Here is a 48,143-nt window from a genome sequence, read left to right on the forward strand (position 1 = left end):
AGATCACCGCATCCAGATAACCACCCCTTATTTCGTGCCGGATGAAGCCTTATTGGCCGCTTTAACCACAGCTGCAAAAAGGGGAGTAGAGGTTACGTTAATTTTACCCAAAAAAGTAGACTCCTTTTTTGTACAGCATGCTTCACAGGCCTCTTATTCAATACTGATGGAAGCGGGAGTCAAGATAGCTTTATTTAAAGGCGGCTTGCTACATGCCAAGACAGTGGTTATTGATGATGATTATTGCTTGTTTGGCACAGTAAATATGGACATGCGTAGCTTTTATTTAAATATGGAAATTAGCTTGGCGCTGTATACCCCAAGTATCGTAAAGCAGGTTTATGCTTGCCAACAGGCTTACTTAACTCAGTGTGAGCTGTTACAGTGGGATGAGTGGGAAAGTCGACCCACCTACAAGCAGCTTTTTGACTCAGGGATACGCTTATTTAGCCCGTTACTATAATGCTTAAATTACTGATAGGAATGGCTATTTTATAAATTTTAAATGCGGTAGAATATCGGCTATTTTTTATTCGGACCGTTCTATTAAAGTGCCTGATTATTTGGTTTTAGTGTTTTTAACAATGCTTATAAAGTAGTCTAAGGCTGCAATTTTTTAAGGTGATCATAGGTTGATTATGCCAGACAATAAAGACGCCAATGCTTCTAACTCAGCCTATTCTTCAGTATCAAATATCAAAAAATCTACTGAGGCCATCTCGCCTCCTTGGTACTACAAATTAGCCATTAAATTGTTAAAGCCAATTTATAGGCTGGTCTTGTGGCGCCGCTATCGCCAGGCCAAAAAAAGCGATATGCCAGTAGCCGATTATAAACAAGAAATCGACTCTCGTTATGGTCGTGATTATCCGCAGCCTCCGGCTTACTCCATACCATCCTCTTCAACACCTAGTGCTTTAAATGGAGCCAATATCTGGTGTCATGCCGTGTCATTGGGAGAGACCAATACCATTGCTCCTATGCTAAAAGTGATGCTACAGCAAGGGGCTAGAATTTGGATTACCAATACCACCCAAACCGGCTTTGCACGTACTGAACAGCTCTTTGCAGAAGCCATTGCCAACCAGCAAATGGTACATACTTTTGTGCCCGTTGATGATAAAGCCATCATTGAGAAGTTTGTTAATAAGGCTCGGCCTGATTTGGCGATGTTTGTAGAGACGGAGCTATGGGCCAATATCTTAGCGGTATTAAAACAGTCAGCAATCCCTTCGGTACTGGTGAATGCCAGGCTGTCGCAAAAATCCTTCGAAAGTTATGCCAAATATGCCTCAGTTAGTAAAAGCATGATGCACAATATCAGCATGATTATTGCTCAAGATGCGGACTCAGCAAAACGTTTTCGCCGCTTGGGGGCTGACGTTGTGAAGATTCGCCGGGCGAATTCTTTAAAGTGGTCAACAGGAACAGCCCCAGCTACTGCACAATCTGAATTGACAGTAACTGCTAAGGTACAAGCTTTACAGGCTGAATTTGGCGCTAATTCTGAAGTTTTCAATCGCCCTATTTGGGTTGCTGGCAGTACCCATGAAGGGGAAGAAAAAGCGGTCATTGAGACTCACAAACAGATTATTGCTCAGGCAAACTTGGCCAATGCTTTGCTTATTATAGTCCCTCGTCACCCTGAGCGCTTTGATGCGGTCGCTGAGCTACTTGATCAGTCTGGCTTGGTTTATCAGCGTCGTAGTCAGCAGCAGCTTATAGAGGCGAATACTCAGGTCTATCTTGCAGACACTATGGGGGAGTTAACGGCCTGTTATCAATTGGCAGATGTGGCCTTAGTAGGCGGGTCTTTGGTAAATATCGGGGGCCATAATCCGATTGAGGCGGCTAGTTTGGCCAAGCCTGTCATTATGGGTCCTTATACTCAGTCTTGTCATGAGGTCGTCGCTGCCTTAAATGAAGTGGGTGCTTTAAAAGTTGTGAATGCAGTCAACAGTACTCAAAAAGATAAGGTTTCTAAAATATCAGGTAATGCTAGTGCCATGCCTAATGCTTCACTGCTAGATAGTGTGATTCAATGGTTAACTTATCCTGAACAGGCTAAGCAGGCAGGTCAACAAGGGCAAAAGCTAGTGGCTACCAAGAGTAATGCCATGCAGCAACAGCTGCAGATGATAGAAGGTCTATTAACAGCCACTAAAATGGCGAACCAAGCTCCTGACCCAAAAGACGATGAAGTGGATTTGGATCACTTTAAGGTGCGTAAACGCGGTGAGGATGAAGCACTGTGAATATCCTACTATTACCTGAGTTAGATAACGAGCAGGCCAGCTTTAGTATCACTGACCTTAGCCAAATTAAGCATGTACAGCAGGTGCTTGAGCTCAAGGCAGGAGACAGCGTAAAAGTAGGCAGCGTAAATGGAAAATTAGGAACAGCAGTTATTGAAGCCGTGTCGGATACCCAGCTTAAGCTAGGTAGCCTGAATTTAGATACCATGCCTCCGAGTAAGCTGGATTTAACGGTAGTTTTAGCCTTGCCGAGGCCGAAGGTGTTGCGAAGACTAATAATGGATATGACTGCCATAGGGGTGGCCGAAATCATTTTAGTCAACAGCTACCGCACGGATAAAAGCTATTGGCAAAGCCCTATGCTCAGTAGAATTGATGAGTTTGTGACAGAGGGGCTGCAGCAAGGGGTAGATACCATAGCGCCTAACATCCAATTAAAAAAACGCTTTAAGCCCTTTGTGGAAGATGAGCTTAGTCTTTGGGCCAAAGATCGTAGTTTAGTGGTGGCTCACCCTTATAGCCCGCTATCTTTTAATGAATATTTTGAACAGGCAGGCTTGCCACAAGTATTGTGTATTGGTGCGGAAGGCGGCTGGATTGATTATGAGGTGGGCCTGTTACAAGACAATGGCTGTCAGGCCGTCAATATAGGCAGTCGGATTCTGCGTACGGAAGCTGCAGTCAATGCCTTATGCGGCCGTTATCTATAGGGCTGTTTTCAGTTATACTTAGCCTTTTAGGCTGCTTTAACTCTTATCCTTTCTTCTGTTCGCGTATTTACTGCCATAGGTTTCCTCTCATGTCCAAGGTTGTTAGGTCAAATAGCAAGTTTCTAACAAGAGCTTTACCTGTCTTTATTTTAGCCTCGCTAAGTTTGACGGGCTGTTCAGGTGACCAAAATCAGGAGGAGCAGCCAACCAACAACCCGGTGCAAATCAGTCAAGAAAGATTTCAAATAGGCACTGACCTGGACATAAAAAATATGACTAGGCTTAGTGATGCCTATCGTCAAGAGACTGGCATATTGATTGAGTGGGTGCCTGTAGATAAAAGTGTCTTTACTGTGAGCTTTGATGAAGAGCCTCCTTTGCACTTCGATGTAAATCTTCCAAAAGGGGTAGACATGTTAATGATGCATAGTGTCTACTCACTGGCCAATGCCAGTGCCAGTCATGTGCTACAGTCGGTAGGGTCACAGGTCTTGGTGGAGGCTGTGCCCACCCATTATCAAGACCCGGATGGAGAATGGTTTGGGGTGGGTAAGTATGCTCGAAGCATTGTTTATAACAAAAATAAAGTGAATGAGCGTGAATTGGTAAACTATGCCGGTCTTGGTGCCAACAAATGGCTGGGCAGGCTTTGTATGACCGATATTTATAGTCCAGAAAACCAAGCCATTGCTAAAATGATGATGTCCTATAATGGTACCAAGCTGACTCCAGAAATTCTGAGCAACTGGCAAACCAACATGGGCAGTCCACTGGCCAGCAATGAGGATGTCCTTAATCAGATGGAGCAAGGGGGCTGTGATGTGGGGATTGTAGACAGCGATGCCTTTTGGGGCTATGTCAAGACCCAGCCCAACACTCAGCTGCGGTTAATGTGGCCCAATCAAATTAACCGAGGGGCCATTACCAATGCTATTGCCATAGGTATGGTGGACAGTGGAGAAGAAGTGGGTCATGCTTTAAGGTTTATGGAGTGGTTGGTTAGCGATCGCGGGCAGGCATTGCTGGCTTTTTATACCAGTACTTTCCCCGTGATCGATATTAAAGACGAGACGGTAAATATGGAGGCCATTCGGCCTGAGTGGACTCAGTTTGAGCCTGATACCACCCCATTAATCGATATTATCAACGATCATCGTAAAATTGAGCCGTTAAAAAAAGAGCCCGAAGTGCCAGAAGAAGGGACAGAGGATACGGATATTATAGAGTAGGGTTTTTTATTGGTAATCAATTGCTAATCGTTATTGATAATTATTACCATTTGGATTAAAATGCTTTCAGCAGATAGTACTTATATCTCCAAAAATATTACTATAAAACCAACGCTTAATACTTTATAAAAGAGGCAAAAATGGGAACATCACGAGAAGCAACATCCGTAGCCAAAGCTAGCACCAAATACACTATGTTAAGTGCGGCGGTCCTTGGAGCATTAGCATTAGTAGGCTGTAATCAGTCTACTGAAGAAGCCACAACGACTGCAGATACTGAACAGAAAACCGAAGTGCAAGCTACCGATAAAGCTTCAGGTGATACCGTCACTATTTACTCATCACGTAACGAACAACTGATTCAGCCATTATTGGATGAATTTACCAAAGAGACAGGGATTCCTGTTGAGTTGGTTACGGATGATAGTGGTCCTCTAATAGCCCGTTTACAAGCAGAAAGCACCAATACTCCTGCCGATGTGCTACTTACCGTAGATGCTGGTAACTTATGGCAAGCCGGCCAAGAAGGTCTATTACAGCCTATTAATTCTGAAGTGGTTAATAGCAACGTTCCTGAGAAATACCGTTCAGTGGATGATTTATGGACTGGTCTGTCTTTGCGTGCTCGTACTATCTTCTATGACCCTGCCAAAGTACAGCCTACTGATTTATCAACTTATGCTGACCTGGCTGATCCTAAATGGAAAGGTAAACTTTGTTTACGTACGTCCAAGAAAGTATATAATCAGTCGTTAGTTGCTAGTATGATTGAGCATTATGGCCCTGAAAAAACAGAAGAAATCGTTAAAGGTTGGGTGGCCAACTTAGCAGCCCCCGTATTTAGTAACGACACTAAGCTACTAGAAGCGATCGCTTCAGGTCAGTGTGAAGTAGGTATTGCTAACAGCTACTACTATGGCCGTATCTTGGATGAAAATGCAGACTTCCCAGTGAAAATATTCTGGGCAAACCAAGGAGAAGGCGCTGAAGCTACAGGTACTCACGTAAACGTATCTGGTGCAGGCATTATCAAAAACTCTGATAACGTGGAAGGCGCTCGTAAGCTAATTGAATGGTTATCTTCAGACACTGCTCAAGGTAAATATGCCAGCAGCGATAAAGAATTCCCAGTAAAAGAAGGGGTCGATGAGTCTGAGATGCTTCGCTCATGGGGCAGCTTTAACCAAGATAATATTAATGTTAGTATCTTCGGTCAGCGCCAAGCTGAAGCGGTTCAATTGATGGACCGTGCAGGTTACGAATAAGTTATTACTTACTGATTAATAATAATAAACAGTAATAAAAGGTTATAGGTATCAAGGTAATTTAATGCTATATAACAAAACCATAAATAACTGCTGAAAGTAAGGGCTCCTGTCACAGGTAGCCCTTATACTTTGCAATAGGGTTTTATGAAAGCGAATATTTCAAAAGGGTCGTTATTAGCGAAATCAGTCTTAGCATTGGTTTCGCTATTTATGTTAATACCAGTGATCATTGTCATGCGCTCGTGGTTCGAGCCTATGGCAGATATTTGGTCACACTTGGCTGAATTTGTCCTACCTCAAGTCATCAAAAACACCATACTAATCTTGGCATTAGTAACAGTATTGGCGGGGAGTCTGGGGACTTACTTGGCTTGGCTGACCAGTATGTATCGCTTCACAGGACAGAAGTTCTTCGTCTGGGCTCTGATGCTACCTTTTGCCATTCCAGCCTATGTATTGGCATTTGTCAGCGTAGGCATACTGGATTATAGTGGCTTTATTCAGACCTCTCTTAGAGACATGGGGCTTAGCTGGTCGATACCGAACATTCGCAGTGTTTGGGGTGCCGGTATTATTCTCTCCTTAGTCTTCTATCCTTATGTTTATCTTTTAGCCCGACAAGCCTTTTTATCCCAAGGTCAACGCGCTCTAGAAGCCGGTCAAATGCTGGGGTTAACCCGTAATAAATCTTTTTTTAAAGTGGCTTTGCCTCAAGCCATGCCTTGGATTGTGGGTGGCCTATTATTAACCTGGATGGAAACTTTAGCCGACTTTGGCGCAGTCTCTGTCTTTAATTTAGACACTTTTACTACCGCCATTTATAAGTCTTGGTTTGGCTTTTTTAGTTTAACCACGGCAGCACAATTGGCAGCGCTGCTTATTATCACGGTCTTTATCATTCTACTGTTAGAGCGTTATTGGCAAAAGAGGCGCAGTTATCTTCCCAGTGCAGGTAATCGGCAACGTGAAAGACTCACCGGTCTTCGTAACGTATGGGCAGTGATATTCTGTAGTTTTATTTTTATTATGGCCTTTGGGCTACCCATGACTCAGTTATTAATTTGGGTTGTGCAAAATTATCAAATTGATTTAGATGCTCGTTATTGGGACTTTGTTAAGAACACGGTATTGATTGCTGGAACCACTGCCACAGTCATTGCAGCCGTGGCTTTAATGGTAGCTTGGTTATTGCGTCAGCATCCGAGTCGAAGCAATCAGCTACTGGTTTCTATGTCCAACTTAGGATATGCAGTGCCTGGTACCGTACTGGCAGTTGGGGTATTTATTCCCATTGCTTGGCTAGACAACCTATTAATTGCTCAAAACATTACCAGTGCTCAGATACTTAGTGGTAGTGTGATTGTGATGTTACTGGCATTAACCACGCGTTTTATGACCGTGGGCTTTCAGCCTATTGATAGACAATTAAATAGATTAACCCCAAGCCAAGAGCAAGCGGCGCAATTGTTGACCACAAATCGCTGGCAACGTTGGCGTAAGGTTTATCTACCTGTGATTAGTCCTGGGGTTTTTACCGCTCTCATTATGGTGTTCGTTGAAGTGACCAAGGAGATGCCTATTACCTTAATGACACGTCGTCAAGGCTGGGATACCTTAGCAGTACGGGTATTTGAAATGACCTCTGAGGGGATGTATGAACGGGCTGCATTGCCCAGTTTGACCATTGTTTTAGTAGGTCTAATCCCTGTCATTTTATTAATCACTCAATCAGATAAAAGCTAAGCCGGCCTTAATACTTCTTATTTTATAATAGCCTAAGCAAAAAAATGGTGAATTCAATGCAGTCAACCTCAACTCAACAGTCTCAGTTAAATTCACATTATTTGACGTTAGAGAACCTAATTGTCAGCTTCGGTGAAACTGAGGTGGTGAAGTCACTGTCTATGCAGCTAGAGCAAGGAGAGATTGGCTGCTTGCTAGGGTTCAGTGGCTGCGGTAAAACGACTGCGCTTCGTGCTATTGCTGGTCTTGAAACGCCTCAAAATGGCAAAGTTATCCTTAACGGTAAGATTCTGACTGACATCAATCAAGGCCATATCAAGGTTCAAGTGGTGCCCGCTAAGCGTGATATGGGCATGGTGTTCCAAGATTATGCTTTATTTAGTCACTTAACGGTCAGCGAAAATATTGGCTTTGGCTTACACCGCTGGAGTAAAGTTGATAAGGCAGCTCGTATTAAAGAGATGTTGGAGTTGGTCGAGCTTAGCGAACATGCCAATAAGCGTATTAACCAGCTATCTGGAGGGCAACAGCAGCGTATTGCTTTGGCCCGGGCTTTAGCGCCCAAACCGGATCTGTTATTGCTTGATGAGCCATTTTCAAACTTAGATATGATGCTTCGTGAGTCATTGGCTGCCAAAGTGCGTGATATTCTAAAGCGGACCAATACCACGGCCATCTTAGTTACCCATGATCAGCATGAGGCCTTTGCCATAGCCGATAAAATAGGGGTTATGCATAAAGGTAAGCTGGCACAGTGGGCGACCCCAGATGAGTTATATCATGAGCCCAATAGTCCCTTTATTGCTGAGTTTATTGGAGAGGGGGCAATGATTGATGGCATCATTGAGCAGGGAGTTATCAAGACTGCTTTGGGCGATATCAAGCGTTATCCTGAGCCTATTCATTCTCACTATCATGAAATGGATTATGAGACTTACTTTGCTCAAGGGGAGGTGTGTGAATATGATTTCCCTAATGGCACTAAGATTAAGGTCTTGATTCGTCCCGATGACATCGTCCATGATGACCACAGTCCGCAGATGGCGATGGTGGTTGAGCGGGTGTTTCGCGGAGCAAACTTTCTATACCGCTTACGCCTAGAAAACGGAGAGGAAGTATTGTCGCTTATTTCAAGCCATCATGACCATCCTGTCGGCTCTATGATAGGTTTTCGCCCCTTAATGGCTCATGTGGTGTTGTTCCAAGGCAGTGAGTTAGATGTGACCACCTGGCAGCGTATTTAACGCCAGCACATGAATATAACGACCGAGCCATTTGTAGGGGGCTTGATCTGAATAACGCAGCTCCATTTCAATAACTGCTTCTGGATTGGTGTGTCCTCCTCGCTTTAGAGGGGCATAGTCATGAAATACACGTAAGCCACTGACTTTATCGATAGCAAAGCTTTGCTCTGTAAGCCAGCCTTCTACTTCCTCGTAGCTGACTGGATTATTGGGAGTAAGGCTTTTTTTATTGTCTGATTTAAAGTCGGGGTTATTTAATAAATTAAAGTTGCCCATGATTAAATTGCGATACACGAAGCTCGCCGGGTTATAAAAGCAAAGGGATAATACCCCAGTAGGCGCTAACCATTTCTTAAAAAAGGGCATAATCTGTTTTGGGTCACCTAGCCATTCGAGCAAAGCATGACACAATATCAAATCAAAACCGGCGACAGACTCAGAGGGTAGCTTAATTTGCAGATCCTGGTAAGGACACACCAGCCATTTGATATCATCAATGACCCCCAACTGCTTTGCATCAGCCTTGGCTTCAGTAAGCATGTTGTCTGAGATATCATTAATAGTCACATTGTGACCTTGTGTGGCCAACTCGATGGATAACTGTGCTAGCCCTGCGCCCACATCCAATATTTCTAACGGGCGATTGAGCTGGCGTGATAAGTCACTGACAACAGCGCTAAGATCACGCTTTAATACCGCCAATCTAATGTCACCTTTCAAGCCTCCATATACCTTTTTGACAAAATGCTCAGTAATGGGGTCAAAGTTACGATCTTCTGCTGTGCTCATGTAAGGTTACCTAAAGGAGTCAATTAAGATGATTTGGGGCTAAAAAGCTTTGATTGTAACCAACCTATTTGATTTTACCAAGTAATATTCTACTAACTGAAAATATGGAAACTTGGTTGGGATTTTAATCAATAACAATACGCTAATTTCATTGAGGAATTGCGAGTTAATGTCAGTAAAACCGCCCGTTTAAGCGTAATTTATGCTAAAATACGGCTGGTTATTATTGGTATAAAAAATTAAAAAATAGTTTGCAGTTTCTTTTCTTTGAAGGACTATTAAAACCTTCATCAAGAAAGTCAGCTGTCAACATGGAGAAGTATGTATGAATGATTCGGTCAGTCCTATTGCTATCGTAGATGAGATGAAGCAATCTTATCTCGATTATGCAATGAGCGTTATTGTTTCTAGAGCTTTACCTGATGTACGGGATGGTCTAAAACCTGTGCATCGCCGTATCATGTATGCCATGCATCAGCTCTCCAACGACTACAATAAACCTTATAAAAAATCTGCCCGTGTGGTCGGTGACGTAATCGGTAAATATCACCCTCATGGTGATACTGCTGTGTATGATGCCATTGTACGTATGGCGCAGGACTTTAGTTTGCGTTATCCCATGGTCGATGGTCAAGGTAACTTCGGTTCAATCGATGATGACCCAGCTGCTGCGATGCGTTATACCGAAGTACGTATGACCAAGCTGACTCACCAGATGCTGGCTGACCTCGAAAAAGACACTGTAGACTGGGAAGATAACTACGATGGTTCTGAGCGTATGCCCAGTGTCCTGCCTGCTCGTATCCCTAACTTATTGGTTAACGGCGCGACAGGTATTGCGGTAGGTATGGCGACCAATATGGCACCGCACAACCTAACCGAAGTGTTAAATGCGTGTTTGGCATATGCTGATAATCCAAACATTTCAAGCGAAGAGTTAACCACTTACATCTCAGGTCCTGATTTCCCTACGGGCGGTATCATCTATGGCCGTGCAGGAATTGTGGATGCGTATCGTACTGGTAAAGGCCGTGTGCATATTCGTGGCCGCTATCATATCGAGCCTATGAGTGACACTGGTGTTAACCGTGATCGTGAACGCATTGTATTTACCGAGATTCCTTATCAGGCGAACAAAGCTAAGCTGATTGAGCGTATCGCGGAATTAGTACGCGATAAAAAGATTGAAGGTATTTCAGAGATTCGTGATGAGTCTGATAAAGACGGCATGCGTATCGCCATTGACCTACGCCGCGGTGAAGTGGCTGAAGTTATTGTTAATAACCTGTTTTTGCAGACCCCGCTAGAATCAAGCTTTAGTATTAATATGGTTGCGCTTGATAACGGCCAACCTAAGCTAATGACCCTACGCCAGTTAATTGCTGCGTTCGTGCGTCACCGTCAAGAAGTGGTCACCCGCCGCACAATTTATGAGCTAAATAAAGCCAAAGCTCGTGGTCACTTATTAGAAGGCTTGACCGTAGCTCTAGCCAACATTGATGAGATCATTGCCACCATTAAAGAGTCGGCCAACCGTGGGGAAGCCCGTGAGAAGCTGTTAGCTCAGATTTGGGACTCAGGCACTGTGGTAGCGATGTTACAAGCAGCGGGCCGTGGTACGTTAGTAGCGGGTGATTTACGCTCAGTTCGTCCTGAGTTTATCGAAGGCGAAGATTTAAAAAATCCATTTGGCTTAATTGATAACGGCAATAATTACCGCTTATCAGTAGAGCAAGTCAACGCTATCTTAGAGATGCAGCTACACCGTTTAACGGGTCTTGAGCATGAAAAGTTAACTGAAGAATATCAAGATTTGTTGCGTCAAATCGCTGAATTTGAATCTATTTTGGCTGACTTTGATAAGCTGATGATGGTTATCAAAAATGAGATGCATGAGATTTTAGAGAACTTTGGCGATGAGCGTCGCACAGATATCGTTGATTCTCGTACTGACTTTAGCCGTGAAGACCTAATTCCTGAGCAGACCGTTGTGCTAACTGTATCGCGTACTGGTTATGCAAAAACTCAGCCAATCAGTGATTATGTGGCTCAAAAACGAGGTGGTAAGGGTAAGTCTGCCACAGCGATGAAAGAAGATGATGTGATTGATCACCTAGTAGTGACTTCAACTCATGCGACGGTATTGTGCTTTACGGATAATGGGCGAGTATTTAGCCTAAGAGGCTTTGAAGTCCCTATTGCCAGCCGTGGTTCGCGAGGCCGCCCACTGGTTAACATCATCGGACTTGATCCGGATGAAGTGGTAACTACCATCTTGCCTATTCCTAATTTATCAGAAGAAATTGACAGCCGTTTTGTGTTCTTTGCTACTGCTAACGGTACGGTAAAACGTGTTGAGCTATCTCAATTTGCCAATATCCGTTCTAATGGTCTAATCGCTATTGGGCTGGAAGAAGGCGATAAACTAGTATCGGCCCGTATTACCAATGGTGAGCAGGAAGTTATGCTGTTTGCTTCAAGTGGTAAAGCGATTCGTTTTGATGAAAATGATGCGCGTGTGATGGGACGTACCGCCAAAGGTGTCCGTGGTATGCGCATTGCCAAAGATGAGTTTATTAAGTCATTAGTTGTCATTGAAGAAGATGTTAAAGAAATCTTGATTGCCTGTGAAAACGGCTATGGTAAACGTACACCGGTAGAAGAGTTCAATGCTCAGAATCGTGGTGGTGGCGGTGTTATTGCCATTAAGACCAGTGAGCGTAATGGCGCGTTAGTACGTGCCACAAAAGTTCATCCTGAAGACGATATTATCTTAATTTCAAATAAAGGCACTCTGGTTCGTACGCCAGTTGCTCAAGTAGCTACATCAGGCCGAAATACTCAAGGGGTAACTTTGATTCGCTTGGCCAATGATGAAGCTTTAGTGGCAATGGCCCGAGTCGAAGATAGTGGTGAGGAAGATGAAATCGTTGAAGCCATGAAAGATGAAGGTTTGTTGGCTGACGACGCTATTGAAGGCTTGGAGGAACAACTAGATCTAGATGAAGCTGAAGATAGCTTAGAGGATGATCAGTAGTTAATGAGTATTGATTTGATAGCGGTAACTGGATAAGTTCTAAATTGATAAGCGCTAAGCATCTTATCTAGGCTGTCATTCAGTATGGTTTAACAAATAACCTCTATGAGCGGTCGTTGATAACCTATAAAATGCCAACATAATGTTGGCATTTTTTTTGCTCTAAACAATAAGGAAAGTATATGTCTGAATTGCATTTGCATCATTTAGAAAACTCACGATCATTTCGTATTCTGTGGCTATTAGAAGAGCTGGGTGTGGAGTATCAATTAACCAGATATGAGCGTACCAACTCTTATTTGGCCCCAAAGAGCTTGGAGCGAGTCCACCCTTCAGGCAAGTCTCCTGTGTTAGAGGTAGCAGGTCTTAATCCAAAAGATCCAGCAGAAAAGACCAGCCTAATAGAGTCAGGACACATCATTGATTATTTAATGGCGAAGTATGACACAGAGTATAAGCTACATCCGAAGGTGGATGCTGAGAGTCAGGCCTGGCGTGATTATGACTTTTGGATGCATTATGCAGAAGCTTCAGCTATGCCCGCTTTGGTGATGCGTCTGGTGTTTAGTAAGGTAGTTGAGCGCTCTCCAACTTTGATTAAGCCCATAGCCAAAGGCATTCGTAAGCAAGTAGAAGCGTTGATGATCAATAAGAATATTAGAACAGCTCTGGATTTAATCGAAGAGAAGTTGTCAAAAGATAAGTGGTTTGCGGGCAGCGAGTTTAGTGCAGCAGATGTGCAAATGGGCTTTTTTATTGAAGCTGCCAATGCCGGTCCTGGGCTTGATGAAGTCCGCTATAATAGTACTTTAAATTGGCTAAAGCGCTGTCAGGGCAGACAGGCCTATAAAGCTGCGGTGGAAAAAGGAGGTAAGCTTGAGTTCTAGTTCTTTTACTCAGGAAAGTCAAAAAATAGAAGCTAATAAACCAGAGATTTTAAAAAACTGGAAAACAAAGTTATTTATATTATTGCTTTGCGTGGTAAGTTTTTATGCAGGTTGGCAAGCCAGCCGCTCGCATTTAGTGAAAGAATGTCAGTTGGCAGGCGCTCAAGTTACGGTAGAGGATGGTTTGGTTATTTGTCAGATGCCTCAATAAATCCATTCGAGTAAGATTTTTATGCTCTTTTTTACCTAACCTGTTACAGCTCGATTGCTCCTACAGCTCCATTGTTTAAGCTGATTTTTAAAGACAGCTATCTATAAAGCCCGTATTGACGAATTCACGTTGGTACGGGCTTTTTTTGGCTATAGCTTTTATATACAGGGTTACTTATTAGTCATGTACAGCTATTGACAGTTAAAAATATTATAAATTATTACTTGAAATCAAATCGATTAGGTAGCATATAAATAGCAGATACAAGCAAAGCAAAAGTGCCAGGCTAGAATGGTTTTTACGCTAAAGTACTTGAAAGTTGCTTCAGAGAAACAGATATAAAAAGTATAAATTATTATAAGGATAACTTAATGAGATTTGAAAAGTTCACCCAAAAACTACAGGCAGCTTTACAGCAAGCCCAAAGTCTGGCAATTGGTCGAGACCATACCAGTATTAGCCCGATTCATATCATGGCTGCACTATTAGAAGATGAATCAAACATCTCAGTGTGCCAACAGGCAGGGGCTAGCGTTCCGGCTCTTAAGAATGGGGTTGCGAAAGCTTTAGACAACGAAGCAGTCATATCCAATCCAACAGGAGAGGTTAATTTAAATACAGAGTCGATTCGAATTTTAAACTTGGCGGACCGTCAAGCTCAAAAAGCAGGAGATGAGTACATTGCCACTGAGTGGGTAATGCTGATTTTGGCAGAGCAGGGCGACACTAAGAAAATTTTTAAAGAAGCTGGGGTTACTTCAGAAAAATTACAAGCTGTTATTGAACAACTTCGTGGAGAACAAACCGTGGACAGTCAAAACGCTGAAGACCAACGCGATGCGTTAAACAAATATACTGTGAACCTTACAGAACAGGCTGAGATGGGTAAGCTGGACCCAGTTATTGGTCGTGATGAAGAGATTCGTAGAACCATCCAAGTATTATCTCGCCGAACCAAAAATAACCCAGTATTAATTGGTGAGCCAGGTGTGGGTAAAACAGCCATTGTTGAAGGTTTAGCACAGAAGATTGTCAATGGTGATGTGCCAGAAGGCTTACGTCATAAAGAAGTGTTGTCACTAGACTTAGGGGCTTTGATTGCCGGTGCTAAGTATCGTGGTGAGTTTGAAGAGCGTTTGAAAAACGTTCTAAATGACTTAGCGAAGCAAGAAGGCAATGTCATCTTATTCATCGACGAGCTACATACCATGGTCGGAGCGGGTAAAACCGACGGAGCTATGGATGCCGGTAATATGTTAAAGCCAGCTCTGGCTCGTGGTGAACTGCACTGTGTGGGAGCAACTACGCTTGATGAGTACCGCCAGTACATCGAGAAAGACGCTGCTCTTGAGCGCCGTTTCCAAAAAGTACTGGTGGATGAACCCACTGTTGAAGATACCATTGCTATTTTGCGTGGTCTAAAAGAGCGCTATGAGCTACACCATGGTGTCGACATTCAAGACAGTGCCATTATTGCTGCTGCCCGCATGAGTCATCGTTATATCACTGATCGTAAGCTACCTGATAAAGCCATTGATTTGGTTGATGAGGCAGCGAGCCGTCTGCGTATGGAGATGGACAGTAAGCCTGAAGCATTGGGTAAACTTGATAGCCGTCTGATTCAATTAAAAATGCAACGTGAAGTGTTAAAAAATGAAGAAGATGCTGGAGCACAAGCAGAGCGCAGAGTTCTTGATGAGCAAATCGAAGAGCTTGAAAAAGAATATGCCGATCTAAACGAAATCTGGCAAGCAGAAAAAGCTTTGGTAAAAGGCAGTCAGCAGTTAAAAGACGAGCTAGATAAAGCGCGTATTGCTTATGATAAAGCCAGTCGTGAAGGCGATTATGAAACCATGAGTAAGCTGCAGTATGAGACCATTCCGCAGTTAGAAAAACGCATCACAGAATCTGACTTGGCTGAACAAAAAGAGCAAGCCGGCGAAGGCGACCGTATCAAGTTACTACGTAACAAAGTGACGGATAATGAAATTGCTGAAGTTGTGGCTGCTGCGACCGGTATTCCGGTCAGTAGAATGCTACAAGGCGAGCGTGAGAAAATGTTGACGATGGAAGAGCGTCTACATGAGCGTGTGGTAGGTCAGGACGAAGCGGTACAGTCGGTAGCTAACGCGGTTCGTCGTAGCCGTGCCGGTCTATCTGATCCAAACCGTCCTTCAGGCTCGTTCTTATTCCTAGGTCCAACAGGGGTAGGTAAAACTGAGTTGACTAAATCTTTGGCCAACTTCTTGTTTGATTCTGAAGATGCCATGGTGCGTATCGACATGAGTGAGTACATGGAGAAGCATAGTGTGAGCCGTTTGGTAGGTGCACCTCCAGGTTATGTGGGCTATGAAGAGGGTGGGGTACTAACGGAAGCGGTTCGCCGTAAGCCTTATAGCGTTATCTTGTTTGATGAGGTTGAAAAAGCTCACCCAGATGTCTTCAACATTCTATTGCAAGTATTGGATGATGGCCGCTTAACCGACTCACAAGGTCGTGTGGTCGACTTCAAAAACACAGTTATCATCATGACCAGTAACTTAGGATCGCACAAGATTCAGGAGATGGCTGGTGATGACTATGAAGAGATTAAATCAGCGGTTATGGAGTCTGTGGGTCAGCACTTCCGTCCTGAGTTCGTCAACCGTATTGACGAGATTGTGGTATTCCACCCACTGGGTATGTCACAGATGGCCGGTATTGCGGATATTCAGTTAAATCGTCTGCGTGATCGTCTCAAAGAGCGTGAAATGGACATCAAGTTGTCACCAGATGCCCTGCACATGCTAGTAGCAGTAGGCTATGATCCTGTCTATGGCGCACGTCCTCTTAAGCGTGCTATCCAGCAGCAGATTGAAAACCCATTGTCACTGAAGCTTCTATCAGGAGAATTCGTGGCAGGTGATACCATAGTTGTTGATGTGGATGAAGAAGATAACTTACTTTTTTCTAAAGCATAATAAAGGTATCAGATATATGTGAAAGCAAAGTAGCTAAAATTGTCTTGCTTGCTAATCTGCTTATCTATATCTTCAACCCAAACCCTTATCTACACCAGTAGGTAAGGGTTTTTTGTTTTAGGAAGTTGTGTGTATGGAGTTTTTTTCATCAAGTAGAGCAAAATGCCCTTATATTATTAGGGATATTGCTTAGCCAGGGCGCTTTGTTTATCATGTCATGTTACAATTTATGATTGTAAGTAAAAAGAGGTTCACCAACCTCTCTCTAGGCTTTCTAAAAACTCACTGTCCAATCTGTAAGGAACATATAATGACTTTAAGCACCTCCTTTAAAAAGACCAAACTAAGTGTTGTATTACTGGCTACTGTCTTTGCTGCCTCTGCCTGCAGTACCCTTCCTTCAGAAACCTCCAATGCTAATGGCAAATCCGTTATTGTCGCTGAGACTAACCAAGCGCAGGGTACAAATAAAGCCAGTCGCTTAGATACTGCAAATTGGGCAGAAGATATCAAGGCTTGTAGTGATGATTATAAAAAACTAATCCAACCTGAAATCAGCAAGTTCTCTAGCCAAGCATTAAGTTATGATCAGTTGTTTAGTAAAAGTGCGAGTGGTATAGATTTAGCCAACCAACTACCACAAACTGAATCGGTAGAATGTAAGCAACAAGCTTTAGCGATAGCTGAGCAAATGAATCAGGCGAAAGTTGAAGCAGCTCAAAATGAGCTAAACAAGAGCAACTTGTCTGAAGCAGATAAAAGAGCGGCATTATCCAATTTACTTTATGCACAGCAAGCCTTGTTCTTTAGTTATGTTCGTCATGGTTTGATTTCTAGCGATGAAAAAGACGTGCAACTGTGGCTACAAGCCAATGATATTTGGAATCAGTGGTTAAGTGAGCCTATCGCTTTTTCTAATGCGGATGCGATGGTGAAAACCTTAATGACCAATAGAGCCTTACTTTCGACTGTGGGTCAATTAACTGATTATTTGGAAAACTATAATACTGAATTACAGCAGCAGCCTAAGAAAAAAGAGCTGCTATTAAACCAAACTTTAATTTTCTTAGCCCAAGCTGAAACCAATAATAGAGAAGTAAGCAAGTCGCTCGATAAAGCAGTAGATTCTCTACCTTGGTTAAAAACAGTGACCACGCAGCTAAGCGATGAAAATGAAGCTAATAAAAACTCCGCACAAAAGCTTAGCGTGAATGAAACGGAGGAGGCCTTGCTTAAGGTATTACAGCGTGATGAAAGTGAGTATTTTACTCAGTTATTAAAGTTGACTGCCTTAAGATACCAAGACATTAATGAAGAAAAGCTTCTTGAAAGTGCTAAAACCTTCTTAACAGAGGAAGTAGAAGACTTAGCCTTAAGTGAGCTGCTAGGGGCAATGGACTATGCCAAAATGGGTGATCGAGAGTCTAGTAAACGTTGGTTAGATAAAGCATTTACTCATAGTGATATTGTGAATGAAATTTGTCAGATACCTGACCTAAATCCTGCCAGCTTAAACCCTTTCTTCAATGAGAAAGATGGCAAATGGTTACTAGATGAAATTAATAAGCAATGTAGCTAATTGACTAGCCTGGTTTAATAAAGAGAAAAGGCTCAGTGTTTATAACTGGGCCTTTTTTTATAGCCTTACTAATGGCAATTTTCTATAGGTTTAACGGTCTGTAAAGTTTACCTATCTACAGAATAGTTAGCTTATTTAGTCGGCAGACCGGTACCACACTCACCCGGGGTATGGCTGATGGCAGTTGCAGTGGTGCAGGCCATACAGGCATTGCCAGCAGTCTTATAGCTGACTTGACCATTAGGGGCCTTGTGTTTAACACACACTGGATCATATTGCATGGTGCACATGGTTTGTTCTTTATCCGGAGTAAAAGGGCCACACTGTGCTACTTTAGTGCTGTTACCGGAGTGATTGGCATCAGGAGTGCTAATGGGAGCAGGCGTCTGGGTATGAGGAGTTGAGTTAGAATCTTCTGCCGTCACACAGCCTGTAGCCAGTAAACCTGTGGTAATCGATAAAGCCATAATTTTTGAAAAATTAAATAGCTTATGGCGTCTTTTTTGAATCAATGCCGTCATAATGATTCCTCATCCTAATTGAGTGTTGAGTTATTTTAAGCTTATATCTTAGCAAAAAAAATAGCCTACCCAAGGTAAGCTATTTATGTATCTTGTATTCAAAATATTACTTTTATCTAAATGAGATAAAAGGGTCTATTTTTGTTCTGTACCCGTTTGCACATACTTATCAAAGTTATCTGCATAATCGTCTAAGTTATCACTTAACATTTGACGATACTGCTTGGTATAAAACTCAATGATTTCATTTTTTTCTGCGGCCAAATCACTGCCTTTAACGAAGCCAATAGAGGCGACAGAAGCACTATAGCGGGCGGCTGCATATAATAATGAAGCACCCACTTGACCTGAATGTGATTCAGGGCCTAACTGACTGTTGGCAAGCTCAATAATGGCATCAGCACGTTTATAAAAAGCTTCAATGTCTTTTGATAGCTTAGGATCTTCGTTGTTGTTAGGGGTATCGGTCATAATGATCAACTTTAATTTTATTGATTAAATGGGTTAAATACAGCTCCCAAGCTTGCAGCTATGAGTGCTGTATTTGCATGCTTTAGATATTAGCGTCTGCTCTTAATAGCTCTGCTTTGTCTACCTTTTCCCAAGTGAAAGCAGTCTCACTACCTTCACGACCAAAGTGGCCAAAAGTAGCTGTTTGCTGGTACATAGGCTGTAGCAGATTTAGCATATGAGTGATGCCATAAGGACGTAGGTCGAAGTGAGTACGGATCAACTCAATAATGACTTCACGGCTTACTTTAGCAGTGCCAAAAGTGTTCACTGCAATTGATGTCGGTTCAGCAACCCCAATCGCATAACTGATCTGAACTTCACAGCGCTCAGCAAGGCCGGCGGCAACGATATTTTTTGCCACATAGCGACCCGCATAAGCAGCACTACGGTCAACTTTCGAAGGGTCTTTACCACTGAATGCACCGCCACCATGACGCGCCATACCACCGTAAGTATCTACAATAATTTTGCGACCCGTTAAGCCGGCATCACCCACAGGACCACCGATAACGAATTTGCCAGTTGGGTTAATATGATAGCGAGTGTCTTTGTGCAGTAGCTCAGCTGGGATAACTTGCTTGATGATGCTTTCCATAACCGCTTCATGCAAGTCGGCTTGAGATACATCTGGATCATGTTGGGTAGATAAAACCACAGCATCAATAGCTGAGGGGATACCATTGGCATATTTTAGAGTCACTTGAGCTTTGGCATCAGGGCGTAACCAAGGTAGCTCACCAGAACGACGTAACATAGACTGACGTTCCATTAAGCGGTGGGCATACTCAATAGGTGCTGGCATCAATACTTCGGTTTCATTGCTGGCATAACCAAACATTAGACCTTGGTCACCGGCACCCTGGTCTTCTGGGTTTTGACGGTCAACCCCTTGAGCGATTTCAGGAGATTGTTTACCAATCATATTGATAACCGCACAGGTATTACCATCAAAGCCTAAATCTGAATGGTTATACCCAATTTCATTAACTGTCTCACGAACAATGCGTTCGATATCGATATTGGCAGTGGTTGAGATTTCACCAGCTAAAACTACTGCCCCTGTTTTAACTAAGGTTTCACAGGCCACACGGGCGTGTAAGTCTTCACGCATAATTGCATCAAGCAAAGCATCTGAAATTTGATCTGCCATTTTATCAGGATGGCCTTCACTTACAGATTCTGAGGTAAAAAGTTGATAGTCATGCATAGTAGGAGAGTCACTTATATTCAGGATTCAGGAGCTTGGATTCAGGAATTGAGATTTTAGCACGGCAATGACGCTTTAAAAGTCATTACGGTATGATGGTAAAATCAAACAAGATAATCATAAAAATTTAAATAGCCTATTTTACCCTTAACTCACTGAAAACTCTAGTGAGTTGACGCTATTGATGGGTTTATGTTCTACATAACAGGTCTTAAAGGCGAGGCGGTGCTTATTATAATTCTGCGAAAGCCTGCTTGTCTTTAAACATACACTCTTCATAGACCGGACAGGCCCCACATTTTGGAGTGCGCGCTTGACAGGTATAGCGGCCATGCAAAATAAGATAGTGATGGGCATCGACAAGATAATCTTCAGGTACCCGCTCTAATAGCTTTTGTTCTACGGCAAGCACAGTCCTGCCAGTGGCAAGGCCAGTACGGTTGCTAACGCGAAATATATGGGTGTCTACGGCCATGGTAGGATGACCAAAAGCTGTGTTCAGGACCACGTTGGCTGTTTTTCGGCCCACGCCTGCCAGTGCCTCTAAATCTTTACGGTTATCTGGTACTTGGCTGTTATGCTTCTCAATTAAGTCTTTACAAGCCTTCATGACGTTTTTGGCTTTTGAATTAAACAGGCCTATGGTCTTGATATACTCTTTTAACCCTTCTTCTCCTAGAGCATAAATGGCTTCAGGGGTATTGGCTACCGCATAAAGCTTACGGGTAGCTAAGTTGACGCTAACGTCTGTGGCCTGGGCCGATAAGATAACCGCTATAAGCAGCTCAAAGTTGCTGCTATATTCAAGCTCAGTCACCGGCTCATCAATGGCTGCCGCTAACTTTTCAAAAAAAGGGCGTACGTTACGATTGGGCAGCCGTCTTGAGGGAGGGGTCTGTGCTGTTTTATGTTTAACAACTTTACTCATTTTAATTTAATGTCTCGTCAAATTTACCTATCATTGAAAATAGAGAAAATCAGCATTTAGGCTAAATCCCTATTCACTAAGCTCGGCCAACTGCCGTTTTAAGTCGTCTAATTCTGCTTGTTTGCTAGGGTTAGGGCGTATGCTTAGCTGTTTTTCTAGCTTTTTGATTTTGGTGCGTAGCTTTGCTCCAGCAATGGTGGCTTTGGCTTGAGAGGCATCGATATCTAAGCTTTGGTGTGAAGCATTACCTATCATGGTCTCGATAACACTGGTCACTGGCTTAGCATGGGTTTTATCTGCCATTTGCTCTGCCACACGATTGAGATGATTGTGATAGCGATATCGCAGATGTGCTTGTTCTTTTTCTCTAAACTCAGCCGTTTCGGTAGCAGGGTCACGAGGCACTTCAATAAGATCAATGCAATCCACAGGGCATGGGGGGAGGCATAGCTCACAGCCGGTGCATAAGTCGCTGATGATGGTGTGCATGTGTTTGCCAGTACCAATAATGGCATCTACTGGGCAGGCAGGAATGCACTTAGTACAGCCAATGCAATCATCTTCTCGTATCACTGCGCGCACTTCAGTAGGGCGACTGGTATTAGGATCTACCGGCCAGGCAGACTCACGAACGGGTAATACTTCTCTGTCTAGTACTTTCGCAATGGTATCACTAACCGGCTGACCGCCAGGCACACACTTATTGTGCGGCTCATTATCTACCACCATAGCAATGGCGTAGGGCAAGCAGCCCTCAGAGTGGTCGCATAGCCCACACTGAGTCTGAGGTAAGGTGGCATCAACTGTGGCAATCTTTTGACGTTGGTGTTGCGTCAGGCGCTCAAGCCCAAAGCGATTAAATAGAATAGGAAGGTCGTCTAATCGGTCAGTGCTCACGAGTACCTCATCATAAATAGCAATTGAATAACTTAAAAAGTCAGTACCGACGGGCACTAACCAAAGAATTATGGTAATACTTTAACAGTCGTTAGTTAATCGTTGAACCCTTCATTTGATCTGCAATTGAGCAGTGTCAACGGTTTACTTAACGTTTGGATACCTGAAAGCTAGGATCCAATAAATAAATTATTGGCCAAAATAGGGTCTATCTTTAGGCGACTGGTTTGTAGCTGCTGACCCATTACGGGTTTTTGAAACAGCAGGTTGGTCGCTTTTGCGGCCTCATCGATGCTATAAAAACACCCCACACCTTGGGTTTCAGCCAGTTTTGGATGCTTCTTAAATAGTTTAGCAACCCAATTCACATGATCGCTAATTTGAGTTTTAGCCGTTAGTATCTGTGCGGCTAGGTGACTAAAGTTGGCGTGCGAGCCTTGCCCTTCAGATTGGGTATCTTCATCGATAGCTAGCGCGACCTGGCCCCCGGTCATTGCCAAATAAACTTCTGCTAGAATTTCCGAGTCTAGTAAAGCCCCGTGGAAGGTACGGTCCATTTTACCCACGTTAAGACGGCGTACTAGAGCATCTAGAGTGTTCTTTTGACCCGGATACTGCTGTTTGGCCATTACCAAGGAGTCAGTAACGGTAATCTTCTCAGCAAAGTCGGTTAGCCCAACTTTATCAAACTCCATGGATAAGAAGCTGATATCAAATGGGGCGTTATGGGCAATAACTTCCGCCCCAAGCATAAATTCATAAAGGGGCTTAGCCACTTCTTTAAATTTAGGTTTGTCCGCTAAGAAGGCCTCTGAGATACCGTGAACTCTAATAACCTCATCATCCATACCGCGCTCAGGGTTGATATAGACGTGTAGCTTTTCGCCAGTAAACTTGCGGTTCACAAGCTCAATGATACCTACCTCAATGATTCGGTCCCCTTTTAAAGCATCCAGACCTGTGGTCTCGGTATCCATAATCAATTGACGGCCACTTTGCCCTCTATTAATAGGTTCAGGTAATAGCGGTTTAAAGTGAGGGTTGGCACGACTGGTATCGCCATCAAACTCAATCTCTTGCATCTCGTTTGATTGCTCTTGAGTCGCTTGGGCTGTCTCAGCATTATTTTGTAGGTCTGGTATTGAACTATGAGGCAAAGGCTGTGAAACTGGCGAGTCGGTATGAGGGTTGCCAAACTGTGCTGCCAAAGCCGCTTCTTCTTCAGCAGACATCTCATCAAAACCTAGAGGATCATCTTTAATCCAATCATTACTGTCTTGAAAGTTGTTATTTTCCGAGTTAATCATATTGCTTGGGGGTCTCGTGGTGTTATTAGGATGAACGTTTGATTCATCAACAAGGGGGGAGGTCGGTGTTTGCGCTTCAGAAGTAACTAAGTTTTGTGAGTTATTTAGTTTTTTTTTAAGCTCATCGCTATTATTAGGACTAGAGGCAATAGAGTCAGAGGAAGATAGAATGCCACGGTTGGCCAGCTCATCTGCTTTTTCATTACCTTCATGACCAGCATGGCCTTTCACCCAGTGCCAGCTAACATCACGGTTGGCTTGTAGAGCATCTAAGCGTTGCCATAGTTCTTGGTTTTTTACCGGTTTATTGCCAGAGGTTTTCCAGCCTTTATTTTTCCAGCCTTGAATCCAAGAGGTAATGCCATTTTTAACATAGCTTGAGTCGGTCCAAATCTCTAGGTGCTGATTATGAGGGCTATTTTCTAAAGCCATAATTGCTCCCATCAACTCCATTTGGTTGTTGGTGGTATGAGCTTCGCCGCCAAAATACTCAATTTGACGACCATCACTAAGCACTAATAGAGTCCCCCACCCTCCAGGACCAGGATTTCCTTTGCAGGCACCATCAGTGAAAGCGATAGTGGTATTGGGCTTAGGATTAAGTACAGACATAGCGACTCACTCTGGCTAAAAAACAGCAAAAATAGTTAACGCCTAGTATAGCAAATATGACCTACTTATTTGAGTTTGCCTGTTTAATATATTTACCAATAGTCACAACAGCGATAACAAGTTTGCTAAAATACGGTTAATTATATTGAGCTACCGGAACTTTGCCTTGAAACCATTAAATCTATCAAAAATTTATTCGACCGTACTCCTATCAGGGGTAGCCTTATTGGTAACCGCTTGTGATAAGTCTGAGACAGCCGACCCTGCAGTGAGTGCTGATACGGCGGCTGAGACTTTAAACTCTGAACAAAGTATTAAACACCATGCTGATATGTTTTCAGGCTGCTATACCGTAAGTAAAGATGAGCCACCACAGATTAAGGTCAGCCAGCAGACACAAGGCTTAGTGATGCAGATGAAAGAGCCAAAATCTGCCAATAGAGTTTGGGATGACCCAGAGCCATTAGAGCCTATCGCTATTGATAAAGTATCAAAATACTTTTCAGTTGATGAGAAAAACGTAGAAGGGGTAATCGGTCGACCAGATCGAGTATTCGTTGTTGCTCAAGTTAAACAGGCCTATGTGAATATTGATCCGACTTTAGACAGTCCGTATCTAGGTTATATTTTGCAAGGCTCCAATACCATTTATAAAGTTGAGTGCGATGACACCCCAGCAGATGAGCTAATAGAAAACCCACATCAAAATGAAGAGGGTGTGGGTAATATCGTGATTAAGCCTGCAGGCAAGGTTGAGAGTTAAGTTGCTTTATTAGAAGTAACAATATTAAAAGTAATAATTATTTGAAAGCACAAATAATATCAAAACATTGCAGGCATCAAGAGTTAGCTTTTAAGTCATTTGGCAATTAGGAATAAAGAAAATGGGTTTTTTAAATTATTTATTAATGGGAGCCTTGGCTTATGCAGCAGGCTGGGCGGTTCGTCTTTATGTGTTAGAAAAAGGCCCAAAACCTGAGCAGCCTTATAGCCTCTCGCATCCTAAGATCAAAATTTATTTGGCAGCTTTTTTTGGGATTATGTTGCTGATATCTGCCTTATTAGGCAAGTTCGTGCTAGGGCATGAGGGGCTAGATGTGGCTTTTGTTATTGTTAACAGCTTAGTGGCTACCTTTGTGTTCTCTTTTGGTCTAAGCCCAGATCATATCCGACACGACCTACCTGATTAAGCGTCTTATCTAAGTTATCTGGCGCTACCTAATTAAAGTGGCATAAAAAACCCCATAAGTTAACTTATGGGGTTTGTTTTATTGTGGAAAGATAAAATTTAAGTTTAAGGCTCAACTACCTTAACGCCCTCTTGGGTTTCTACAACTTTAGAGCCAGCAGGGTGAGTAGAGGTCTCAACAACAGAGATATAAGCATCTGCGTTATTGTTATTATTGATGTCTACCGGAGTCAATTCTTTTTGTTTGACTACTTTAACAGGCTGAGAGGCTTCAATGGCGTAAGCTTGTTCAGGAGTTACGATAGCAGGTCCACGGCTCGACTCGACGGCTTGTACGGCTTTTTGTTTATCCGTTTGATTATCAAAGACGTTTACTAAGTTACGATACTTTGAGGTAGGCACAGCAACAGGACCTAAGTTCGCGCCGCCGCCTAATACTTGATACAGCTCAATTTGGTTATTGAGACGCTCTTGTTCTAAATTCAAGATAGACTGCTGAGTTGAAAACAGTGAGCGCTGAGCATCTAGTACTGCAAGATAATCGTCAACTTGAGCTTTAAAGCGCGCTTCAGAGATATCAAATAGACCTTGATAGTTCTCTTGTAAGCGGTATTCAGCTTGGGTTCTTTGGTCTAGTGTTGCTCGATCAGCCAGTACGTCATTCACCTCTTTAAAGGCATTTTCGACAGCACTTTCATAATTGGCAACGGCTTGATCACGCTCAATTTGTGCCACTTCATAGTTGGCATCGCGTTGACCGGCATCAAATAAAGGCAACTTAATAGAAGGGCCAAATGACCAACCTGCAGAGCTGCTCTTAAATAAGTCAGATAAATCGTTACTTGAATAGCCAAGGTTACCCGTCAAGCTAATTGACGGATAATAAGCAGCTCGAGCTACTTCAATATTGGCACCAGCAGCTTTTAAGTTGTATTCAGCTTGAAGTACATCAGGACGGTAGCGTAGCAGATCACTAGGCAAGCCAGCACTTAATACTTGGCTAGAAGCAATAGCTGGTACTGCAGGTTCTGGCAGCATATCATCACTGATAGGAGCACCGACTAAGAATTTAAGGGCATTTCTAGCTTTCAAAACACCACTTTGAGCATTCAAGGCAGCAATGCGAGCGGTTTCAGCAGAAGCCGCTGCTTGTAGAGAAGGTGCTTTTGAGTCAATCCCAGCATCTAAACGAGCTTTGGTGATACGCAGTGATTCTTCACGAGTTTGTAGGGTGCTCACCGCAAGCTCTAGCTGCTTTTGCTGATAGCTTAGATTGACATAGCTCTTAGCGATATTGGCAATCAAGCTGACTTGAGCGGTATCTCTAGCTGCTGTGGTACTTAAATAGTTTTGTAGCGCTTGATCTTTTAAGCTGGCAACTTTGCCCCAGAAATCAAGCTCATAGGCAGCCAAACCAAGACCAACATCAAAGACATCAGTACCGTTGTCATAGCCACGTTGGCTTGTACGGGTGTAGCCGCCGTTAATACCTACAGAAGGCGCATCACTACTATCGGTAATGCGGTATTGAGCTTGAGCCTTCTGGATGGCCAAGATCGTCTGCTTAACGTCTTTGTTATTATCCAGGCCCATTTGAATAAGCGCTTTTAGCTTAGGGTCGGTATAAAAACTCTGCCAACGTACTGCGGCAAGACTAGAGGGGACTTGGTTATTCCCATATAGCTCGTAATTTTCCCCTGGTAAAAGAGGAATATTAGGACGAGCAACCACCGGACTTGTATCGGCAGTCGGTACTGTCTGACAGGCGCTAATAGCGACTGTCAAAGCAGATAAACCAAATAACCGTGCCCATTTATTAGATCTATTCATAGCAAGTGCACTCACAGCTCGACTTTTAAGAATTATATTTGATTTTACAGATGTCGTCATTGAGTGTTATCTCCAAAATTGGCTGGGGTAGAGGTAGTGCTGGTGTCTGTAGTCGCTAATGCTGGATTAGGCTGAGTTTGAACACCGGTACCGGAACCATTATTAGTGCCATCCCCTTTATACTTAAATATAGTACGCACCCATACATAGAACATTGGGATAAAGAAAATACCTAAGAAGGTTGCAGTAAGTACACCACCTACAACACTGGTACCGATGGCATTCTGACTTCCTGCCCCTGGACCGGTTGCTATGTACAGTGGTAATACCCCTAAACCAAATGCCAATGAAGTCATGATAATCGGACGCAGTCGCTGACGAGCAGCAAGCATAACCGAATCCTTCAAGGACATTCCAGCTTCTTGGTGTTCTTTAGCGAACTCAATAATCAAAATAGCGTTCTTAGCTGACAGACCTACAATGGTTAATAGACCCACTTGCAAATAAATATCGTTTGCAAAGTCTCGGAACCAAGTAAACATGACAGCCCCTAACACCCCTAATGGTATCACTAAAATAACCGAAAAGGGCACAGACCAACTTTCATATAACGCAGCTAGACATAAGAAAACAACTAAGATGGATAAGGCATATAGCATGGGCGCTTGTGCCCCTGACTTTTTCTCTTCTAGAGACATGCCTGTCCACTCATAGCCAACACCTTCTGGAAGCTGTTCAATCATTTGTTCCATAGCGACCATAGCTTCACCGGTACTTAGTCCAGGTGCTGCGCTACCCTGAATGTTCATCGATGGGAAACTGTTATAACGAGTCAAACGAGGTGAACCGTGTTGCCATTCGCTGTCTGAGAAGGCATCGAATGAAATCATGTCACCTTGATCGTTACGAACATACCATTTGTTGATGTCTTCAGGGTTGGTGCGACTGTCAGCCTCACCTTGTACGAACACACGTTTAATACGACCTCTGTCTACGAAGTCATTTACGTAAGCTGAACCCCAAGCAGTAGAGATAACCCCATTGATAGAAGACAAAGGTAAGCCATAAGCCGCTGCTTGTTCTTGATTGATATTAACTTTCAATTGAGGGGCGTCTTCTTGGCCGTTAGGACGGACCCCAGTAACTTGGTCGCTTTGACTAGCTATACCCAATAATTGGTTACGAGCGGCGGTTAGACCGTCATGTCCGATATTACCCACATCTTGCAGCATTAGGTCGAAACCACTAGCGTTACCCAGCTCAGTAATAGCTGGCGGAACGATGGCATAAACCTGTGCTTCATTAAGCTGAGTAAAGAAATAGCCCATGGCTCGTCCAGCTACTGCTTGCGCTGTATTCTCTTCACCTACGCGGCCATCCCAGTCAGATAAGCGAACGAACGCCAGACCCATGTTCTGTCCTTGACCAGAGAAACTGAAGCCTGCAATAGTAAACACCGACTCTACGTTATCAGGTTCTTGAGTATCATAGTAGTTGGATACTTTATCTAGTACAGCCTGAGTTTCATCCAAAGATGAACCTGGAGGCAATTGAACTAGAGTTACCATAATACCTTGGTCTTCTTCTGGTAAGAAAGAGCCTGGAATGCGCATAAATATTACCGCCATAAGGCCGATAATTGCTGCATAGCCTAAAGCATATAACAATTTATGGCTAACGCTCTTACCAATGATATTCTCATAAGAATGGCTAACCTTCTCAAAGCTACGGTTAAACCAACCGAAGAAGCCTTTTTTATCTTCACCATGGTTCTTTTGGCGTTTAAGTAAGGTGACACATAGTGCTGGCGTGAAAATCAAAGCAACGATCGCAGACAGCACCATACTGGTAATTAGGGTGATCGAGAACTGACGGTAAATAACCCCTGTTGATCCTCCAAAGAAGGCCATAGGTACGAATACCGCTGATAAAATCAAGGCAATACCAATAACTACCTTACTAATTTCACCCATTGATTGAATGGTAGCGTCTTTAATGGAAATGTGAGGATCTTCTTCCAAGATACGCTCAACGTTCTCAACAACAACAATGGCGTCGTCCACCAGTAGACCAATGGACAGTACCATGGCGAACATGGTCAGTACGTTAATACTAAATCCAGCCACATATAGCACCGCAAAGGTTCCTAACAGAACCACTGGTACCGCCAGTGTTGGAATAACTGTTGCACGCCAGTTCTGCAAGAATAAGAACATTACCAAGAATACTAAGATAATGGCTTCGATTAGAGTCTTAACCACTTGCTGAATTGATAGCTTAACGAATGGAGTAGTGTCATAAGGAACTACAGAGACTAGCCCTGAAGGGAAGTTAGCTTCAAGCTCAGCCATACGCTCTTCAACCAACTGTCTGGTCTCTAGGGCGTTTGATCCTGGTGCTAGTGAAATACCAATACCTGATGATGGCTTGCCATTGTAAAGCGCGCTAACACTGTAGTTTTCACGACCAATTTCAACGTCAGCCACATCTCCTAAGCGAACTTGAGCGCCACTGCTATCAGTTTTTAATAGAATGTTTTTAAATTCTTCAGGCGTTTGTAAATAAGATTGGACGGTCACTGTAGCATTGATAACCTGTTTGTCTGCAGCAGCAGGAGCTTGTCCTAATTGACCTGCTGAGACTTGGGCGTTCTGGGAACGAATAGCATTGACGACATCACCAGGAACTAAGTTATAGCTACGTAAACGGGCAGGGTCTAACCATACGCGCATCGCATAGGCTGAACCGAATAATTGTACCTCACCAACCCCTTCAACACGGCTAATTTGGTCAACGACGTTAGAAGCCACATAGTCAGCAATATCTACGCTGTCCATGGAGTTATCTTCTGAGATGAAGCCTTGAACCATTAAGAAGCCACTTGAAGACTTGTTAACGTTTACCCCTTGGCGCTGTACAGATTCCGGAAGCGCACTCATGGCTGCTTGTAGTTTGTTCTGCACTTGAACTTGTGCGGTATCAGGGTCAGTACCGTTCTCGAAGGTTAGAGTTACTGAGCCACTACCACTAGAGGAGCTCGATGATGACATATACATTAAGCCATCAAGTCCCTTCATACGCTGTTCAATAACCTGAACAACAGAGTCCTCAACGGTTTGCGCGTTAGCACCAGGATAAGAGGCACTAACACTAACCGTTGGCGGTGCAATACGAGGGTACTGCTCAATCGGTAAGTTAATGACCGCGATTATGCCCAGTAGCATGATTAAAATTGATATTACCCATGCAAAAATAGGGCGGTTAATAAAAAATCTCGACATGATATTTTCCTAGTCTGCCTATTTTTGAGTTATTTTGCAGCGTTTGTCTCAGCCGTTTCTTGCTTTTGAGGCGCTACCGGGCCTTTTGGCGTCCCAGATTTATTGGCTACAGGGCCTTGTGCTTGGGCTGCGCCTTGTTGTGGAGCAGTGCCTTCTGCTTGATAAGGCTTACTAACCACTTCTTGCTCTGGGGCTACTTTAGAACCACCTACCACAACGATGTTCTCACCTGTTTGTAAGCCATCGGTGACAACCCAATTGCCGTTATAGGTACCATTCACAGTCACATCACGAACCTGGATTTTATTGTTTTGGTCAACGATATAAACTTGAGTATCGCCTTTAGGCGTACGAATTAATGCACTTTGCGGTAATAAAACAGCGTTGTTAATTAGGCCTTGAATTAGACGCGCTTTGACATACATGCCTGGCAGTAACATATAGTTGTCATTTTTGAAAATAGCTCTTAAGGTCACTGCGCCAGTATCTTGATCAACTTTAGCCTCTGCTAAAGACATCTGACCTTTAATAGGGTAGGTACTACCATCTTCTAATACCAATTCGACAGTGTTGTTGCCTGCTTGAAGCGCGCCACTGGCTTGTTGTTGTTTTAATTTTAATAACTCAGAGGAAGATTGACTGATATCTACGTAGATAGGATTAATCTTAGAAATAGTAACCATAGGATTAGCTTGGTTAGCATTTACTAACGCACCGGCAGTCACATTAGAGCGCTCTGAAATACCAGAAATTGGGGCTCTAACGATGGTACGATTCAAATCTAACTGAGTACCTGAAAGTTGAGCTTTGGCAGTATTCACGGCGGCTTGTGAGCTTGCAATGTTAGCTTGTGCTTGTTGAGCGGCTGCTTGGGCACTGTTTAAACCGGCTTGAGCCGTTTTCAGCTGGGTAACTGCTTGTTCGTATTGCTGAGCGGAGATAGCCTGCTGAGACACTAACGGTTTTAGACGCTGAACATCCGCTTGAGCTTGTTCAAGTAAGGCTTTTTGTGATTCTATATTGGCAACTGCATTGTTATAGCTTGCTTTAGCGGTTTGAACGTTTGCTTCAGCTTGTTGTACTGCAGCTAGATTAGCGCCTTGGCTAGATTGGTAGTTTTCAGGACTGATTCTGTAAAGGGGTTGGCCTTTTTGAACCATGCGACCTTGCGGATAAAGGATCTCGTCCACAACACCGGTTACTTGAGGTCTAATGTCGGCTACCTCATAGGCTGCAGTACGACCCGAAAACTCGTGAACTAAAGGTACCGTTTGAAATTGGACGGGCATAACATTCACAACTGCAGGTGGCATCTGTTGCTGAGCAGCTGCAGCATTTGCTTCGTCTTCTTTTTTATCACAGCCTGCAAGGAATAGACCGGATACAGCTAAACTAATAGCGAGGAAAAGGTGCGAGTGTTTCATGTAATAAAACCTTAATAGTGGGTCATCACAAGCAATGTTTTGCTAGCTTGTACGCAAGAGGATGGTGTGTATTTACAAATTACACGTACTTTAGCAATGAAAAGCTAGATGCTTGTTTTAAATTTGTAAATTTCGTAGTGACTATGCTTTTATCTTTATAGTTTATAAATTAATAGGACGCTTATAAAGCTTTTTATCAGCATTAGTTTCTGTAACACCGACCACTTTAAATAAAAAACATAAACTTTTTATTAAATTAAAAAGTTAGTTGAGAGGAGGTACGGCGACTCTTTGCGAGCAAGTCACTACTTTTTTATAAGTAAAAACTGACAATAATTTTAAAATAAAAACGACATTATATATTACAAGTGTAATGTATAACAAATATTAAACTACAAATACTGTGATTTATTTGGTTGTTTATAGCTATAAATAATAATTACAGCTAAAAAAATAAGCTCAGAAGACTTTGCATCTTCTGAGCTTATGGTGCTATTTATCAGGTTCTTAAAAGCTTTATCAGGTTCTTAAAAGCTTTATTAGGTTCTTAAATGCTATAAACCATCATACAGCAAAAAGCAGGGGTTTATTATGCCAAACGCGAGCTGGCAAGTTCGGTTAATTGCCATAAGCCTTTGCGATACTGGTTATCAGGAAGCTGACTTAAGGCTTGTTGCGCCAAACGAGTTTCTTCTAAGGCACGTTCACGACAGTAAGCCAGTGCTCCTGATTCTTGAACCAGTTTAATTAAACCTTGAGCGTCATCAACTTTACCGGTCTGAACCGCAATACGTAATTTATTATATTTGGTTTCATCGCTTTGTTTTAATAAACGCAGGGCAACAATGGTCGGTAGGGTAGGCTTGCCTTCGGCTAAATCGTCGCCTAAGTTCTTGCCCATAAGCTCGCTGTCCCCACTGTAATCCAGCACGTCATCGATAATCTGGAAGGCATTACCGAAGTGTTGACCAAAGTCACTAAAGGGCTGCATAAACTCTGGTTTATCTCGTAATATCGCCACGCCAGTCGTTGCCATCATAAACAAACGTGAGGTCTTACCGTCAATAATACGCATATAATCGTCTTCAGTGGCCTCAGGATTGTGCTGGTGTTGTAGCTGTAGTACTTCACCTTCTGCAATATCACAAGTACCGTCTGAGAAAAGCTTTAATAAAGGCAGGCTTTGAAAACCAACCAATAAATTAAATGCACGTGCAATTAGGTAATCGCCAACCAATACCGCAGTGGGATTGTCCCAAGTGGCATTGGCTGTAGGGCGACCGCGGCGCATACCCGACTCATCAATGACATCATCATGTACCAAGGTGGCGGTGTGCAGCATCTCAGTAATCGCGGCTAGATGCATGGCATCTTCAGACTGCTCATCTTTACAAAGTCTTGAGCACAATAAGGTGATAAGAGGGCGCATACGCTTACCGCCAGCATTGATCACATGTTGAGAGACACTCATTACCAACTGAACTTTAGAGTTTAAGCTGCCAAAGACTTGCTTATCCATGATCGCAAAATCATCAGCAATAATTTGTTGGATGTCAGCATAATCCAGGATTGGAGCTTCACTAAATAATGGAGCTGAGGTTGCAGCAGTAGGTGATGATGCGGTATTTGATGTGGTCATATTTACGGTCAACTAAAATTAGAATAATGAAAAGTTATTATATAGTGATTCAAATCTACAGTGGGTCAATTAACTTAGCAACTAATGAGCTTAAGATTAATTCAGACACCCAAAGTTTGATACAACCACTAAGCGTCTATATAAGTATCTATTATAATCTATAGCACTACTTATCCTATAAAAATGATTGCGAGTTAACTATTAATCTTTTTTAGGATAATAGCTTTTTAAGATAATAGTTTTTTAAGTAATTAAGTTCTCTAGCTAGGCTAGTAGCCTAACAGATTTAAGTTTATCAATTGCCATTCTAATATAGTTTTCACTGCTCAAGAGTTCTATATCGTTTTAGCATTGTTAACAAAGGCCAGTTAGTCGTTAGCTATTAATGGCGTAACGCATAATAACATAGGCCTAATTTTCATTCATCTATTGCAATTTGGGCCATAAGTGCGTAAAATTCCGTCTTCATATTCAAAGCTTATGGCAATAACGCATCAGCCAATAATAAAGGATGACTTTATTTGTTGGCCCGCCGGAATTGTTCTAAAGCTATTTTTCTGTAACTTTCCCTGTCGTGTACGTAGATCAGGCAAAAGCTGAAGTGTTATTTTGAATACTTTCAGGTATTTGAGTAACCACGGCACACGGGTTAAACGGAGTCATAAGATGTACGCAGTTATTAAAAGTGGTGGTAAACAGCATCGTGTAAGCGTTGATGAACTACTAAAAGTTGAGCTACTTAAAGCTGAAAAAGGCGAAACCATTAAAATCGAAGACGTATTAATGGTTGTTGATGGCGATGATTATAAAATTGGTCAGCCAGTTGTTGAAGGCGCAAGCGTTGAAGCTGAAGTAGTAGAACACGGTCGCGGTAAAAAAATCCGTATCGTTAAGCACAAGCGTCGTAAGCATTATCATAAAGAGCAAGGTCACCGTCAGTGGTACACGCTTCTTAAAATCAAAGCGATTAATGCTTAATAACTGGTAGTTTCCCTTTACAAGTATGTAGATAGCTGGCGTTACATTAAATAATTTACAGTATTGATTTGATGTCCTAATATTGGCTATCTATATAGTATAAAGTTTTTATAAATTAGTCTCAGTAAGGAGATTTCTCATGGCACATAAAAAAGCCGCAGGTTCAACTCGTAACGGTCGTGACTCTAACCCAAAAATGCTTGGCGTAAAAGTATTTGGTGGTCAAGATGTTGTGGCTGGTAACATCATCGTACGCCAACGTGGTACTGAATTCCACGCAGGCGAAGGCGTAGGCATGGGTCGTGACCATACTCTATTTGCTCTAACTGATGGTGTTGTTAAGTTCGATACTAAAGGTAAATTCAACCGTCGTTACGTTTCTGTTCAAGAAGCTTAATTTACGGCTAATTAGCTTGTTGCAATTGGCGAGAAGTTAATTAAATGAATTTTGGTAGGATTATCAATCCAACCAAAAAAAGCCCTGATATTTTTATCAGGGCTTTTTTTTGGCTGTCGTTTATTTTTCATGACTGTCGTTTATTTTTTATAGCTGTAGTTAACCAGTTAATCACAGACCAAATGTTAAAATTTATTACAGAAATAAAGGATATGACACAATTAAGCCTATAAAGCCATGCAAATCATAACTGCGTAACAAGCCAGAAGTTTTTTTTGCAATTATCTTCTAGTCAGGTAATAAAAGAAATGGCACACTACTCAGCAAGTTATAAGTAGCGCGGTTTATTTGAAGGGCTATCCACTACTTATATTTTTGATCGACTTAATTTAGTACGATTTGTGCTATTGCTTACTAGTAAGAAGTTATAATAAACGAAATTGTATTTTACTTTTTAAGTTGTGGCAGTATTGCACTTAACCATTGAAGGAAAATGAAATTATGAACACTGAACTAAATGATAATAACAAGACAAAAACTATGATGAAAAAAGTAATGGGCACAGCACTATCAGGGGCTTTAATCTTTGGCATGCCAGTTATGGCAGTATCACAAGCGGCACAAGCAGCAACAGCTGCGGATAATTTAACAGCGGCTAAGCGTTTAAATACTCTATTGAGTAATACCAAGAGTATGACAGCTAATTTCACTCAAACCACCAAAGGGGCAAATGGGGGTAAAAGTGGTCTAAGCGCTAAAAACGGTACTTTCTCAGGTAATGTGAGCCTGCAGCGCCCTAATAATTTCCGCTGGAATATTACATCACCTTCTGAACAGCTTATTGTTACTGATGGCAGTGCGCTTTGGGTATATGATAAAGATTTAGAGCAAGTTACTCGTCAGAATGCTGATCAACAGCTAGGCAATACTCCAGCTTTATTATTATCTGGCGATCCAAATAAAATCTCTCAAAACTTCAAGATTACTCAGCCAAATGCTAAGAAGAACTATTATGTGTTATACCCGAAAGCTAGTGGTAGTAACTTCAATAGCTTAGCAGTAAGCTTTAATGGCGGTAAACCAGTAATGATGGTATTAAACGATTCATTGGGTCAGGTAACCTCTATTAAATTTAGTAATGTGAAGCTAAATGGCAGTATCCCAAGCAGCCAATTTAAATTTACTCCACCAAAAGGTGTAGATGTTATTAATCAATAATCAGTAAGCTGATTAATGTAAAAAATAAAAGGACTCAAGCTTAAGCTTGAGTCCTTTTCGGTTATGTTACCTTGTTAAAATCTCGTTGTTTAAAAGATATGTTAAACTCATTGAATACACAAAAGGTTTAAATCCTTTTTATTAAAGCCTATATTAGGAATTAATAAAGAGTCATTAAGATTTAGAATCTAATAACCAATGATACTTGAGGTTGAAATGAACCCCGCAACAGTAAAGTCACCACCCAAACGTTCAGAACAAAAACGCGCGCGTGAGACGAAGTGTAAGATACTTAATGCTGCCTTAAAGGAATTCTCTGCTGCAGGTTTTGAGGGCGTGTCAACACGAGCTATTGCCAGCACAGCTGGGGTAAACCATACCCTTATCACTCATCATTTCGGTACTAAAGAGGATCTATGGAAAGCGGCAGCTGAGGCTATATTTGATACTTATACCGAGCAATCAGAAAAATATCTTCAAAGCCTTGGCGATTTAGAACAACCACAAAGAGTACGTGAGTTGTTGAGACACTATATTAATTTTAGTGCAGAATTCCCGGACTTTCACCGCTTTATGATTCAAGCCAACCGGGGAGATTCAGAGCTGCTCAATTGGTTTACAGACCAGTATATCCAGCCGTATTCAGACTCTGAGCTGGATCTGTTTAAGCAGGCGCAGAAGCTAGGATTAATGCCTAAGGGAGATAGCTTGCATGTGCGTTATTTATTTATGGGTGCGGTCACCTCGATATTTACCTTTGCGCCACAGTTTAAGCGTTTATCAGGCACAGATCCGTTCTCAAAAGATATTGTCGAGCAGCATATAGACTATATTTTCACAATTTTTGCTGATAAAGATCGCCAGGCTTAAAATATAGATAGCGAGGGCTAGCCATTTTTTGCAAATAAAATTAAGCCAATCATAATAATAGCAATACCTGCTATTCCTAGAACTGAGGGCATGGGATTGTTCAAAAACACCATGCCACCTACTAGGGCAAATATCACTTCACTGGCTTGTGTCGCATCGACACCGGCGACCTCACTTGAAGTTTCCGCTCGTTCTCGAGCAAATAAGAAAATACTAGTAGCAATAACGCCCGATAAAAAAGCCACTAATAGAGTATTGGTTACTTGGCTAAAGTCGGGCAGTTTAGGCTGAATAAAAAGCCCTAAAATTAGCCAAAATGGCAGGCTGCCCATAGTCATCAGCCATACTTTATTGAATGAATTACTAAGTAAGTTAGTAGGGATAGTGGGAATCTTAGCTACTAAAGCTTCTAATTTAGATTTAGGCAGTTGTTCTACTTTTGGAACTGGGCTATCAGTATCAATATAGTCATCCATTTCAAGCGATACAATTCTAGGAGAAATGGTGGTCAAGGCTTCAAACGCATCAAAGCCTTCATTGTCCCAGTAGATTTGGTCTTTAGAGCGTCTGGCACTTTTGGCCTTTGTGATTTCTACTACATTTAATTGCCGAGAATTATAAGAAGCCTGCCAAACTAGCTGACTGCCGATAGGATAGCTGAATGAGGCAATAATACAGGGTAGAGCGCCATAAACCAGTACCGTTGTTAAGGGGATATCCATTATTGCCCCGGTGGGCATGGATAAAGCCTCACTAACGTTGACCAGAATAACCCCGATTAATACCAACAAGGCATAGAGGATGAGCTTTTTTTCAAACTTATGACCAAAAGCCATTAACACAAATAAACTGGCTACTACAGTGAACATGAAGGTAGCCGCTACCACCCAGCCACTGACATGATCAGCGGCATAACAAAGACCGGCATAAAAAACACCAAAACCGATGCTACCAGTCAGAGTCCAAAAGACCCAGTGATCTTTAAAAATTACCCACAGCTGCTGCAGACGCGAAGGTCCATGTTGCAGACCGATCATCACCGTTAATATGATTAACATGAATAGGTAACGCAGGCTTGAAGACCAAAACCAGTGTCCACCGGAGTTACTCATCAATTCGTTTAAGATATAGGTTGAACTAAAAAAAGCACTGGCGATTAAGGTAATCAAGATCAGCCTGACCATAAGGGGCTCCTACTAGTTCGGCTGTTGTGGATTTAGGGGGGGATTATTTGCCTTTAGCGTCTGCCCAAATAATTTTATGCAGTTGCAGCTGTAATCTTACCGGAATGGCGTCTTCTAAAATCCATTCTGCCAGCTCTCGAGCTAGGTTAGGCACATCCACTGCTGCTATATCACCTGCTGCGTATTCATGGACATTGAACATGGGGGAGAACCACACCGTGCCCACCTTCTTATCAAGCTGATACTCTTCTACTTTTTGCTTTGACCACTGATAATCATCACGGTTCATAATGACGAACTTTAACTGATCATGTTGGGTGAGGTGATCTAGGTTTGACCACAAGTTCTTATCTGACTCGCCGCTACTTGGGGTTTTTATATCCATCACCTTACTTACTGCGTCGGGCACTTCGGCCACTGATAGAGCGCCCGCTGTTTCTAATGAAACCTCATAGCCTTCATCAAGCAGTCTTTTGATTAGGGCAATACAGTTAGGCTGGGCTAAGGGTTCACCGCCAGTCACACAGACTCGTTTGCAAGGGTATTGGCCAATATCTGCCATAATGGCATCTAAGGAGAAGCGCTCACCGCCGGTAAAGGAGTAGGTGGTATCACAATACACACAGCGAAGAGGGCAGCCCGTCAGACGAACAAATACGGTAGGCAGGCCTGAAGTGAGTGCTTCACCTTGCAAGGAATAAAATATCTCGGTCATACGTAACCCAGCTTCAGGGTCAGTAACAGGAATGGTGGTGGTTCTTAAATTTGACATAAAGTTGACTATTTGTACTTTAAAGAGAGAAGTTGTGATTATTGTAAATAGAGACGTGGTCTAGATAGAGCAATAAAAAATTGAAGGTAAGGATTATTTTAATAATCCTTACCTTCTAATATTCAGTGATGGCTTAGTGAACGTAAAAAATAAATGAGGTTATAAATCTGATTTATTTCATTCTTGTCAGTGCGCACATAGCTGGCGCATTGCCATAGCAGTTATAAGCATTATAAGGTTTTGTACTAATCGTATAGCCTTTATCCTTCATACACTGAGTTTGCTTTTCAAATTTAGTTTTATTAATTTGGCTGACATTATCAATATAATTGCACGATTTAAGATCTGCACGTGTGGTCTCCAACGTAGCCCCTGATTTCTTCCAAGCTTGATCTGCACTTGGTGGTGGCTGGTGATAAGAGGGAGACATCGCGGCACACCCCGATAGTATTAAGGTAGTAATAGCTGTAAGACTAACCAATATCTTTTTCATGGAGTATGTCCTTCAACAATTAAATGAAATAAATAATGTCGCAAAATTAAGCCAAGCGCAATAATTCATTGATGCTGGTTTTTGAGCGGGTTTTTGCATCTACTTTCTTGACGATAACTGCACAGTATAAGCTATGTGAACCATCTTTTGAAGGCAGACTGCCAGAAACTACCACAGAGCCTGCTGGTACACGTCCATAATAAACCTCACCCGTCTCACGATCATAAATCTTAGTGGATTGACCGATATAAACGCCCATTGAGATAACAGACCCTTCTTCAACGATGACACCTTCGACAATCTCTGAGCGGGCACCAATAAAGCAGTTGTCTTCAATGATGGTTGGATTGGCCTGTAGAGGCTCTAATACACCGCCGATACCAACGCCACCAGATAAATGCACATTTTTACCAATTTGGGCACATGAGCCTACGGTTGCCCAAGTATCAATCATCGCCCCTTCATCAACATAGGCGCCAATGTTGGTGTAGCTTGGCATTAATACCACGCCTTTAGCGACAAATGAACCACGACGCGCAACGGCAGGGGGAACTACTCGCACGCCAGCTTCAGCGAACTGAGCTTCTGTCCAATTGGCAAATTTAGTAGGAACTTTGTCATAAAACTGCAGATGTTCACCGGTTTGCATCGGGTAATTATCGTTCAAGCGAAAAGACAAGAGGACTGCTTTTTTTACCCACTGATTAACTATCCATTCGCCATCCTTCTTCTCAGCCACACGTAAACTACCGTTATCTAGCTGTTCAAGGACATCGTTAACGGCCTCTTTAACGTCTTGTGGCATGTTGCTGGGGCTATATTCAGTAAGGTTCTCAAATGCTTGTTCAATAATTTTCTCTAATGACATATATTTTCCAAATAGAAGGGTTAAGATCCAAAGCGCCCTGCTGTGCAGTAAGTGACGCTTCAGATATTGTCTCTAATTTTCTCCACTTTAGCAAACTATAAAACTTAAGAGTGGAGTGCTTCGCTTAAGATTATCTTATGCAATGCTCTGGTCTATCCAACCATATAGATCTTGAAAAACTTGCTGGTTATCTTCTTCATGCAGTGGCTCATGGCGCATTAAAGGATATAGCTGTTGGCTTACATGAGTGAATCCTTGCTTTTTCATGCGCTTGGTTAGCTTGCGAACGCCTTTGCCCATATTACCGACAGGATCGTTTTCGCCACTGATAAATAGCATAGGGAAATCAGAGTCGATAGTCTCAGCCCAATTCTTTGCAAGGCCAGTTTCCATCAGGTTGAATAGAGTCCAAAACCCATTGTTGGTAAAGTCAAAACCACAAAGAGGATCTCTTTCGTATTCAGCAACTGCTTCTTGGTTGAGCGATAACCAAGCAAAATCTGATTTGGAAGATTTGTCTTTTAACTGAGCATTAAATAGTTTGCTCATTAGATTAGCAAAAACAGGGTTAGGGCGTTTAGGTTGTAATTGATTAAGGACTTTGGTTAGGGGCAATGCTGCTTTGACTAAAGGATTATGATCACTGCTACCCATAAGGATGGCACCAGCAAAATCATTACTATGCACTTGAAGCACGTTACGCACCACAAATGAGCCCATAGAATGTCCCATAATAAAGTGGGGGACATCAGGATACTGACGTTTTAAAGTATCCGCCATAATAATCGTATCTTTTAGCAAAGTTTGCACCGGATATGGCTTAGCGAAATAGCCTAATTCATCGGCATTATTGATACTGCGGCCATGTCCTAACTGATCATAGGTTAATACAGCAATATCTTTATCCGCTAAATACTGCGCAAACCTCTCATATCGGCCACTGTGCTCAGTCATGCCATGGACAATTAATAAGGTAGCTTTTGCGGTATTCTTTGGAGCATATAAGGTGTGATGGAGGGAATGAACTTGGTCGGACGACATTATAGTCTTGGCCATGGGGAATCCTTTTAGTCATTAGTATAAAATGGGAAGTCGGTACCAAAGCTTGGATAGGAAAAGTATTTATACTATTTATATCTATGCTTTTAAAATCTATATCAAAGCTTTATCTGGCGGTTAATCTAAAGCTTAGTGTCAGAAAATCGAGGGTTAAAAGGGTGTTAAAATCATTGTTTTAACACCCTAAATGTTTTTAAATTATAAGGCATGCCGTTTGGTAAAAACTGTAGCACGGCAGGTGTTTAATCGAAACCTCAGTGACTAACAGCCCAGTTTTTTACCTTCTGCCTCAGCGGCCAAAGCTTTTTTACTGCGCACTGGAGCAGGGCAATCTTCACCATAGTATTGACGATCAGCAAAGTAGCTTGAGCGAACCATAGGACCGGCCCAAATGCTAAAGAAGCCAATCTTTCTACCATAATCCATATAGCGCTGGAACTCATCTGGATGGACATAGCGATCTACAGGCGCATGGTTCTTACTAGGCTGTAAGTACTGACCAATAGTAATCATGTCTACATCATGGGCTTTTAGATCATCAAGTAATGCATAAACCTCTTCTTCAGTCTCACCCAATCCCACCATAAAACCGCATTTGGTGGCGATGTCTGGACGGCGTGCTTTGTAATGTTTCAGAAGATCTAGTGAGTGCTGGTAGTCAGAGCCTGGACGGAAGGCTTTATAAAGACGGGGCACAGTTTCAATATTGTGGTTAAATACATCTGGAGCTGTTTCGGTCAATAAGTCTAGTGCTACCTCCATACGACCACGGAAGTCAGGCACTAAGATCTCAATTAAGCAGTTTGGGCTTAATGCTTTTGACTCATTAATTACGTCCACAAAGTGCTGAGCGCCCCCATCTTTTAGATCATCACGGTCTACCGAAGTAATAACCGCATACTTAAGGCCCAAACCTTGAATGGTTTCTGCCGTATTACGCGGTTCATCTTTGTCTAATTCATTAGGGCGACCATGAGCTACGTCACAAAATGGACAGCGGCGGGTACAAATATCGCCCATAATCATAAAGGTAGCGGTACCATCCCCGAAGCACTGTGGCAGGTTAGGGCAGGCAGCTTCTTCACAAACCGTATAAAGCTTCTGTTTACGCAAGGTTTTTTTGATGCGATCTACCTCAGCAGGTGAAGACATCTTAACGCGAATCCAATCTGGCTTCTTCGGTGCTTCTACCGTAGGAATTACCTTAATTGGAATACGAGCTACCTTGTCATAGCCACGAAGTTTTTCACCCTTAACCGCTTTTTTTGGTTTCGGTGCGGCTGCTGGCACGAAAGTTTGCACTGTAGTTGTCATAATCAGCTTCTGTCCTAACCCTTGATAGTATTAGGGTTTATTAGTAATTCAAAATATAAAAATGAGTGATGTCATTATATCAGATATTAGGCTAGGCGCGGAGAATTCAAGCTGATAACAGAAGCAAAGTGAACTTAATTCGACTGATTACAGCGAGTCATCATTCAAGTCAATGCCCAGTTCAGTTAAGGCTTCTATCGCTGCTCGAAACGCTTCTTGTGTGGCTGGTGCGCCGCAATAAGGTAGGCTATGCATTAGCACTTCACGGATTTCCGCTACGCTTGCCCCATTATTAATTGCACCTCGAACATGACCTTTTAATTCATTAGGACTTTTTTGAGCAATTAAAAACGCCATAGTTATCAGTGAGCGGTATTTATGAGGCAGTACTTCTTCGTCTTGCCAAGTGCTGCCCCAAGCGTGCTCGATAATCCAGTCTTGAAGAGGCTGGGTAAAAGCAGTTGCTGAGTTTAAAGAGCGCTGCACATGAGACTCACCCATAACTTTGGTACGTACTTTTAGTCCATTTTGGTAATTATCTCTTTTATTGTCTGTCATAACAGGATTCCTTTTTATCAACGAAAGGTAAGTTAAAGATGGGTAATGCGAAATAACAGGTCAATAAGACCCAATAGTTTTAAATAAGACCGAATAACTTTTGAAAAAGTAGGTCAAAGATGGTCTTAATCATTTTAATTAGCTTATCAAATTAAACCATATATATTTTTTTAAAGTGCTTCTCGTTGTTACTAATTAGCCTAACAAATTAATGCTATCAGGCATTGAGTTATAGTAGGTATTTCTAAAATAAATGTTCGATATGGCCTTAAAATGCATAGGGTTTACAGTTTGGTGATTAACTTTTTGGGCGTTTTAGGCTATATTAGTGCCGAGAGTTAAACCCACCTGCAAGGTACTGGCAGCCCCCCACAAAATTCTACTGTTAATATTCAGTGATGACAGTAATTTAATCCTGTGGCAGCTACCTAACCTGCGTAAAATAATGAAAGAGGACGCTTATTGTGTTAGACGCATATCGTAAACATGTCGAAGAACGTGCCCAACTTGGTACAGTGCCATTACCACTATCTGAGCACCAGACTGCCGATTTAGTTGAGCTGTTAAAAAACCCACCAGCGGGTGAAGAAGAGTTCTTGATGGACTTATTGGTTAACCGTGTACCAGCAGGTGTTGACCAAGCAGCTTACGTGAAAGCCGCTTTCTTAGCCGCTATCGTAAAAGGCGAGGCAACTTCACCTCTAATCGATAAGAAAAAAGCGGTTGATATCTTAGGCACTATGCAAGGTGGTTATAACGTATTACCTTTAGTAGAAGCGTTAGATGATGCTGAAGTGGCTGAAAACGCAGCAGCAGCACTGAAGAAAACCTTATTAGTATTTGACGCATTCAATGACGTTACTGAAAAAGCAGAAGCGGGTAACGAAAAAGCGAAAGAAGTAGTTCAGTCATGGGCTGATGCAGAATGGTTCTTAGATCGTCCAGAAGTACCTCAAAAGACAACTTACACTGCGTTTAAAGTAACGGGTGAGACCAACACAGACGACCTATCTCCAGCACAAGACGCATGGAGCCGTCCAGATATCCCATTACACTCATTAGCTATGCACAAAAACTCTCGCGACGGCATCCAAGCCGACGAAGAGGGCGTACGTGGCCCAATGAAACAAATCGAAGCATTAAAAGAAAAAGGCTTCCCTTTAGCGTATGTTGGTGACGTAGTAGGTACTGGTTCTAGCCGTAAGTCAGCGACTAACTCTGTACTTTGGTTAATGGGCGATGATATCCCTAACGTACCAAACAAACGTGGTGGTGGTTTAGTATTAGGTGGCAAAATTGCTCCTATCTTCTTTAACACTATGGAAGATTCAGGCGCTCTACCTATCGAAAACGTCCAAGTTGATAACATCAACATGGGTGATGTGTTTGACATCTATCCACACGAAGGCAAAATCACTAAGCATGATTCTGACGAAGTACTATCTACTTTCGAATTGAACTCAAACACACTTCTTGATGAAGTTCGTGCCGGTGGTCGTATTCCACTAATCGTAGGCCGTGCTTTAACTAACCGTGCTCGTGATTACTTAGGCCTAGAGCATTCAGACGTATTTGCTAAGCCAGAGCAACCAGAAGCTTCAGACAAAGGTTACACTTTAGCTCAGAAGATGGTTGGTAAGGCTTGTGGTATGGAAGGCGTACGTCCAGGTATGTACTGTGAGCCTAAGATGACTACTGTTGGTTCGCAAGATACCACTGGTCCTATGACTCGTGACGAACTAAAAGACTTAGCTTGTTTAGGTTTCCAAGCTGACCTTGTGATGCAGTCTTTCTGTCACACAGCTGCTTATCCAAAGCCAGTTGACGTTGAAACTCAGCACACTCTACCTGACTTCATCATGAACCGTGGTGGTGTAAGCTTACGTCCAGGTGACGGTATTATTCACTCATGGTTAAACCGTATGCTTCTTCCAGATACAGTAGGTACTGGTGGTGACTCGCATACTCGTTTCCCAATGGGTATTTCATTCCCAGCAGGTTCTGGTCTAGTAGCTTTCGCAGCAGCGACTGGTGTTATGCCACTAGATATGCCTGAGTCTGTTCGTGTTCGTTTCGTTGGTGAGCGTCAGCCTGGTATCACTCTACGTGACCTAGTACATGCTATCCCATTACAAGCGATCAAAGAAGGCTACTTAACTGTTGATAAGAAAGGTAAAATCAACGAGTTTAACGGCCGTATCTTAGAGATTGAAGGTCTAGAAGACTTAACAGTTGAGCAAGCGTTCGAGTTATCAGATGCCTCAGCTGAGCGTAGTGCCGCTGGTTGTACCATCACTCTATCTGCAGAGTCGGTAACTGAGTACTTAAACTCAAACATCACTCTACTTAAGTGGATGATTTCTGAAGGTTATGGCGATGCTCGTACGCTAAGCCGTCGTATCGAAGCTATGCAAGAGTGGTTGAAAAACCCAAGCTTAATGCGTGCTGACGAAGACGCTGAATACGCCATCGATATGACCATCGATATGAGCCAAATCAAAGAGCCAGTACTGTGCTGCCCGAACGATCCAGATGATGCAAAAACTCTATCTGACGTTGCCGGCGACACTATTGATGAAGTATTCATCGGTTCTTGTATGACTAACATCGGTCACTTCCGTGCCGCTGGTAAACTACTACAAGAAGTACCTGCAGGTAGCTTGAAGACTCGTCTATGGATTGCACCACCAACTAAGATGGATGCTCGCCAATTAATGGAAGAGGGCTACTACAACGTATACGCACAAGCAGGCGCACGTACTGAAATGCCAGGTTGTTCACTATGTATGGGTAACCAAGCACGCATTGCTCCAAACTCTACTGCAGTATCAACCTCGACTCGTAACTTCCCGAACCGTCTAGGTCAAGGTGCTAACGTATACCTAGCTTCAGCAGAGCTAGCAGCAGTTGCAGCCGTACTTGGTAAGCTACCAACTAACGAAGAATATCAGCAGTATGCTGGCATGCTAAACAGCATGGGTGACGAAGTATATCGTTACATGAACTTCGATCAGATGGAATCTTACTCAGAAGAAGCTGATAAAATTAACGTGGCTCAACTGTCATAAGTTGATGTGTTAATTGATTAGTTTTAGCTGAATAAAAGACCCCGTATCTTAGGATACGGGGTCTTTGCTTTAAAGGCTTTAGAGCCATAGTTACAATTGGTGCTAGACGTATTAATAGCCGGTTCTATATACTGGTAACTATAATAATTATATTAAATGCTGGCTGGCATTATAAAAATACCAATCCACCCAATAACGTTATAAAAGAGAGCAATATGCAGTATCAATTTTCAGAGGTGATTAACGAACTAAAACCCTCATTTATCCGCGAAATATTAAAACTAACCGTTAAGCCAGAAATTATTTCATTTGCTGGTGGGTTACCAGATCCTAGCTTGTTTCCGCATCAAAGCATTAAAGAAGCCAGCAACGCCATGTTTGATCGCAATGATCAGGGTATCTTTCAGTATACAACGACTGAAGGTCATGCTGGTCTACGAGAGTGGATCGCGAAGCGCTTCTCAGAAACTCACAATGTCGAGGTGTCTTCAGAGCAGGTAATGATTGTTTCTGGCTCACAGCAAGCTTTAGACCTATTTGGCAAAATATATATTGATCCGCAAGACGCTGTGGTGATGGAAGCGCCTACTTATCTGGGAGCAATACAAGCTTTCCGTATGTATCAACCTAAATTTAAAGAGGTTGAACTGCAAGAAGATGGTCTAGATACCGATCAGTTTCGCTCTACCATGCAAGAAGAAGACAGTAAGTTCTTCTATGGTATTCCAAATTTCCAAAACCCTACCGGCCTAACTTACTCTACCCAAAAACGCCAGCAAGTTGCCGATATCTTAAAAGAGACCGGCAAGATTATGTTAGAGGATGACCCTTACGGTGCTTTATTGTTTGATGAGGAGGATCAATCTTCGCCAGACACTCGACCTATCTATGCCTTAGCACCAGAAAATGTGGTCTATATGGGCTCATTCTCTAAAGTATTCGTTCCAGGCTTCCGTTTGGGATGGGTTATTGCGCCTAAGCCTGTCTTAGCGAAAATGATTATTGCCAAACAAGCAGCTGATTTACACACCAACTCATTTGTTCAAGAATTACTATATGAGTTTGTGACCAGCCATGACTTAGATGCCCATATTGATTTGATTCGCCAAACTTATGCCACCAAAAAGGCGTGCATGGTAGAGGCGATCAATACTTATCTAGGTGACGAAGTTGAGTTATTCCCAACCTCAGGGGGTATGTTCATTTGGGTGCGTGTGCCTGGTGTGGCCATTATGGATTTACTCACAATTGCTATTGAGAAAAATGTGGCCTTTGTACCAGGTGAAGCTTTCTCCTTAACTGGGGGTTATACCGATCACATGCGTTTAAACTTCACCAGTTTAGAAGAAGATCAAATTGTGGAAGGGGTTAAGCGTTTGAAAGCTGCGTTAGACGCTTATCGCGCAAATCAGTAAGTCTAAATTAGCTTGTATAAGCAATTGGCTAGATGAACTAATATTAAAGCCCTTGTTATTTTATAACAGGGGTTTTTATATAAAATAGATTTAGTGATTATTATGCTAGAGAGTATACAGGCGGAAACCGTGGCCCTGTATTTAAATTATTTTTTGTTGTCTCGGGGCGGACCGATTCTTTTAGGGTGCAGTGTCTTTGTACTTAGGAGTGAGTGTTGATTACCTTGTCGCCTTTAAAGCGTCGTATAGTATATGTGACTGTATTTGAGATTATCGCCATCATATCTTCTACTTATGTGTTGATGTGGTTAAGTAATAGTGACGCCTCAGAGTCGTTACCTGTTGCTGTTATGGTATCGTTGGTAGCGGTTGTCTGGAACTTTATATTTAATACGTTGTTTGAAGCTTGGGAGCGCCGGAACAAGGTCCAAGAGCGAACGGTTTTAATTCGCAGTGTCCATGCCATAGGCTTTGAGGGCGGGCTAGTATTAATTTGCTTACCACTATACATGCTGTGGTATAACGTGGGCGTTTATAAAGCGTTCACTATGGAGCTAGCTTTATTACTATTCTTTTTGGTGTATACCTTTATATTTACCTTAATCTTTGACAAGATCTTTACTTTGCCTCAGCATTATAAATCCAAATAATAAAAGGGCTACCATGAGGTTAATGCCAGTCAGTTAAGG

The 48,143-nt window shown here is 42.5% G+C and carries 39 protein-coding genes (1 of these 39 running past the window's edge); 21 read left to right on the forward strand and 18 right to left on the reverse strand.

Annotated features, from left to right (window positions below; translation table 11 throughout):
- The 7 genes from B3S92_RS02900 to B3S92_RS02930 all read left to right on the forward strand — a co-directional run.
- Nucleotides 1–463: the final stretch of a phospholipase D-like domain-containing protein gene (locus B3S92_RS02900; protein WP_296202542.1), read on the forward strand. Its footprint begins 1,298 nt before the window's first position; only the last 463 of its 1,761 coding nucleotides appear in the window; its start codon lies beyond the left edge, outside the window; it ends in the stop codon at nt 461–463.
- Nucleotides 464–638: 175 nt separating this feature from the next.
- On the forward strand, nt 639–2,255 hold the full coding sequence (locus tag B3S92_RS02905) for a 3-deoxy-D-manno-octulosonic acid transferase (RefSeq protein WP_296202544.1): 1,617 nt from the start codon (nt 639–641) through the stop codon (nt 2,253–2,255).
- The gene (locus B3S92_RS02910) at nt 2,252–2,965 is read left to right on the forward strand and encodes a 16S rRNA (uracil(1498)-N(3))-methyltransferase (RefSeq protein WP_296202545.1); all 714 of its coding nucleotides are present in this window, start codon (nt 2,252–2,254) and stop codon (nt 2,963–2,965) included. Before B3S92_RS02905 ends, B3S92_RS02910 begins: the two co-directional genes overlap by 4 nt.
- Before the next feature lie 272 nt (nt 2,966–3,237).
- Nucleotides 3,238–4,194 (forward strand): ABC transporter substrate-binding protein, encoded by a 957-nt coding sequence (locus B3S92_RS02915; protein WP_296202548.1) that lies wholly within the window; start codon nt 3,238–3,240, stop codon nt 4,192–4,194.
- Between the two features lie 140 nt (nt 4,195–4,334).
- Nucleotides 4,335–5,459, forward strand: coding sequence for an extracellular solute-binding protein (locus B3S92_RS02920; RefSeq protein ID WP_296202550.1), 1,125 nt, complete (start codon nt 4,335–4,337; stop codon nt 5,457–5,459).
- Nucleotides 5,460–5,606: 147 nt separating this feature from the next.
- The gene (locus tag B3S92_RS02925; RefSeq protein WP_296202552.1) at nt 5,607–7,205 is read left to right on the forward strand and encodes an ABC transporter permease; all 1,599 of its coding nucleotides are present in this window, start codon (nt 5,607–5,609) and stop codon (nt 7,203–7,205) included.
- Nucleotides 7,206–7,261: 56 nt separating this feature from the next.
- Complete coding sequence (locus B3S92_RS02930) at nt 7,262–8,449, forward strand: ABC transporter ATP-binding protein (RefSeq protein WP_296202554.1); 1,188 nt, start codon at nt 7,262–7,264, stop codon at nt 8,447–8,449.
- Here the strand turns inward: B3S92_RS02930 and B3S92_RS02935 are convergent.
- Nucleotides 8,420–9,238 (reverse strand): methyltransferase domain-containing protein, encoded by an 819-nt coding sequence (locus tag B3S92_RS02935; RefSeq protein WP_296202556.1) that lies wholly within the window; start codon nt 9,236–9,238, stop codon nt 8,420–8,422. The genes B3S92_RS02930 and B3S92_RS02935 overlap by 30 nt on opposite strands.
- A 325-nt stretch (nt 9,239–9,563) precedes the next feature.
- Between B3S92_RS02935 and gyrA the strand changes: the two genes are divergently transcribed.
- From gyrA to B3S92_RS02960, 5 genes are all read left to right on the forward strand, one after another.
- Nucleotides 9,564–12,275 (forward strand): DNA gyrase subunit A, encoded by a 2,712-nt coding sequence (gene gyrA / locus B3S92_RS02940; RefSeq protein ID WP_296202558.1) that lies wholly within the window; start codon nt 9,564–9,566, stop codon nt 12,273–12,275.
- 182 nt (nt 12,276–12,457) lie between these two features.
- Entirely contained in the window at nt 12,458–13,162 is a 705-nt protein-coding gene (locus B3S92_RS02945) for a glutathione S-transferase (RefSeq protein ID WP_296202561.1), read from the forward strand.
- The gene (locus B3S92_RS02950) at nt 13,152–13,373 is read left to right on the forward strand and encodes a hypothetical protein (RefSeq protein ID WP_296202562.1); all 222 of its coding nucleotides are present in this window, start codon (nt 13,152–13,154) and stop codon (nt 13,371–13,373) included. Before B3S92_RS02945 ends, B3S92_RS02950 begins: the two co-directional genes overlap by 11 nt.
- Nucleotides 13,374–13,744: 371 nt before the next feature.
- Nucleotides 13,745–16,333 (forward strand): ATP-dependent chaperone ClpB, encoded by a 2,589-nt coding sequence (gene clpB / locus B3S92_RS02955; protein ID WP_077451056.1) that lies wholly within the window; start codon nt 13,745–13,747, stop codon nt 16,331–16,333.
- Between the two features lie 310 nt (nt 16,334–16,643).
- On the forward strand, nt 16,644–17,912 hold the full coding sequence (locus B3S92_RS02960) for a hypothetical protein (RefSeq protein WP_296202564.1): 1,269 nt from the start codon (nt 16,644–16,646) through the stop codon (nt 17,910–17,912).
- Between the two features lie 131 nt (nt 17,913–18,043).
- Here B3S92_RS02960 and B3S92_RS02965 read toward each other — a convergent pair whose 3' ends face one another.
- The 6 genes from B3S92_RS02965 to dnaQ form a co-directional block, all read right to left on the reverse strand.
- Nucleotides 18,044–18,433 carry a hypothetical protein gene (locus B3S92_RS02965; RefSeq protein WP_077450913.1) on the reverse strand — a complete coding sequence of 130 codons (390 nt, stop codon included), beginning with the start codon at nt 18,431–18,433 and terminating at the stop codon, nt 18,044–18,046.
- 135 nt (nt 18,434–18,568) lie between these two features.
- Nucleotides 18,569–18,904, reverse strand: coding sequence for a DUF3144 domain-containing protein (locus B3S92_RS02970; protein WP_296202568.1), 336 nt, complete (start codon nt 18,902–18,904; stop codon nt 18,569–18,571).
- A gap of 82 nt (nt 18,905–18,986) precedes the next feature.
- A complete protein-coding gene (gene metK, locus B3S92_RS02975) occupies nt 18,987–20,153 on the reverse strand; it encodes a methionine adenosyltransferase (protein ID WP_296202570.1) in 1,167 nt (388 codons plus the stop codon).
- Between the two features lie 232 nt (nt 20,154–20,385).
- Nucleotides 20,386–21,081 (reverse strand): endonuclease III, encoded by a 696-nt coding sequence (nth, locus tag B3S92_RS02980; protein ID WP_296202572.1) that lies wholly within the window; start codon nt 21,079–21,081, stop codon nt 20,386–20,388.
- Nucleotides 21,082–21,150: 69 nt separating this feature from the next.
- Nucleotides 21,151–21,978, reverse strand: a complete 828-nt coding sequence (locus B3S92_RS02985; RefSeq protein ID WP_296202575.1) for an RnfABCDGE type electron transport complex subunit B — start codon at nt 21,976–21,978, stop codon at nt 21,151–21,153.
- Between the two features lie 170 nt (nt 21,979–22,148).
- The gene (gene dnaQ / locus B3S92_RS02990; RefSeq protein WP_296202577.1) at nt 22,149–23,897 is read right to left on the reverse strand and encodes a DNA polymerase III subunit epsilon; all 1,749 of its coding nucleotides are present in this window, start codon (nt 23,895–23,897) and stop codon (nt 22,149–22,151) included.
- A gap of 166 nt (nt 23,898–24,063) precedes the next feature.
- Here dnaQ and B3S92_RS02995 point away from each other — a divergent pair, with 166 nt between their 5' ends.
- On the forward strand, nt 24,064–24,660 hold the full coding sequence (locus tag B3S92_RS02995) for a hypothetical protein (RefSeq protein ID WP_296202579.1): 597 nt from the start codon (nt 24,064–24,066) through the stop codon (nt 24,658–24,660).
- A 121-nt stretch (nt 24,661–24,781) separates the two neighbouring features.
- The gene (locus tag B3S92_RS03000) at nt 24,782–25,087 is read left to right on the forward strand and encodes a hypothetical protein (protein ID WP_296202580.1); all 306 of its coding nucleotides are present in this window, start codon (nt 24,782–24,784) and stop codon (nt 25,085–25,087) included.
- Nucleotides 25,088–25,191: 104 nt separating this feature from the next.
- Here the strand turns inward: B3S92_RS03000 and B3S92_RS03005 are convergent, their stop codons facing one another.
- The 4 genes from B3S92_RS03005 to B3S92_RS03020 all read right to left on the reverse strand — a co-directional run bounded on the left by B3S92_RS03005 (nt 25,192) and on the right by B3S92_RS03020 (nt 33,260).
- On the reverse strand, nt 25,192–26,916 hold the full coding sequence (locus B3S92_RS03005) for an efflux transporter outer membrane subunit (RefSeq protein WP_296202582.1): 1,725 nt from the start codon (nt 26,914–26,916) through the stop codon (nt 25,192–25,194).
- 56 nt (nt 26,917–26,972) lie between these two features.
- Nucleotides 26,973–30,197 carry an efflux RND transporter permease subunit gene (locus tag B3S92_RS03010; protein WP_296202584.1) on the reverse strand — a complete coding sequence of 1,075 codons (3,225 nt, stop codon included), beginning with the start codon at nt 30,195–30,197 and terminating at the stop codon, nt 26,973–26,975.
- 29 nt (nt 30,198–30,226) lie between these two features.
- Nucleotides 30,227–31,621, reverse strand: a complete 1,395-nt coding sequence (locus tag B3S92_RS03015; protein WP_296202586.1) for an efflux RND transporter periplasmic adaptor subunit — start codon at nt 31,619–31,621, stop codon at nt 30,227–30,229.
- Nucleotides 31,622–32,210: 589 nt separating this feature from the next.
- A complete protein-coding gene (locus B3S92_RS03020; protein ID WP_414706981.1) occupies nt 32,211–33,260 on the reverse strand; it encodes a polyprenyl synthetase family protein in 1,050 nt (349 codons plus the stop codon).
- Nucleotides 33,261–33,926: 666 nt separating this feature from the next.
- Here B3S92_RS03020 and rplU point away from each other — a divergent pair.
- The 4 genes from rplU to B3S92_RS03040 all read left to right on the forward strand — a co-directional run bounded on the left by rplU (nt 33,927) and on the right by B3S92_RS03040 (nt 36,723).
- Nucleotides 33,927–34,238 carry a 50S ribosomal protein L21 gene (rplU, locus tag B3S92_RS03025; protein WP_028858485.1) on the forward strand — a complete coding sequence of 104 codons (312 nt, stop codon included), beginning with the start codon at nt 33,927–33,929 and terminating at the stop codon, nt 34,236–34,238.
- A 139-nt stretch (nt 34,239–34,377) separates the two neighbouring features.
- Nucleotides 34,378–34,635 carry a 50S ribosomal protein L27 gene (rpmA, locus tag B3S92_RS03030; RefSeq protein ID WP_007393804.1) on the forward strand — a complete coding sequence of 86 codons (258 nt, stop codon included), beginning with the start codon at nt 34,378–34,380 and terminating at the stop codon, nt 34,633–34,635.
- A 501-nt stretch (nt 34,636–35,136) separates the two neighbouring features.
- Nucleotides 35,137–35,853: an outer membrane lipoprotein chaperone LolA gene (lolA, locus tag B3S92_RS03035; protein ID WP_296202595.1), complete on the forward strand. Its 717-nt coding sequence runs from the start codon at nt 35,137–35,139 to the stop codon at nt 35,851–35,853.
- 216 nt (nt 35,854–36,069) lie between these two features.
- Nucleotides 36,070–36,723 (forward strand): TetR/AcrR family transcriptional regulator, encoded by a 654-nt coding sequence (locus B3S92_RS03040; protein WP_296202597.1) that lies wholly within the window; start codon nt 36,070–36,072, stop codon nt 36,721–36,723.
- Nucleotides 36,724–36,740: 17 nt separating this feature from the next.
- Here B3S92_RS03040 and B3S92_RS03045 read toward each other — a convergent pair whose 3' ends face one another.
- The 7 genes from B3S92_RS03045 to B3S92_RS03075 all read right to left on the reverse strand — a co-directional run bounded on the left by B3S92_RS03045 (nt 36,741) and on the right by B3S92_RS03075 (nt 42,971).
- On the reverse strand, nt 36,741–37,907 hold the full coding sequence (locus B3S92_RS03045; protein ID WP_296202600.1) for a multidrug resistance efflux transporter family protein: 1,167 nt from the start codon (nt 37,905–37,907) through the stop codon (nt 36,741–36,743).
- A gap of 43 nt (nt 37,908–37,950) precedes the next feature.
- Complete coding sequence (gene queE / locus B3S92_RS03050) at nt 37,951–38,679, reverse strand: 7-carboxy-7-deazaguanine synthase QueE (RefSeq protein WP_296202603.1); 729 nt, start codon at nt 38,677–38,679, stop codon at nt 37,951–37,953.
- 172 nt (nt 38,680–38,851) lie between these two features.
- On the reverse strand, nt 38,852–39,172 hold the full coding sequence (locus tag B3S92_RS03055; protein ID WP_296202606.1) for a hypothetical protein: 321 nt from the start codon (nt 39,170–39,172) through the stop codon (nt 38,852–38,854).
- A 46-nt stretch (nt 39,173–39,218) separates the two neighbouring features.
- Nucleotides 39,219–40,040 carry a 2,3,4,5-tetrahydropyridine-2,6-dicarboxylate N-succinyltransferase gene (dapD, locus tag B3S92_RS03060; RefSeq protein ID WP_296202608.1) on the reverse strand — a complete coding sequence of 274 codons (822 nt, stop codon included), beginning with the start codon at nt 40,038–40,040 and terminating at the stop codon, nt 39,219–39,221.
- A 135-nt stretch (nt 40,041–40,175) separates the two neighbouring features.
- Nucleotides 40,176–41,096 (reverse strand): alpha/beta fold hydrolase, encoded by a 921-nt coding sequence (locus B3S92_RS03065; RefSeq protein ID WP_296202610.1) that lies wholly within the window; start codon nt 41,094–41,096, stop codon nt 40,176–40,178.
- Nucleotides 41,097–41,360: 264 nt separating this feature from the next.
- Entirely contained in the window at nt 41,361–42,413 is a 1,053-nt protein-coding gene (gene lipA / locus B3S92_RS03070) for a lipoyl synthase (protein ID WP_296202612.1), read from the reverse strand.
- A 147-nt stretch (nt 42,414–42,560) separates the two neighbouring features.
- A complete protein-coding gene (locus B3S92_RS03075) occupies nt 42,561–42,971 on the reverse strand; it encodes a carboxymuconolactone decarboxylase family protein (protein ID WP_296202614.1) in 411 nt (136 codons plus the stop codon).
- Nucleotides 42,972–43,435: 464 nt separating this feature from the next.
- Between B3S92_RS03075 and acnB the strand changes: the two genes are divergently transcribed.
- The 3 genes from acnB (at nt 43,436) to B3S92_RS03090 (ending at nt 48,104) form a co-directional block, all read left to right on the forward strand.
- The gene (acnB, locus tag B3S92_RS03080; RefSeq protein WP_296202616.1) at nt 43,436–46,039 is read left to right on the forward strand and encodes a bifunctional aconitate hydratase 2/2-methylisocitrate dehydratase; all 2,604 of its coding nucleotides are present in this window, start codon (nt 43,436–43,438) and stop codon (nt 46,037–46,039) included.
- A 215-nt stretch (nt 46,040–46,254) separates the two neighbouring features.
- On the forward strand, nt 46,255–47,454 hold the full coding sequence (locus B3S92_RS03085; protein WP_296202618.1) for a PLP-dependent aminotransferase family protein: 1,200 nt from the start codon (nt 46,255–46,257) through the stop codon (nt 47,452–47,454).
- Between the two features lie 212 nt (nt 47,455–47,666).
- Complete coding sequence (locus B3S92_RS03090) at nt 47,667–48,104, forward strand: PACE efflux transporter (RefSeq protein WP_296202620.1); 438 nt, start codon at nt 47,667–47,669, stop codon at nt 48,102–48,104.
- Nucleotides 48,105–48,143: the final 39 nt, after the last annotated feature.

The organism is Psychrobacter sp. UBA3962 (assembly GCF_002385225.1).
Lineage (GTDB): Bacteria > Pseudomonadota > Gammaproteobacteria > Pseudomonadales > Moraxellaceae > Psychrobacter.

Bases quoted from the DNA above. Each gene is read 5' to 3' on its own strand.
- B3S92_RS03010 (WP_296202584.1), bottom strand. From the start codon at position 30,197: ATGTCGAGATTTTTTATTAACCGCCCTATTTTTGCATGGGTAATATCA.
- dnaQ (WP_296202577.1), bottom strand. From the start codon at position 23,897: ATGTCTGTACTTAATCCTAAGCCCAATACCACTATCGCTTTCACTGAT.
- rplU (WP_028858485.1), top strand. From the start codon at position 33,927: ATGTACGCAGTTATTAAAAGTGGTGGTAAACAGCATCGTGTAAGCGTT.
- B3S92_RS03085 (WP_296202618.1), top strand. From the start codon at position 46,255: ATGCAGTATCAATTTTCAGAGGTGATTAACGAACTAAAACCCTCATTT.
- clpB (WP_077451056.1), top strand. From the start codon at position 13,745: ATGAGATTTGAAAAGTTCACCCAAAAACTACAGGCAGCTTTACAGCAA.
- B3S92_RS02915 (WP_296202548.1), top strand. From the start codon at position 3,238: ATGACTAGGCTTAGTGATGCCTATCGTCAAGAGACTGGCATATTGATT.
- gyrA (WP_296202558.1), top strand. From the start codon at position 9,564: ATGAATGATTCGGTCAGTCCTATTGCTATCGTAGATGAGATGAAGCAA.
- dapD (WP_296202608.1), bottom strand. From the start codon at position 40,040: ATGTCATTAGAGAAAATTATTGAACAAGCATTTGAGAACCTTACTGAA.
- B3S92_RS03065 (WP_296202610.1), bottom strand. From the start codon at position 41,096: ATGGCCAAGACTATAATGTCGTCCGACCAAGTTCATTCCCTCCATCAC.
- B3S92_RS03000 (WP_296202580.1), top strand. From the start codon at position 24,782: ATGGGTTTTTTAAATTATTTATTAATGGGAGCCTTGGCTTATGCAGCA.
- B3S92_RS02905 (WP_296202544.1), top strand. From the start codon at position 639: ATGCCAGACAATAAAGACGCCAATGCTTCTAACTCAGCCTATTCTTCA.
- B3S92_RS02920 (WP_296202550.1), top strand. From the start codon at position 4,335: ATGGGAACATCACGAGAAGCAACATCCGTAGCCAAAGCTAGCACCAAA.
- B3S92_RS02965 (WP_077450913.1), bottom strand. From the start codon at position 18,433: ATGACGGCATTGATTCAAAAAAGACGCCATAAGCTATTTAATTTTTCA.
- B3S92_RS02925 (WP_296202552.1), top strand. From the start codon at position 5,607: ATGAAAGCGAATATTTCAAAAGGGTCGTTATTAGCGAAATCAGTCTTA.
- B3S92_RS02970 (WP_296202568.1), bottom strand. From the start codon at position 18,904: ATGACCGATACCCCTAACAACAACGAAGATCCTAAGCTATCAAAAGAC.
- B3S92_RS03055 (WP_296202606.1), bottom strand. From the start codon at position 39,172: ATGAAAAAGATATTGGTTAGTCTTACAGCTATTACTACCTTAATACTA.
- B3S92_RS03040 (WP_296202597.1), top strand. From the start codon at position 36,070: ATGAACCCCGCAACAGTAAAGTCACCACCCAAACGTTCAGAACAAAAA.
- B3S92_RS03005 (WP_296202582.1), bottom strand. From the start codon at position 26,916: ATGAATAGATCTAATAAATGGGCACGGTTATTTGGTTTATCTGCTTTG.
- B3S92_RS03045 (WP_296202600.1), bottom strand. From the start codon at position 37,907: ATGGTCAGGCTGATCTTGATTACCTTAATCGCCAGTGCTTTTTTTAGT.
- B3S92_RS02935 (WP_296202556.1), bottom strand. From the start codon at position 9,238: ATGAGCACAGCAGAAGATCGTAACTTTGACCCCATTACTGAGCATTTT.
- lipA (WP_296202612.1), bottom strand. From the start codon at position 42,413: ATGACAACTACAGTGCAAACTTTCGTGCCAGCAGCCGCACCGAAACCA.
- lolA (WP_296202595.1), top strand. From the start codon at position 35,137: ATGAACACTGAACTAAATGATAATAACAAGACAAAAACTATGATGAAA.
- B3S92_RS03015 (WP_296202586.1), bottom strand. From the start codon at position 31,621: ATGAAACACTCGCACCTTTTCCTCGCTATTAGTTTAGCTGTATCCGGT.
- B3S92_RS03075 (WP_296202614.1), bottom strand. From the start codon at position 42,971: ATGACAGACAATAAAAGAGATAATTACCAAAATGGACTAAAAGTACGT.
- nth (WP_296202572.1), bottom strand. From the start codon at position 21,081: ATGAGTAAAGTTGTTAAACATAAAACAGCACAGACCCCTCCCTCAAGA.
- B3S92_RS03020 (WP_414706981.1), bottom strand. From the start codon at position 33,260: ATGACCACATCAAATACCGCATCATCACCTACTGCTGCAACCTCAGCT.
- B3S92_RS02960 (WP_296202564.1), top strand. From the start codon at position 16,644: ATGACTTTAAGCACCTCCTTTAAAAAGACCAAACTAAGTGTTGTATTA.
- B3S92_RS02945 (WP_296202561.1), top strand. From the start codon at position 12,458: ATGTCTGAATTGCATTTGCATCATTTAGAAAACTCACGATCATTTCGT.
- B3S92_RS02930 (WP_296202554.1), top strand. From the start codon at position 7,262: ATGCAGTCAACCTCAACTCAACAGTCTCAGTTAAATTCACATTATTTG.
- metK (WP_296202570.1), bottom strand. From the start codon at position 20,153: ATGCATGACTATCAACTTTTTACCTCAGAATCTGTAAGTGAAGGCCAT.
- rpmA (WP_007393804.1), top strand. From the start codon at position 34,378: ATGGCACATAAAAAAGCCGCAGGTTCAACTCGTAACGGTCGTGACTCT.
- queE (WP_296202603.1), bottom strand. From the start codon at position 38,679: ATGTCAAATTTAAGAACCACCACCATTCCTGTTACTGACCCTGAAGCT.